Origin of the sequence: Arminella tubonensis (genome assembly GCF_003240585.1) — a bacterium.
Lineage (GTDB): Bacteria > Pseudomonadota > Alphaproteobacteria > Rhizobiales > Rhizobiaceae > Rhizobium > Rhizobium tubonense.
Genome location: NZ_PCDP01000059.1, coordinates 1 through 56,152 on the forward strand (window position 1 = coordinate 1; position 56,152 = coordinate 56,152).

General features: G+C 61.0%; 53 protein-coding genes, 1 tRNA gene and 1 pseudogene (1 of these 55 cut by a window edge). 28 read left to right on the forward strand and 27 right to left on the reverse strand.

Annotated elements, in window-relative coordinates:
• The first annotated feature begins 493 nt into the window (after positions 1–493).
• A complete protein-coding gene (locus CPY51_RS24445) occupies positions 494–2,449 on the forward strand; it encodes a M23 family metallopeptidase (RefSeq protein WP_111162819.1) in 1,956 nt (651 codons plus the stop codon).
• A gap of 166 nt (positions 2,450–2,615) precedes the next feature.
• Here the strand turns inward: CPY51_RS24445 and clpB are convergent, their stop codons facing one another.
• The 6 genes from clpB to CPY51_RS24480 form a co-directional block, all read right to left on the reverse strand.
• Entirely contained in the window at positions 2,616–5,216 is a 2,601-nt protein-coding gene (gene clpB / locus CPY51_RS24450; RefSeq protein ID WP_111162820.1) for an ATP-dependent chaperone ClpB, read from the reverse strand.
• Between the two features lie 487 nt (positions 5,217–5,703).
• A complete protein-coding gene (locus CPY51_RS24460; RefSeq protein ID WP_111162822.1) occupies positions 5,704–6,516 on the reverse strand; it encodes a DUF4167 domain-containing protein in 813 nt (270 codons plus the stop codon).
• A 339-nt stretch (positions 6,517–6,855) separates the two neighbouring features.
• Entirely contained in the window at positions 6,856–7,728 is an 873-nt protein-coding gene (prmC, locus tag CPY51_RS24465; RefSeq protein WP_111162823.1) for a peptide chain release factor N(5)-glutamine methyltransferase, read from the reverse strand.
• The gene (gene prfA, locus CPY51_RS24470; RefSeq protein ID WP_111162824.1) at positions 7,725–8,804 is read right to left on the reverse strand and encodes a peptide chain release factor 1; all 1,080 of its coding nucleotides are present in this window, start codon (positions 8,802–8,804) and stop codon (positions 7,725–7,727) included. Before prfA ends, prmC begins: the two co-directional genes overlap by 4 nt.
• A 47-nt stretch (positions 8,805–8,851) precedes the next feature.
• Positions 8,852–11,119 carry a phosphoenolpyruvate--protein phosphotransferase gene (ptsP, locus tag CPY51_RS24475; RefSeq protein WP_111162825.1) on the reverse strand — a complete coding sequence of 756 codons (2,268 nt, stop codon included), beginning with the start codon at positions 11,117–11,119 and terminating at the stop codon, positions 8,852–8,854.
• An 89-nt stretch (positions 11,120–11,208) separates the two neighbouring features.
• Complete coding sequence (locus CPY51_RS24480; protein WP_111162826.1) at positions 11,209–12,462, reverse strand: aspartate kinase; 1,254 nt, start codon at positions 12,460–12,462, stop codon at positions 11,209–11,211.
• A 1,014-nt stretch (positions 12,463–13,476) separates the two neighbouring features.
• On the opposite strand from CPY51_RS24480, the gene CPY51_RS24485 reads away from it, so the two are divergent.
• Positions 13,477–13,881 carry a hypothetical protein gene (locus tag CPY51_RS24485; protein WP_111162827.1) on the forward strand — a complete coding sequence of 135 codons (405 nt, stop codon included), beginning with the start codon at positions 13,477–13,479 and terminating at the stop codon, positions 13,879–13,881.
• 52 nt (positions 13,882–13,933) lie between these two features.
• Complete coding sequence (gene ubiG, locus CPY51_RS24490) at positions 13,934–14,713, forward strand: bifunctional 2-polyprenyl-6-hydroxyphenol methylase/3-demethylubiquinol 3-O-methyltransferase UbiG (protein ID WP_111162828.1); 780 nt, start codon at positions 13,934–13,936, stop codon at positions 14,711–14,713.
• Between the two features lie 186 nt (positions 14,714–14,899).
• Here ubiG and CPY51_RS24495 read toward each other — a convergent pair whose 3' ends face one another.
• From CPY51_RS24495 to CPY51_RS24510, 4 genes are read right to left on the reverse strand one after another with little or no spacing between them, the layout of a single operon-like run.
• A complete protein-coding gene (locus tag CPY51_RS24495; RefSeq protein WP_111162829.1) occupies positions 14,900–15,328 on the reverse strand; it encodes a DUF1178 family protein in 429 nt (142 codons plus the stop codon).
• The gene (locus CPY51_RS24500; RefSeq protein WP_111162830.1) at positions 15,325–16,182 is read right to left on the reverse strand and encodes a carbon-nitrogen hydrolase family protein; all 858 of its coding nucleotides are present in this window, start codon (positions 16,180–16,182) and stop codon (positions 15,325–15,327) included. The genes CPY51_RS24495 and CPY51_RS24500 overlap by 4 nt, the downstream gene beginning before the upstream one ends.
• A 9-nt stretch (positions 16,183–16,191) precedes the next feature.
• Entirely contained in the window at positions 16,192–16,449 is a 258-nt protein-coding gene (gene grxC / locus CPY51_RS24505; protein WP_111162831.1) for a glutaredoxin 3, read from the reverse strand.
• A 33-nt stretch (positions 16,450–16,482) separates the two neighbouring features.
• Positions 16,483–17,271 carry a ComF family protein gene (locus CPY51_RS24510; RefSeq protein ID WP_111162832.1) on the reverse strand — a complete coding sequence of 263 codons (789 nt, stop codon included), beginning with the start codon at positions 17,269–17,271 and terminating at the stop codon, positions 16,483–16,485.
• 93 nt (positions 17,272–17,364) lie between these two features.
• On the opposite strand from CPY51_RS24510, the gene CPY51_RS24515 reads away from it, so the two are divergent.
• Positions 17,365–18,249, forward strand: coding sequence for a methyltransferase domain-containing protein (locus CPY51_RS24515; RefSeq protein ID WP_111163213.1), 885 nt, complete (start codon positions 17,365–17,367; stop codon positions 18,247–18,249).
• Positions 18,250–18,271: 22 nt separating this feature from the next.
• Here CPY51_RS24515 and CPY51_RS24520 read toward each other — a convergent pair whose 3' ends face one another.
• From CPY51_RS24520 to CPY51_RS24545, 6 genes and pseudogenes are all read right to left on the reverse strand, one after another.
• On the reverse strand, positions 18,272–18,433 hold the full coding sequence (locus CPY51_RS24520; protein ID WP_420820734.1) for a Flp family type IVb pilin: 162 nt from the start codon (positions 18,431–18,433) through the stop codon (positions 18,272–18,274).
• A gap of 78 nt (positions 18,434–18,511) precedes the next feature.
• Complete coding sequence (locus CPY51_RS24525; RefSeq protein WP_111163214.1) at positions 18,512–18,829, reverse strand: hypothetical protein; 318 nt, start codon at positions 18,827–18,829, stop codon at positions 18,512–18,514.
• 150 nt (positions 18,830–18,979) lie between these two features.
• Positions 18,980–19,393, reverse strand: a complete 414-nt coding sequence (gene mutT / locus CPY51_RS24530) for an 8-oxo-dGTP diphosphatase MutT (protein ID WP_111162834.1) — start codon at positions 19,391–19,393, stop codon at positions 18,980–18,982.
• Positions 19,390–20,198: pseudogene (locus CPY51_RS24535) on the reverse strand (GNAT family N-acetyltransferase). Before CPY51_RS24535 ends, mutT begins: the two are co-directional and overlap by 4 nt.
• Positions 20,179–21,420 (reverse strand): bifunctional glutamate N-acetyltransferase/amino-acid acetyltransferase ArgJ, encoded by a 1,242-nt coding sequence (gene argJ, locus CPY51_RS24540; RefSeq protein WP_111162836.1) that lies wholly within the window; start codon positions 21,418–21,420, stop codon positions 20,179–20,181. The pseudogene CPY51_RS24535 and the gene argJ overlap by 20 nt, the downstream one beginning before the upstream one ends.
• A gap of 53 nt (positions 21,421–21,473) precedes the next feature.
• The gene (locus CPY51_RS24545; RefSeq protein WP_111162837.1) at positions 21,474–22,379 is read right to left on the reverse strand and encodes a peptidylprolyl isomerase; all 906 of its coding nucleotides are present in this window, start codon (positions 22,377–22,379) and stop codon (positions 21,474–21,476) included.
• A gap of 244 nt (positions 22,380–22,623) precedes the next feature.
• On the opposite strand from CPY51_RS24545, the gene secA reads away from it, so the two are divergent.
• From secA to CPY51_RS24560, 3 genes are all read left to right on the forward strand, one after another.
• A complete protein-coding gene (secA, locus tag CPY51_RS24550) occupies positions 22,624–25,341 on the forward strand; it encodes a preprotein translocase subunit SecA (RefSeq protein WP_111162838.1) in 2,718 nt (905 codons plus the stop codon).
• A gap of 243 nt (positions 25,342–25,584) precedes the next feature.
• A complete protein-coding gene (locus CPY51_RS24555; RefSeq protein WP_111162839.1) occupies positions 25,585–26,976 on the forward strand; it encodes a lipopolysaccharide biosynthesis protein in 1,392 nt (463 codons plus the stop codon).
• Positions 26,976–28,247 (forward strand): GNAT family N-acetyltransferase, encoded by a 1,272-nt coding sequence (locus CPY51_RS24560; protein ID WP_111162840.1) that lies wholly within the window; start codon positions 26,976–26,978, stop codon positions 28,245–28,247. The genes CPY51_RS24555 and CPY51_RS24560 overlap by 1 nt, the downstream gene beginning before the upstream one ends.
• Here CPY51_RS24560 and CPY51_RS24565 read toward each other — a convergent pair.
• Positions 28,234–29,883: an AMP-binding protein gene (locus CPY51_RS24565; protein ID WP_111162841.1), complete on the reverse strand. Its 1,650-nt coding sequence runs from the start codon at positions 29,881–29,883 to the stop codon at positions 28,234–28,236. The two genes, CPY51_RS24560 and CPY51_RS24565, sit on opposite strands and share 14 nt — an antisense overlap.
• Positions 29,884–30,125: 242 nt before the next feature.
• On the opposite strand from CPY51_RS24565, the gene CPY51_RS24570 reads away from it, so the two are divergent.
• On the forward strand, positions 30,126–31,106 hold the full coding sequence (locus tag CPY51_RS24570; RefSeq protein WP_111162842.1) for an aldo/keto reductase: 981 nt from the start codon (positions 30,126–30,128) through the stop codon (positions 31,104–31,106).
• A 103-nt stretch (positions 31,107–31,209) separates the two neighbouring features.
• Positions 31,210–32,001, forward strand: a complete 792-nt coding sequence (locus CPY51_RS24575; protein ID WP_111162843.1) for a class I SAM-dependent methyltransferase — start codon at positions 31,210–31,212, stop codon at positions 31,999–32,001.
• Between the two features lie 3 nt (positions 32,002–32,004).
• Here CPY51_RS24575 and CPY51_RS24580 read toward each other — a convergent pair whose 3' ends face one another.
• A complete protein-coding gene (locus CPY51_RS24580) occupies positions 32,005–32,592 on the reverse strand; it encodes a TetR/AcrR family transcriptional regulator (protein WP_111162844.1) in 588 nt (195 codons plus the stop codon).
• A gap of 117 nt (positions 32,593–32,709) precedes the next feature.
• Between CPY51_RS24580 and CPY51_RS24585 the strand changes: the two genes are divergently transcribed.
• From CPY51_RS24585 to CPY51_RS24600, 4 genes are all read left to right on the forward strand, one after another.
• Positions 32,710–32,922: a hypothetical protein gene (locus CPY51_RS24585; protein ID WP_111162845.1), complete on the forward strand. Its 213-nt coding sequence runs from the start codon at positions 32,710–32,712 to the stop codon at positions 32,920–32,922.
• A 27-nt stretch (positions 32,923–32,949) separates the two neighbouring features.
• Positions 32,950–34,248 (forward strand): MFS transporter, encoded by a 1,299-nt coding sequence (locus CPY51_RS24590; RefSeq protein WP_111162846.1) that lies wholly within the window; start codon positions 32,950–32,952, stop codon positions 34,246–34,248.
• A gap of 132 nt (positions 34,249–34,380) precedes the next feature.
• Positions 34,381–34,465: transfer RNA gene (locus CPY51_RS24595), tRNA-Leu, on the forward strand.
• Between the two features lie 160 nt (positions 34,466–34,625).
• Entirely contained in the window at positions 34,626–35,516 is an 891-nt protein-coding gene (locus CPY51_RS24600) for a class I SAM-dependent methyltransferase (RefSeq protein ID WP_244598777.1), read from the forward strand.
• A gap of 461 nt (positions 35,517–35,977) precedes the next feature.
• Here the strand turns inward: CPY51_RS24600 and CPY51_RS24605 are convergent, their stop codons facing one another.
• Both CPY51_RS24605 and CPY51_RS24610 read right to left on the reverse strand, forming a co-directional pair.
• Positions 35,978–36,187 carry a KTSC domain-containing protein gene (locus tag CPY51_RS24605; protein ID WP_111162847.1) on the reverse strand — a complete coding sequence of 70 codons (210 nt, stop codon included), beginning with the start codon at positions 36,185–36,187 and terminating at the stop codon, positions 35,978–35,980.
• Between the two features lie 82 nt (positions 36,188–36,269).
• Positions 36,270–36,557, reverse strand: coding sequence for a hypothetical protein (locus CPY51_RS24610; RefSeq protein WP_111162848.1), 288 nt, complete (start codon positions 36,555–36,557; stop codon positions 36,270–36,272).
• A 253-nt stretch (positions 36,558–36,810) separates the two neighbouring features.
• Here CPY51_RS24610 and CPY51_RS24615 point away from each other — a divergent pair, with 253 nt between their 5' ends.
• Complete coding sequence (locus tag CPY51_RS24615) at positions 36,811–37,401, forward strand: YqaA family protein (RefSeq protein WP_111162849.1); 591 nt, start codon at positions 36,811–36,813, stop codon at positions 37,399–37,401.
• A 22-nt stretch (positions 37,402–37,423) separates the two neighbouring features.
• Positions 37,424–37,939 (forward strand): disulfide bond formation protein B, encoded by a 516-nt coding sequence (locus CPY51_RS24620; RefSeq protein WP_111162850.1) that lies wholly within the window; start codon positions 37,424–37,426, stop codon positions 37,937–37,939.
• Positions 37,940–37,957: 18 nt separating this feature from the next.
• Here CPY51_RS24620 and CPY51_RS24625 read toward each other — a convergent pair whose 3' ends face one another.
• A complete protein-coding gene (locus CPY51_RS24625; RefSeq protein ID WP_111162851.1) occupies positions 37,958–38,515 on the reverse strand; it encodes an HNH endonuclease in 558 nt (185 codons plus the stop codon).
• A gap of 109 nt (positions 38,516–38,624) precedes the next feature.
• Positions 38,625–39,269 (reverse strand): DNA-3-methyladenine glycosylase family protein, encoded by a 645-nt coding sequence (locus tag CPY51_RS24630; protein ID WP_111162852.1) that lies wholly within the window; start codon positions 39,267–39,269, stop codon positions 38,625–38,627.
• Between the two features lie 54 nt (positions 39,270–39,323).
• Between CPY51_RS24630 and gluQRS the strand changes: the two genes are divergently transcribed.
• Positions 39,324–40,205, forward strand: coding sequence for a tRNA glutamyl-Q(34) synthetase GluQRS (gene gluQRS, locus CPY51_RS24635; protein WP_111162853.1), 882 nt, complete (start codon positions 39,324–39,326; stop codon positions 40,203–40,205).
• Here gluQRS and CPY51_RS24640 read toward each other — a convergent pair.
• Positions 40,170–41,084, reverse strand: coding sequence for a YihY/virulence factor BrkB family protein (locus CPY51_RS24640; protein WP_111162854.1), 915 nt, complete (start codon positions 41,082–41,084; stop codon positions 40,170–40,172). The two genes, gluQRS and CPY51_RS24640, sit on opposite strands and share 36 nt — an antisense overlap.
• Positions 41,085–41,190: 106 nt before the next feature.
• Here CPY51_RS24640 and CPY51_RS24645 point away from each other — a divergent pair, with 106 nt between their 5' ends.
• The 6 genes from CPY51_RS24645 to CPY51_RS24670 all read left to right on the forward strand — a co-directional run bounded on the left by CPY51_RS24645 (position 41,191) and on the right by CPY51_RS24670 (position 45,751).
• A complete protein-coding gene (locus CPY51_RS24645) occupies positions 41,191–42,024 on the forward strand; it encodes an SDR family oxidoreductase (protein WP_111162855.1) in 834 nt (277 codons plus the stop codon).
• Positions 42,025–42,044: 20 nt separating this feature from the next.
• On the forward strand, positions 42,045–42,248 hold the full coding sequence (locus CPY51_RS24650; RefSeq protein WP_111162856.1) for a twin transmembrane helix small protein: 204 nt from the start codon (positions 42,045–42,047) through the stop codon (positions 42,246–42,248).
• 12 nt (positions 42,249–42,260) lie between these two features.
• Positions 42,261–42,839, forward strand: a complete 579-nt coding sequence (locus tag CPY51_RS24655; protein ID WP_111162857.1) for a cob(I)yrinic acid a,c-diamide adenosyltransferase — start codon at positions 42,261–42,263, stop codon at positions 42,837–42,839.
• Between the two features lie 184 nt (positions 42,840–43,023).
• The gene (locus CPY51_RS24660; protein WP_111162858.1) at positions 43,024–43,773 is read left to right on the forward strand and encodes an electron transfer flavoprotein subunit beta/FixA family protein; all 750 of its coding nucleotides are present in this window, start codon (positions 43,024–43,026) and stop codon (positions 43,771–43,773) included.
• Between the two features lie 23 nt (positions 43,774–43,796).
• Complete coding sequence (locus tag CPY51_RS24665) at positions 43,797–44,726, forward strand: electron transfer flavoprotein subunit alpha/FixB family protein (protein WP_111162859.1); 930 nt, start codon at positions 43,797–43,799, stop codon at positions 44,724–44,726.
• Between the two features lie 143 nt (positions 44,727–44,869).
• Complete coding sequence (locus tag CPY51_RS24670) at positions 44,870–45,751, forward strand: 3-hydroxybutyryl-CoA dehydrogenase (protein WP_111162860.1); 882 nt, start codon at positions 44,870–44,872, stop codon at positions 45,749–45,751.
• Positions 45,752–46,060: 309 nt separating this feature from the next.
• Here the strand turns inward: CPY51_RS24670 and tlpA are convergent, their stop codons facing one another.
• Positions 46,061–46,741, reverse strand: coding sequence for a thiol:disulfide interchange protein TlpA (gene tlpA / locus CPY51_RS24675; protein ID WP_111162861.1), 681 nt, complete (start codon positions 46,739–46,741; stop codon positions 46,061–46,063).
• A gap of 23 nt (positions 46,742–46,764) precedes the next feature.
• Here tlpA and argH point away from each other — a divergent pair, with 23 nt between their 5' ends.
• From argH to CPY51_RS24695, 4 genes are all read left to right on the forward strand, one after another.
• Entirely contained in the window at positions 46,765–48,168 is a 1,404-nt protein-coding gene (gene argH / locus CPY51_RS24680; protein WP_111162862.1) for an argininosuccinate lyase, read from the forward strand.
• A gap of 103 nt (positions 48,169–48,271) precedes the next feature.
• Positions 48,272–48,466, forward strand: a complete 195-nt coding sequence (gene lptM / locus CPY51_RS24685) for an LPS translocon maturation chaperone LptM (protein WP_111162863.1) — start codon at positions 48,272–48,274, stop codon at positions 48,464–48,466.
• Positions 48,467–48,479: 13 nt separating this feature from the next.
• Positions 48,480–49,748, forward strand: coding sequence for a diaminopimelate decarboxylase (gene lysA / locus CPY51_RS24690; RefSeq protein ID WP_111162864.1), 1,269 nt, complete (start codon positions 48,480–48,482; stop codon positions 49,746–49,748).
• Between the two features lie 260 nt (positions 49,749–50,008).
• Positions 50,009–52,774 carry a TIGR02302 family protein gene (locus CPY51_RS24695; protein ID WP_111162865.1) on the forward strand — a complete coding sequence of 922 codons (2,766 nt, stop codon included), beginning with the start codon at positions 50,009–50,011 and terminating at the stop codon, positions 52,772–52,774.
• Positions 52,775–52,790: 16 nt separating this feature from the next.
• Here the strand turns inward: CPY51_RS24695 and CPY51_RS24700 are convergent, their stop codons facing one another.
• From CPY51_RS24700 to CPY51_RS24710, 3 genes are all read right to left on the reverse strand, one after another.
• The gene (locus tag CPY51_RS24700; RefSeq protein WP_111162866.1) at positions 52,791–53,150 is read right to left on the reverse strand and encodes a response regulator; all 360 of its coding nucleotides are present in this window, start codon (positions 53,148–53,150) and stop codon (positions 52,791–52,793) included.
• 132 nt (positions 53,151–53,282) lie between these two features.
• Positions 53,283–53,825, reverse strand: coding sequence for a hypoxanthine phosphoribosyltransferase (hpt, locus tag CPY51_RS24705; RefSeq protein WP_111162867.1), 543 nt, complete (start codon positions 53,823–53,825; stop codon positions 53,283–53,285).
• Positions 53,826–53,908: 83 nt separating this feature from the next.
• Positions 53,909–54,634, reverse strand: a complete 726-nt coding sequence (locus CPY51_RS24710) for a hypothetical protein (RefSeq protein ID WP_244598778.1) — start codon at positions 54,632–54,634, stop codon at positions 53,909–53,911.
• Positions 54,635–54,784: 150 nt separating this feature from the next.
• On the opposite strand from CPY51_RS24710, the gene ftsE reads away from it, so the two are divergent.
• Positions 54,785–55,444, forward strand: coding sequence for a cell division ATP-binding protein FtsE (ftsE, locus tag CPY51_RS24715; RefSeq protein WP_111162868.1), 660 nt, complete (start codon positions 54,785–54,787; stop codon positions 55,442–55,444).
• On the forward strand, positions 55,437–56,152 hold the 5' portion of the coding sequence (locus tag CPY51_RS24720; protein ID WP_111162869.1) for a cell division protein FtsX. Its footprint extends 304 nt past the window's final position; the window shows 716 of its 1,020 coding nt (coding positions 1–716); its start codon is at positions 55,437–55,439; its stop codon lies off the right edge, out of view. The genes ftsE and CPY51_RS24720 overlap by 8 nt, the downstream gene beginning before the upstream one ends.

Here is a 56,152-nt window from a genome sequence, read left to right on the forward strand (position 1 = left end):
ACGAGACAACCGCCTTCCAGCAAATCACCCCAGTCCCGTCCATCAGTTTCTCAAGAAACCCTAGAACGAAGCAGTTCGTCGCCAGCAGCGCCGCCGCCCTCGTCAGTGATCGGGCTTATAGACCCTAGCCTGCGAACTAGTCAACACGGCATTTTTAAAAAATAGAAAAATTCTACAAGCCATTGATATAAAACGGAATTTTTTCGGCTGTGGAAAACATGCCCTGCTCGGCGACTGAAGGAGGCATCCGTTCGGGCGAAAGCGCCGCGACGAAGCCCCTCCACTGCCGTGATATAGGCACGCGAATGATATTGCCCATTCCGGCAGCGCGCCCGATCGATGGCATTTGCGCGCTCTTGCCTTGGGTGGCCGCGTTTCGCTGAGGTCCACGCCTTCGCTGCGACCGGCCCTAAATTTGACTCGTCGGCGATAAATATGCACATCTCTCGCCCAGCTTTGCGTCACCATATGAAGGAACCGGACCGGAATTGGCATGCTGACGGACAAGATGATGCTCCGATCGCTCGGCGATGAGCCGCCAATCCTGGCTGACGGCAGACGCGCGCCTGATCGGCGTGAAGTATCGCTTCGCTGGCTCTCGGGCACCTTCCTCACCGGCATCACCTCGAGCGTGCTGATGGGCGTGGCTCTCTTTGCCGCCCTCGACGGACGCCAGCAGCTCGCCATACCCGCGGAGGCCTATGCGGCCGCAGACGCTGCCAGCAGCCGTGGCGGCAGCGAGGACACTACCGTCAGCCGCGGTGGACGCCTGGTGCCAAACGCCATTGCCGCCAAACCCTCCGACCGCAGTATCCTGGAAGTCTCGACCGTCGTGCGCGACGGCGAGAAGGAAGTCGTTCGCCGCCAGCCCTTCGCTCATGTGAAGATGGCGCTCGCCGCCAACCACGTCACCTCGGAAGACTATCCGGCCTTCGATCCTCTGGCCATCTTTTCGGCCGACGACAATATCCCGGCCGCCGTCAACCATACCGGCGCCCTCTACGGCTCGGACGTGGAATCCGAAGTCAGCCTCAAGACGATCCCCTTTCCGCTGAAGGACCAGCCTTTCCCCCTCGCCGGCTCGATGTCGCTGGACGAGGTCGAGGAAAACGTCCGCTCCAACGGCTCGATCCTGACGGACGGCAATACCCAGCTCTCGGCCCTCTACTATGTCGACCCGCGCCGCTTCGCCGCCGATGACAACGATGTCGATCTGACGGCCGGCCTTGCGGCCAAGATCGTCGAGGAGAACATGTCGGTCTCGGCGCCGGAGCAGGTGACATCGCAAATGCCCGAATATGCCGACGATATCATCCCCGTGCGCGAGCGGACGCCGATTTCCGATGCACTGGTCAGTGCCGGGTATCCTAAGTCCGACGCGTCAGACATTGCAGACCGGATCGAGCCGCTCTTCGGCTCTTCGACGCTTGATAGCGGCGACGTCCTGCGTATCGGCATCATTCAGAAAGGCGAACACGCGAGCATTATCCGCGCCAGCATCTATCGCGGCAGCAGACATCTGCTGACCATCGCGCAGGACGACGCCGGTAACTTCGTTGCCGGATCGGAGCCGCCGACGCTGGATGCGATCGCCACCGCCTTTGACAGTGATGCGCCACCGAGTTCGGTCGGCCGCGACCTGCCGCGTGTCTATGACGGCGTCTATCGTGCTGGGCTCAGCTACGGCATGACCAAGGAGATGATCGCCCAGATCGTCAAGCTGCTCGCCAGCAACGTCGACTTCCAGGCCCAGCTCAAGCCGACGGACAGTCTAGAGGCCTTTTTCTCCGTCACCGACAAGGATGGCAAGGCGACCGCCGACAGCGAGCTTCTGTACGTCAACGCCCGTTTTGGCGACACGGTCACCCGCTTCTATCGGTTCGAAGATCCGGATGACCATTCGATCGACTACTTCAACGAAGACGGCAAAAGCATCAGGCAGTTCCTGCTGCGAAATCCCGTTCCGAACGGCGTCTTTACTTCGGGCTTCGGCATGCGCCGTCACCCGATCCTCGGCTTTGCCCGCATGCACACCGGCGTCGACTGGGCAGCGCCCCGCGGCACACCGATCATCGCCGCCGGCAATGGCATCGTCGAAAAAGCCGGTTGGGACTCGGGCGGCTTCGGCAACCAGACCCTGATCCGCCACGCCAACGGCTACGTTTCCTCCTACAATCACCAGAGCGCCATCGCCAAGAACGTGGTCCCCGGCGCCAAGGTGGTCCAGGGCCAGGTCATCGGCTTTATCGGCGCGACCGGTCTCGCCAGCGGCGCGCATCTTCACTACGAGCTGATCGTCAACGGCACCAAGGTCGATCCGCTTCGCATACGCTTGCCGGGCGGCAAATCGCTGGACGGCGAGGCGCTGGCAAAATTCGAGCAGGAACGAACGCGCATCGACAGCCTTCTCAGCGACGAGAAGTCGAAGCAGGTTGCGAGCAAGCAGTAAAACCACCCGCGTCATGCTCGGGCCTGTCCCGAGCATCTACCACGCCTGATGTCGTCGCAAAACAGCAGATCCTCGGCACAAGGCCGAGGATGACGCCAATCAGCGAGCCTGGTTTTTCAACAGACGAATGGCGGCATCGAAGCCGCCATCCCCTTGGCCAAAGCCATTAGGCCGCTTCGCCGACCGCGTGACGTGGCCGGAACAGCAGGCGGTCGGAGCCGCTGGTGACTTTCACCACCGAATTTTCCGGCACCTGCCCCGAGAGGATCTGCTCTGCGAGCGGATCCTGCACGTATTTCTGGATCGCGCGCTTCAGCGGCCTCGCGCCGTAGACCGGATCATAGCCCTTGTTGGCAAGCCAGTTGCGGGCATCGTCATCAAGCTCGAGCGTGATCTTGCGTTCCGACAGCAGTGTGACCAGCCGCTTCAGCTGGATATCGACGATCGCGCCCATCTCCTCCCGCTTCAGGCGGTGGAAGAGGATGATCTCGTCTATCCGGTTAAGGAACTCCGGCCGGAAATGTTCGCGGACGTCGTTCATGACCAGTTCGCGAACCGCATCGCTGTCATCGTTTTCGCCAAGATTGGTCAGATATTTCGAGCCAAGGTTCGAGGTCATGATGATCATCGTGTTGCGGAAATCGACCGTGCGCCCCTGCCCGTCCGTCAACCGTCCGTCGTCCAGCACCTGGAGCAGGACGTTGAAGACGTCGGGATGGGCCTTTTCGATCTCGTCGAACAGCACGACCTGATAGGGCCGGCGGCGAACCGCTTCAGTCAGCGCCCCACCTTCCTCATATCCGACATATCCCGGAGGCGCACCGATCAGCCGGGCAACGGAGTGCTTCTCCATGTATTCCGACATATCCATGCGAACCATCGCGGTATCGTCGTCGAACAGGAACCGGGCCAGGGCCTTCGTCAGCTCCGTCTTGCCGACGCCGGTTGGCCCGAGGAAGATGAACGAGCCGATCGGCCTGTTCGGATCCTGCAGCCCGGCGCGGGCGCGGCGAACGGCCCGCGACACAGCCTGGACGGCGTCGCCCTGGCCGATCACGGATTTTGCCAACTCGTCTTCCATGCGCAGAAGCTTCTCCTTCTGGCCTTCGAGCATCTTCTCGACCGGGATGCCGGTCCAGCGCGAGACGATGTGGGCGATGTTGTCGGGGGTCACGACCTCCTGGACCATCGAATCACGTTTTCCGTCCTGCGCCTCGGAGGAGGCAAGTTCCTTCTCGAGCTTCGGGATCACCCCATAGGTGAGCTCGCCGGCGCGCTGGAATTCTCCCTTGCGCTGGGCGATCGCCAGTTCGTTTCGCGCGTCGTCGAGCTGTTTCTTCAGGTCGGCGGCAAGCCCGAGCTTCTGCTTTTCCGCCTGCCAGCGGGCGGTCAACGCGTCGGCTTCCTCTTCGAGACCGGTCAACTCGAGATCGAGCCGCTCCAGCCGATCGGCCGAAGCCTGATCGGTCTCCTTCTTCAGCGCTTCGCGTTCGATCTTCAGCTGGATGACGCGACGGTCGAGTTCGTCGAGCTCCTCCGGTTTGGAATCCACCTGCATGCGCAGGCGTGCCGCGGCTTCGTCCATCAGGTCGATGGCCTTGTCAGGCAGGAAACGGTCGGTGATATAGCGGTTCGACAAGGTCGCAGCCGCAACCAGCGCGGCATCGGCGATGCGCACCTTGTGATGCTGCTCGTATTTTTCCTTCAACCCACGCAGGATCGAGATCGTGTCCTCGACGGTCGGCTCGTTGACCATGACCGGCTGGAAACGCCGGGCGAGCGCCGGGTCCTTTTCCACATGCTTGCGGTATTCGTCGAGCGTCGTCGCGCCAACGCAGTGCAGCTCCCCGCGCGCAAGCGCCGGCTTCAGCAGGTTGGACGCGTCCATCGCGCCATCGCCCTTGCCCGCGCCGACCAGCGTGTGCATCTCGTCGATGAAGAGAATGATCTCGCCGTTTTCGGACTGCACTTCGTTGAGCACGGCCTTCAGCCGCTCCTCGAATTCACCGCGAAACTTTGCACCGGCAATCAGTGCGCCCATGTCGAGCGCCATGAGCTTCTTGTCTTTCAGCGATTCCGGCACGTCGCCGTTGACGATGCGCAGCGCCAGTCCCTCGACGATCGCCGTCTTGCCGACGCCGGGCTCGCCGATCAGAACGGGATTGTTCTTGGTGCGCCGCGAAAGGACCTGGATGGTGCGGCGGATTTCGTCATCGCGGCCGATCACGGGATCGAGCCTGCCTTCGCGGGCCTCGGCCGTCAGATCGCGGGCATATTTCTTCAAGGCTTCGAAGCCCTGTTCCGCGTTGGAACTGTCGGCTGTGCGGCCCTTTCGAATGTCGTTGATCACCTGATTGAGCGCAATCGGCGTGACGCCGGCGTTCTTCAGGGTCGTCGATGTCGACGCGCTCGATTCCATCGCCAGTGCCTGCAACAGGCGCTCGACGGTGACGAAGCTGTCGCCGGATTTCTTTGCCGCCTCTTCCGCCGTCGCGAAAACCTTCGCGAGTGGCTGTGAAAGATAGACCTGCCCGTTGCCGCCGGACACCTTCGGCATCTTGGCAAGAGCCGCGTCATTGGCGAAACGCGCCGCCTTGGCGTCGCCGCCCGCACGGTCGATCAGCGATGCTGCCATGCCCTGATCGTCGTCCAGAAGCACCTTGAGCACATGTTCGGGCGCGAATTGCTGGTGGCCTTGAGCCAGCGCATTGGTCTGTGCGGATTGCAGAAAACCGCGAACCCGCTCCGAGTATTTTTCGATATCCATATCGTACCTCCACGGATCGCTCCGCCCATTATGGCGCGGAACGATGATTGAGATCGAGCCCCCTGAAAAGGCTGGCCCCGCTTGTCCCGCATTAAGATTTGCGGCCAAGCAACTTCATCGCAGGATATGGGTCACGACTTTGAATGTTTAAAGAGCGCAAACAACGAAAAACCCCGGCCAGGCCGGGGTTTTTGATTGTTCATGGAACCAGGGCGCTAAGCCCGGAGGGAACTTATTCCGAGGTGACGTCGGCAAGGGCCGGTGGGCCGGAATCTTCGCCGCCTTTTTCAGCCCCGGCGTCATCGCCTTCGGCAGTCAGACGCAGCTGGCAAGACTTCCAGCCTTCCGTCATGCTCGGGCTTGTCCCGAGCATCTGCGATCGGATGAGCTACGGCAGATCCTCGGGACAAGCCCGAGGATGACGGCGAGCTGAGGAGCCGTGGTTTAAGCCAGTCTGACCCCGGAAGGACCGGGATTCTCACCTGCTCTATTCGGAAGTCACGTCGGCAAGGGCCGGTGGGCCGGAATCTTCGCCGCCTTTTTCAGCCCCGGCGTCATCGCCTTCGGCAGTCAGACGCGGCTGGCGACGCGGACGATTCGTCGGGTTTCTACGACGCGGCTGGCGAGGAGCAGAAGGGGTCTCTTCTCCAATCGCGACCTCTGCCGGAATCCCGTCGATAACAGGCTGCGGCCCGGTTCCATCAATCACTTCAGGAGCAGGTGCCGGAGCTGCGACCTGATGGTGCTGCTGTTGCCTCGGCTGTTGCTGCCTGGGCTCCTGGTGTCGGGGCTCCTGTTGTTGCCTCGGCTCATGCTGCTGCCTGGGCTCCTGCTGCTCACGCTGTTGTTGCGGCTGCGGCGGGTTGCGATAGGCAGGTTCCAGGGACATTGGCTGGTCGTCCATGTCTCCGCCGTCCATGTCATCCATATCGCGCTCGTTGCCGTCGCGATCGTTGAATTCCGGACGGTCGTCACGCTGGAAGCGTTCCTGCATCTGCGCCTGAGCGGCGGCAATGATGCGATAGTAGTGCTCAGCGTGCTGAAGATAGTTTTCCGCCATGACGCGGTCGCCGGAGCTGTGGGAATCCCGGGCAAGCGTCGAATATTTTTCGGCAATATGCTGCGCGGTTCCACGAATTTTAACGTCGGGACCGGAGCTGTCGTAGGTCCTGGTCAGCGGGTTTGAGCCCTTGCGGTTAAAATTGTTGTTATTGTTGCTGCTGTTGTTGCTGCTTCCGCCGCTGCCGCCGCCGTTGTTGCCACGCCCTCGACCGCGCTTGTTCTGCTGTCCTGGCCTCATAGATCCTTCACCTGAATTCTCTTGTTATGATGAATTTGCGCGGCACCTGCCGCCGTGGCCGGAAAACGCCGCGCCAAGGCCTGCGTGCCGCAAGCAAACTGGGACTATGCCCGTCTGCCGCTACACTACGTCAGATTAACTGAATCACGCATTGGGTTGTTTTCAACCTTCGACACTCTTTCAAGAGAGTGGACCCCGAGGCTTCCAAAGAAAGAACGAATCTCCATTCATCTCCGGCTGCCCAACGCGTGAGCGCAACCTATATCGCTTCCTCAGGAAATCCAAGCCTTTTCTTCGCTATGGCAACAAAGCCCGAAACGCGGCCGCCGTTTGCCATCTTTAGTCTTTCTGCTGAAACAACAGCGCCCTATCGTTATGACCATAGTCGCGGGCAGCTTCGATCAGGGTGAAACCCTGCTCTTCAAAGATTGCCGTTACCGCGACACGTTGATCGTAGCCGATCTCCACGCCGATAACACCGTCTTGATGCAAAAAACGACCCGCATCCACAGCGATTGCCCGGTATGCATCAAGGCCGTCTTGGCCGCCATCGAGTGCTGCTGAAGGATCAAACATCTTCACTTCTGGAGCGAGAGTGCTGATGACACTCGACTGTATATAGGGCGGATTTGAGACAATCACATGAAATCGACCGTGAATGGCCTCGAACCAGTTGCTTTCAACGGTTGCGAACCGATCTCCAAGGCCATTGCGCTCGGCGTTCGCCCTTGCGGTCTCAAGCGCCTCCTGCGAAATGTCGCTGCCCGTTCCGGTCGCCTGCGGGCATTCGCTCAGAAGCGCCAGGCAGATCGCACCGGTGCCGGTCCCGAGATCCAATATGTGGATACTCTCATGCATCGATGCAAGACGTCGCGCATGTTCGAGCACGCTGTCAACAAGGATTTCCGTATCGGGCCTCGGCTCCAGCGTTGCCGGGGACAGCCTGAGCGGCAGTCCGTAGAACTCGCGCTCCCCGAGGATGCGATGCACGGGTTCGTGCAAAAGGCGACGCTCGATAGCCGCTCGAACCGCCTGATCCTGCTCGTCCGCGACGGCCTCGTTGCCGCGCGTCACGAGATCGGTCGAAGACAGCCCGAGCAACCCCGAGATCAACACCCGTGCCTCGACGGCCGGATCATCAAGCCCAGCATCTTCAAACCGGTTGCGCGCGTCTTTCAAGAGCTCGGCGATCGTCCGGCTTGCGCCGCTCATTGCTGCGCGCCGAGCTGGGCCAGCTGGCTTGCCTGATAGTCGGCGAGCAGCGCATTGACCACCTCGTCAAGGTCGCCTTCCATCATCCGGTCGAGCTTGTAGAGCGTCAGGTTGATGCGGTGGTCGGTCATCCGTCCCTGCGGGAAATTATAGGTTCGTATCCGCTCTGACCGGTCGCCGGAGCCGACCTGGCTCTTGCGGTCGGCCGAGCGCTCGCTGTCGGCGCGCTGGCGCTCCATGTCGAACAGCCGCGAGCGCAGAACCTGCATCGCCTTGGCACGGTTCTGGTGCTGCGATTTCTCCGAGCTCGTCACAACGATGCCGGACGGCAGATGCGTGATGCGCACCGCCGAGTCCGTCGTGTTGACGTGCTGGCCGCCGGCGCCGGACGAGCGCATGGTATCGATGCGGATGTCTTCCTGGCGGATCTCGATGTCGATTTCCTCGGCTTCGGGCAGGACGGCGACGGTTGCCGCCGACGTATGGATGCGGCCGCTGGCTTCCGTATCGGGAACCCGCTGCACGCGATGAACCCCGGATTCGAACTTCAGCCGCGAGAACACGCCCTTGCCGGTGATCGTCGCGATGACTTCCTTGTAGCCGCCGGCGTCGCCGTCGCTGGCCGAGAGGATTTCCACCTTCCAGCCGTTAACAGACGCAAACCGCTCGTACATGCGGAAGAGATCGCCGGCAAACAGTGCCGCTTCGGAGCCGCCGGTGCCGGCGCGAATTTCAAGGATCGCGCTCTTCTCGTCGGCGGCATCCTTCGGCAACAGCAGGATCTGGATATCGGTCTCGAGCGTCTCGATACTTGCCTTGACCCCAGGCAGCTCCGTCTCGGCCAGATCCCGCATCTCGCGATCGACCGATTTGTCGGCGAGCATGGCTTCGAGGTCCGCCATTTCGGCAAGCGCCTTCTCGTAGTCGCGGATCTTCGCGACGACGGGCTGCAGTTCCGAATATTCCGATGCAAGCTTGACGTAGACATCAGCAGGCGGACCGGCCGACATGCGGGCCTCGATCTCGCCGAAGCGGCGCTCCAGCTCGCGCATCTTTTCAACGGGAAGTGTTGCCACCCTTCACTCCAATTCTTTTTATTGCTTCTGAATTCTTCTTGAGTTTTTCAGAGCGGAATATTGTGGCTCTCGGCAAACTCGACAAGGATTTCGCGCATCGATCTCGTCGAATGCGTATCGTCGAGCGCCTCTTCCATGACCTTGGAGAGCGCACCGACATCGAGCCCGAGCAGCATCGCCTTGACCGGGCCGATCGAGGCCGGCGACATCGACACCGAACGAAACCCGATGCCCATCAGCGCCATCGAGGAGATCGTCTTACCCGCCAGCTCGCCGCAGAGCGTCACCGGCGTCTTGTTTCTGGCGCCCGCCCGGACAATGTCGCGCAGGATGCGAAGGAACGGCCGGCCGAGCACGTCGAAGCGGTCGGAAACGCGGGCATTTCCCCGGTCGACCGCCATCGAGAACTGGAAGAGGTCGTTCGAGCCGACCGAGACGAAGTCGACCGCATCCATCAGCTCGTCGAGCTGCCACAACAGCGCCGGCACTTCCAGCATCGCGCCGAACTGCAGCTTGCGCGGCAGCGCATGGCCGAAGCGCGAGAGATGCTGCACTTCCTTCTGCAGCAGCTCGCGCACCGCCTTGATCTCGGAAACCTCCGTGACCATCGGCACCATCATCTTCAATTCGCCATCCGCCGACGCCTTGAGCATGGCGCGAAGCTGCGTCCGTAGCAGCCCCGGTCGATCGAGCGACAGCCGGATGGCCCGCCATCCGAGCGCCGGGTTCTCTTCCTCATGCCCCCTGAAATACGGCACCACCTTGTCGCCACCGATATCGAGCGTGCGGAAAGTGACGACGCGCCCGCCCGCCTGCTTTATGACATTGCGGTAGAAACTCTCCTGCTCCTCGGACTTCGGCATGGTCGAAGCGATCATGAACTGCAGCTCGGTGCGGAAGAGGCCGATGCCCTCCGCGCCGGATTCGGCAAGTTGCGGCAGGTCGACCAGCAGCCCGGCGTTCATCAGCAGCGAAATGCGCTGCCCGTCCTTGGTGACCGGCTCGACCGAGCGCAGCGCCCGGAATTGCTCCTGCCGACGGGCGCGAAACCGCACCTTCTCTTCATAGGAGCGCTGGTGATCCGCCATCGGCCGCAGGTGCACGTGCCCCTCGTCCCCGTCGATGATGACTGAATCGCCGTTTTCCGCCAGCGCCACGACGCCCGCCGCCTGGCCGACGACAGGAATACCCATCGCCCGCGCCACGATGACCACATGGCTGGTGACTGCACCCTCTTCGAGCACGAGCCCGCGAATATTGGCGCGCGGATAATCGAGCAGTTCGGCGGCGCCCATGGCGCGCGCAAAGATCACCGCGTCGTTCGGAAAGCCCTCGGCCGCGGTTTTCGCGGTATAGCCGGTCAGCTGGCGCAGCAATCGATTGGCCAGATCCTCGAAATCATGCATCCGCTCGCGAAGATAAGGATCGGTCAGGCGCATCATCCGCGCCTTGGTGTCGCTCTGCACCTTTTCGACGGCAGCTTCCGCCGTCAGGCCGTTGCGCACCGCTTCTTCAAGCTTGCGCACCCAGCCCTGGTCGTGGGCAAACATGCGGTAGGTCTCGAGAACGTCGCGATGCTCGCCCTCCATCGACACGTCGCGGCGCGACAGCATGTCGTCGATAGATATCCGCAGGCTCCCGAGCGCATCGGCGAGGCGCCGGATTTCCTTCTCGGTATCCTCGTTCAGAAGATTGGTGACGACGATGCGCGGCTCGTGCAGCACGACATAGCCGAGACCCACGCCGTCATTGTAGCTGTCGCCGTCGATGGTGACGGATCGGGTAAGATCGAGCTCGAGGCCCGGCTTCGTGAGCTTCTTCAGTTCGCCGGTGGCGATCATCTCGGCAAGTACCATTGCCGTCGTCTCGAGCGCCTCGAGCTCCTCGTCGCGATAGGTCCGGCTGGCCTTGTTCTGCACGACCAGAACGCCAAGCGAGCGCCCGGCCCGAAGAATCGGCACGCCGAGGAAGGAATGGAAAATCTCTTCGCCCGTTTCAGGCAGGTAGCGGAAAGCGGGATGCGACTGCGCATCGGACAGATTGAGCGGCTGGGCGGACGCGGCGATGGTGCCGACAAGGCCCTGCCCCATCTTCAATTGCGCAAGGTGGACGGCGTCCTTGTTCAAGCCCTCGGTGGCGTAGAGTTCGAGCACGCCGTCGGCGCGCAGCACGTAGGTCGAGCACACTTCCGCGACCATGTTGCTGGCGATCTGGCGAACGATCCGGTCAAGGCGCTCCTGCGGCTCGAGCGGCTCCGCCATCAGTTCGCGCAGCCGCTTGAGCAGAACGCGTGGACCGCCGGATAGGTCTCTCATTGCGTCACTACTCCCGAAATCAAGAAATCACGCCGGAGTGGGCAGGCCGAAACGATTGCCCGTTACGGTCTACATCGCCCGATGCTTATTCAACTCTTATCCAGACCGTAGCAGGAATGCAAAGTCCTGACTGCGAGTTCAGCATAAGCACCGTCGATAAGAATGGAAATCTTGATTTCCGAGGTGGTGATAGCTTTGATGTTGATGCCTTTTTCAGCAAGTGCACGGAAAGCGCTCGCAGCAACGCCGGCATGCGAACGCATCCCGATGCCGATGACGGAGACTTTGACCAGGCCCGATTCGTGCTGGATGACATCGTAGCCGATACCGCCCTTGTGCTCCGACAGCACCCGGATCGCCTTTTCGACGTCACCCGACGGCACGGTGAAGGTCATGTCGGTCTTCGACCCGTCCTCGGAGATGTTCTGGACGATCATGTCGACATTGATGTGGTTCTCGGCGAGCGGTCCGAAGATCGCAGCCGATACACCCGGCCGGTCCGCCAGGCGCCGGAGCGATATCTGGGCTTCATCCTTGGCATAGGCGATGCCGGTGACTACTTCCTGTTCCACGATTTCTTCCTCGTCACAAATCAGCGTTCCGGGCGGGTTCAAGAGGTCGCCCATGCCCGGCGCATCGGGGTCCTCGAATGATGAGCGCACGAAGGTGCGGACCTTGAAGACCATGGCAAGCTCGACCGAGCGCACCTGCAATACCTTGGCTCCGAGCGATGCCATTTCAAGCATTTCCTCGAAAGCGATTTTCTTCAGGCGCCGCGCCTTGGGCTCGATGCGCGGATCGGTCGTGTAGACGCCGTCGACATCGGTATAGATGTCGCAGCGATCGGCCTTGACGGCAGCAGCAATAGCCACCGCCGAAGTATCGGAACCACCACGCCCAAGCGTCGAAATCCGGTTATCAGGCCCGAGACCTTGAAAGCCGGCAACGACGGCAACCTGCCCCTCGCCCATCCGGCGGACGATCTCGTCGCCGTTGATCTCGAGGATGCGTGCCGCCCCATGGGCATTGTCGGTCTTGATCGGAATCTGCCAGCCCTGCCACGACCGCGCATTGATGCCGAGATGCTGCAGCGCAATCGCGAGCAGCCCCGAAGTCACCTGCTCGCCCGACGCAACGACGCTGTCATATTCACGCGCATCGTGCATCGGCGAGGCGTCGCGGGTCCAGCTGACGAGCTCGTTGGTCTTGCCGGACATTGCGGAAACGACGACCGCGACTTCATGGCCGGCATCGACCTCGCGTTTTACATGGCGGGCGACGTTGCGAATGCGGTCCATGTCTGCGACGGACGTGCCGCCGAATTTCATCACAATGCGTGCCATTAGCCTCTACCGGTACCCATGCTGGATGCTTCTTGCCCGAAGCGCCCGAAAACCTTATCGCTCGGTCTGCGTCGAGGCCGTGAAAACCATGGCTTTCACCATGCCCAAACATCCCGAAAACCAAAACGCCAATTTGCGGCGTCTCATAGCGAGTTTGTGAAGGCGAGGCAATGGGGATGCTGGCTGCCGTGCCCCTCCCAACGGGCTGTTCCGGTTCAGCCATTCGACCCTCGCCTGGAGACGCCCCTCTGTCGGCCCGGCCGACATCTCCCCCACAAGGGGGGAGATCAATCTGACGAGGGCGCGGCATCTGCCCCTTCTCCCCTCGGGGAGAAGTGCCGAGCACAGCGAGGCGATGAGGGGGCGGCACGGCGAGAGGCGCTTTGTTGAGATTCTGCGTTGATTAAGATAGCTCACGCCTGGAGACCCCCCTCTGTCGGCCGGGCCGACATCTCCCCCACAAGGGGGGAGATCAATATGCCGAGGGCGCGGCATCCTCCAATCTCCCCACCCGTGGGGGAGATGTCAGCGCAGCTGACAGAGGAGGGCGTTGTGGCTCCGTCCGTCAATCTTTTCAAGGGAATCACATCGCCGTTTTCCCCGCTCCCTCCGCCCGTGCCTATACTCTCCGCGTTCCACCCTCGGATACACCGGTCTGCGTTGCCGGCGAGGTGGGGCCGGTGCTTTCTGGGGTGGCCTTGACGCGGGGCGCTTCAGGATGGGTCCGCAGAAAACGATCCCCTCCCGCCTGAAACAGGGCGGGGCGTGCCCTGCATTGGCACATACGGGATGGCGACAACCGCGCCATCTCCCAGAGGATCTGCAGTTGCGGATAAAAACCACCGAACGGGGCACATCGAGTGTCACTTAAACTATTCAACACCCAGGGCATTCGATGTGTCCCGGCCGATCTCATTCTCTTCAAACACGGATGGATTCCATCGCGTGGCCGAAAGTCGGTGCGCAAACGGGGGACGAGTCTCTCACCCAGGACAAACCACAGGGAACAAGGCGATGAGCAAGACGACCCCCAATATTGATTTTAGCGCCTACGAGAAAGAGCGAGCCGCCCATCATGAGGCGCGCTGCCGTGTCGCGGCCACCATGCTTCTCACACCCTACTTCGCATGCCGGATCCGCAAATGCAGGCGTGATGGCAAATGTACCGGGCCGGCCATCCCCTCCGAGCGGCAGATGGGCCATGTGCGTGCCCAACAGGCTCTCGGTCTTTCCGGCCGTGCCTGTGTCAATCTTCCCCTCTGCATCATTCTCGGCGACGATCGACTGTTTGCGGCCTTCCAGGCGGAGATCAAGAGGATCTCCGAAATGCGCGAAGGGCGGCCCTTGAAAGGGGTGCATTTCGACCGCGCCGTCAAGGCGAGGACCTGGACATTAGCCGCGGTTGTTCCCGCCCCTTGACTTCCTCGCCCGATCGTCCGACTTCAATCGTCACTAGACAAGGAGCCAGACCATGAGCGAACCGGCGGGGATACCAAAGGCCAAAGCCCCAGATCAGGCAAAGACTACCGTCGACCAGGGCGAAGTGGATCGCTTTTCCGCGATGGCAGCCGAATGGTGGAGCCCGACGGGAAAATTCAAGCCGCTGCACAAGTTCAACCCGGTCCGCCTTGCCTATATCCGCGATCGCGTCGCCGAAAACTTTGGCCGCGACGCCAGGTCGCCCCGGCCGCTCGAAGGCTTGCGCGTGCTCGATATCGGCTGCGGCGGCGGCCTCCTGTCGGAGCCGATTGCCCGAATGGGAGCCGAGGTCGTCGGCGCCGACCCGTCGGAGAAAAACATCGGCATCGCCTCGACGCACGCCAAAGCGTCAGGCATCACGGTCGACTATCGCGCCGTCACCGCCGAGCAGCTGGCAGAAGCCGGTGAAACCTTCGATATCGTCCTCAACATGGAAGTCGTCGAGCATGTCGCCGATGTCGAATTCTTCCTTGCGACCTGCGCAAAGATGGTGCGCCCCGGCGGGCTGATGTTCGTCGCCACCATCAACCGCACGATGAAGGCGGCGGCACTTGCGATCTTCGCTGCGGAAAACGTCCTGCGCTGGCTGCCGCGCGGCACCCATCAATATGAAAAGCTGGTGCGCCCGGAAGAGATCGAAAAGCCGCTCGTATCAGGCGGCATGGAAATCATCGCCCGCACCGGCGTCTTCTTCAATCCGCTGCACAACCAGTGGCATTTGTCGAAAGACATGGACGTGAACTACATGATGGTGGCCAAGCGGGACGTGTGAAGCAGTCGATAAATCCCCCGCCCGTGGGGTCGTGCTACATTTCAGGCGACGGGATATGATTGAGAATATCCCGTCGGCGTAACGCTGCTGCCAGCGGGCTATTTGAAGGTGAAGGCCAAGTGGGGCTTCGTCACGTAAATATTCATGCCGCGCTGACCGGCCAAGCCCCGTCGGGCGCCGCCCATATCAGTTCACGTCATCCGGCAGCGTTGGAATTGCTGCGATTTCAATGCCTTCGTCGATCAGGGCACGAGCCTCGGTCGGCGTGGCCTGTCCGATAATCCCGCGAGCGTCGGCTTCGCCATAGTGGATCTTGCGAGCCTCTTCCGGAAATTTCGTGCCGACATCCTCGGCGTTGGCCTTGATGGCGGCAACAGCCTCCTTGAACTTGGCGATCGTTTCCTTCTGCGCCGCGTCCATCGCAAGCGTCTGCAGCTCCTGCTTCTTGCGGGCCGTGGAAACAGACGGCGTCATCAGCATCTTGGAGATAGCCGACGAACCGCAGACGGGACAGGTCAGAAAGCCGCTCTCGACCTGGCGGCCGAAATCAGCGCTCTCGGAAAACCATCCTTCGAACTCATGGGCATTGTCACAGCTCAATGCGTAACGGATCACGCGGCAACGCCTCCAGACGCCGGGGCCGCGATCTTTTCCAGCGAGAATTCGCGGGCATTTTTCAGATTGGGTATCTTGTCGTGGGCAGCCTTCACCGCCGAGATGTCGATCTCTGCCACGACGACAGCTTCACCGGTGCCGCCGGCCGATGCCAGCACCTTGCCCCAGGGATCGATGATCATCGAATGGCCAAAGGTCTCGCGCCCATCCTCGTGAACGCCGGCCTGCGCCGCCGCGATGACGAAAAGGCCGTTTTCGATGGCGCGCGCCCGCAGGAGAATCTCCCAGTGCGCCTCGCCGGTCTGCTTCGTGAACGCTGCGGGAACGGTCATCACCTCAGCACCGGCAACCGCCTGGGCGCGGAACAACTGTGGAAAACGCACGTCGTAGCAGATCGAGAAACCCAGCTCGGCAAAGGGCAGCGAGGCGATGCGCGCCTCCGAGCCCGGACGATAGACGGCGCTCTCCCGCCAGCTCTCGCCATTGTCGAGATCGACGTCGAACATGTGGATCTTGTCGTAGCGGTTGACGAGCACGCCGTCCGGTCCGAACAGGAAGCCGCGATTGGCGATCTTGCCGTCATCGAGCGCGATCGCCGTCGATCCGATATGCAGGAAGATGCCGAGCTCCCGGGCAAGGTCCGCCGCGGTCTTGACGATGATGTCGTTGGCCTCGTCCCGGAGAACTGCCCGCAGGCCGGGTCGATCCCTCTGGACCGCACCGGTCATCTCTGGCGTCTGCACATAGACCGCACCCTGGGCCGCAGCCTCGCCGACGAGGCGAACCATATCGGCGGCGTTCCTTTCGGGGTCGACGCCGGAGCACATCTGGATTGCGGCTGCCTTGAAGGTCATGATCGCTCCTCAGTTCGCCAGCATCGGGTCGAGCTTGCCGGCCCGATCGAGCGCATGCAGCTCGTCGCAGCCGCCGACATGTTGTTCATTGATGAATATCTGCGGAAAAGTCGCGCGGCCATGGGCTTTGCCGATCATCTCCTGGCGCATGTCTGGAGAGTAGGTCGCATTGTGTTCGACAAACTCGACGCCCTTCGATTGAAGAAGAGCCTTCGCACGGGCGCAATAACCGCAGAATTCACGCGTATAGATAACGACGGATGCCATAATCAACTCCGAAGAGGAAAGACAGGTTTCCTGTCATATAAGCACGCCGAGCGCCCTTGCAAAGGTCAAAACCGTAACATCGGTGGCTCCTGCCTTCTTGAGTGCACGGGTCGCCGCAGCAACGGTCGCGCCTGTCGTGTAGACGTCGTCGACAAGAACGATACGCCGGCCGAAGACATCGTTATCGCGGCCGCTGGCGATCGCAAAGGCACCGCGTACGTTGTTCTCGCGGGCCTTCGCGCCGAGACCGATCTGCTGGCTCGTCCGCTTGATGCGGACAAGCGTCGAGGCAAGCAACGGTTTGCCCGACAGGTGTCCGAGATGGCGGGCAAGTTCCGCCGCCTGATTGAACTTGCGGGAAAACAGCCGTGTCCGATGAAGCGGCACCGGAATGAGGCCATCGCAACCGGCAATGGCACCGTCGCTCGCCCGCAGCATCCAGCTCGCCATCATCGGCGCAAGGTCGATCCTGTCGCGATATTTGAGACCATGCACGAGATCGCGGATGACGCCGTCGTGGACGGCAGCCGAGCGCAGCCGATCGAAGGGCGGCGGCTCGGCGATCGCCTCCGCACTCAATATCCCGGACCCTAGATCATGGGAAAACGGGCTGCCGAGCACCTCGCAATAGGGCCGCTCGATGAAGCGGACGGACGACCAGCATTTCGGGCAGAGGCTGCGATGCAGGCCCGTCGAAACGCCGCATCCGGCGCAAGTGGGCGGATAGAGCAAATCGGCGAGCAGCGTCCAGGGTCGCATCAGGCCGGCCCGCAATATCGTCCGCAACGCCGACGCCGTGATTTCGGTTTTGATCATCCCCATATGGTTGACATTAGCTCCTTCCTGGCGCCTTTGCGAAAGGAAAAACCGGGGCACGGAGCCGGCCCTGGAGCTTGGGAAATGCAGGAAGACGCGATGGATATCGTATTCGATCAAGGGCTGATTGCAGCCAACCGACGCCGCGCGCTGCTTCAGGGCGATCCGAAAGCAGCCTTTCTCCTCGACATAGCCGCCGCAGAATTGGCAGAGCGTCTTTCCGTCGTCGAGCGCAGGTTCGACGAGGCGGTCGAGTTGCATGGCGCCACCGGCGTCGCCGCGCGCCAAGCGATCGCGACCGGCAAGATCGGCCATATGACCCGCATCGAGAGCGATGCCGCATTTGCCGCACCGGGCGAAACCCTGACGCTGGCCTACCCCGAAAAGCTGCCGCTGGAGCCGGCCTCCGTCAATCTTGTCCTGTCGCCGCTTAATTTGCACCTGACCAACGACACACCAGGCGTTTTCATCCAGGTCGCTCGTGCGCTGAAACCGGATGGGCTTTTTCTCGCGGCCATCCCCGGCAGCGGCACATTGCAGGAACTGCGCGACGTGCTGCTGGCAACGGAAATAGAAATGACCGGCGGTGCCAGCCCGCGCGTCATCCCATTTCCCGACGTCCGCGACGTCGGCGGCTTGCTGCAACGCGCCGGTTTCGCGCTGCCGGTCATCGACGCCGAGAGCTACACGGTCCGCTACGCCTCGCTGTTTCCGCTAATGAAGGATCTGCGCGCGATGGGTATGGCCAATCCGCTCTCCGACCGCAGCCGCAGGCCGCTGACGAGGGCATTCTTCCTGAGAGCAGCGGAAATCTACGCGGAGCGCTATTCCGACCCGGATGGGCGGATCCGAGCGACCTTCTCGGTCATCTATGCCTCGGGCTGGACACCGCACGAGAGCCAGCAGAAGCCGCTGAAGCCTGGCTCCGCCAAGGCACGACTTGCCGACGCCCTGAAGGTCGACGAGCATAGACTGAAGCAATAGTTTGGGACCGCGCGCCGCCTGGTTACGGCGAGGTCATCTTGTTCGCGACGCCCACGAGCATGTTGCTGATATTGTTGCCGATGAGGCCCAGCGCGCCCATCATCGCCACCGAAATCAAGGCAGCGATCAAGCCATATTCGACGGCCGTCGCGCCGGCCGTATCCTTAAAAAAACGCGTCAGCATCCCCATGTCGATCAGGCCCCGATTTCCCCACAAAACCAACGAACCCGATGCCACGGCATCCGATCGACGGCCAATTATTCAGCAGCCGCTATCGCTACCATATCCCTGAACGACGCAAACCGAACCCGGCTCCTGCTGGAGCACGCTACGACGAATCGTGTAGCGCTTGCCGTTCTCGGATGTCGTTGGAATTGAACCTGTCGTGATATTGTCGAAATCCGGCGCGCTGGCCAGGACGCTCGACTTGGACTTGTCGGACAGCATGGGCGTCAGGATAAGCGAAAGCGCGACCGCTGCCGTTCCAAACAGCAGGGCAATATTCAGCGCACCCGTCCTACGCGATTTGAAGGAAGACTGCTCCTTTTCACGAACAGCTTTCCAGAAATCGTCATCCATCATGTCAAGCCTCTTTACACACACACCAACCGCTTGATTGAGTACGATCTTTGCCAGAAGGTCTTAAACGATCCATTAACATCCACAGGCAAATCGCCCGGGATGGATCTGGCACAGTATAATTACTGAAGATAACAGGGCGATATCGGTTCAGAGCAAGTCTTGAAGAAAGGGAATGAGCGGCTCATCGGCCGGCGGCATCGGATAGTCGCGGAGGGCTTGCGGCCGGACCCATTTTATCGCCTGCCCCTCCCGTCCCGCCGGGATGCCTTCATACCGCCTGCAGACATAGAGAGGCATCAGCAGATGGAATGTCTCGTAGGTGTGGCTGGCGAAAGTGAGCGGCGCGAGGCAGGCGATCCGCGTGGTGATGCCGAGTTCTTCGTCGAGCTCGCGCACCAGCGTTTCTTCAGGCGTTTCCCCTGGCTCGACCTTGCCGCCGGGAAACTCCCAAAGCCCCGCGAGCGATTTCCCCTCGGGGCGCTGAGCGAGCAAAATGCGGCCATCGACGTCGATCAGCGCGCAAGCGGCAACAAGCAGTATACCGCGTGCAGCGCTGGTCATGCGCCATTCTCCGGCCGCCAGTACCGATAGCGATAGGCCTCGTGGAAGCCAAAGCGGGCATAGAGCGCCAGGGCCGGCGCGTTCGTGGCGGTAACCTGCAGCCACGCAGTCTTGGCGCTGCGCGTCCGTGCCCATCGAAGCGCAGCGGCGAGGATCTCGACGGCGAACCCCTTGCGGCGGAATTCGCGCGCAACCGAAAGCGACATGATGCCGGCTAGGTCGTTGTCCTGAACGCAAAGCGTCGTCGCCACCGGTCCGGCCTCCGCGTCCTCGATGACGAAAAGCCCGGACGGCGGCTTGATGCCGCTGACGACCTCGGCAAGCGCCGGCTTCAGCGCCGGGTCGGCCAGATCGACCAGCAGATTGGCATCGACATAGCGGCCGACGTCATGGCTCGGCAGGTGATCGAGCGTATCGGGCAGATCGAGATGGGCGATGTCGCAGACCATGACGATCGTTTCCTCGAAGCATTGCCAGTTCTCCCGGCGCAGGAGGTCCATCAGGAGAGGCGGCGCCAGCGGAGTTTCACGAACGACCAGTGGTCGGCCATAGGCTTCGAACTTGCGCTGGGCTTTTTCAAGCCTGATCTCGACATCCCGGTGGTCGGCGGGATCGAGCGGAACGATCGAGTTCAGTCGTTTCGAAGGATGGCCTGCAGTCAGCCTTACCTGCCAGCTCCCGTCGTACTGAACGGATGAGGCCGGCCACGCCCGAAAGCCGACGGCTTCGAGCCTGCGCACCAGCGGCAGGTAATTCATTGGGGATTGAGCAGGTATCAAAGGCAATCAGCTCCGGTAGTCGCCATTGATGGCAACATATTCCTTCGTGAGGTCGCAGGTCCAGACCGTCGCCCGGCCGTTGCCGAGACCAAGGTCGACTTTCACGGGAATGTCCTGCCGCTTCATCACGTTGGAAGCGGCTTCCTCGGAATAGGAAGCATCCCGCTCGCCGTTGACGGCAACGCGCACATCGCCGAACCAGATCGCCAGCCGGTCCCGATCGGCCATTTCGCCAGCCTTTCCGACAGCCATGACGATGCGGCCCCAGTTTGCGTCTTCACCGGCGGCAGCGGTCTTGACCAGCGGCGAGTTGGCGATCGACAGTGCGATGGTCTTCGCAGCGGCATCGCTCTCGGCGCCGGTGACGGTGATTTCCAGCATCTTCGTCGCGCCCTCGCCGTCTCGAACCACCTGGATGGCAAGATCCTTCAGAACGTCGTTCAGCGCCGCGCGAAAACCGGAAAGCCTGGCATCGCCGGCATGCTCCACGCGAACCTGTCCATCAGCCGCCGCGGCACCCGTGGCAAACAACATCAGGGTGTCGGACGTGGAGGTGTCGCTGTCGACGGTCATCGAATTGAAAGTTGGGCCAACGCCCTCCGAAAGCAGCGATTGCAGCACTGCAGGCGCGATGTCGGCATCGGTGACGACGAAGGAGAGCATGGTCGCCATGTCCGGCGCTATCATGCCGGCCCCCTTGGCGATGCCGTTGATGGTCACCGTGACGCCGCCGATATCGGTGCTGCGTGTGGCCACCTTCGGATAGGTATCGGTCGTCATGATCGCCTTGGCGGCTTCGAACCAGAAATCGCCGGTCGCTTCGGTATGCATCGAACCAAGCACACCAGAGAATTTCGTTGCATCCAGCGGCTCGCCGATCACGCCTGTCGAAGCCAGATAGACCTCGTTCTCGCTGCAGCCGACTGCCACAGCAGTCGATTTCGCCGTCAGCTCGGTTGCCTGCCGGCCCTTCAGACCGGTGAATGCGTTGGCATTGCCCGAATTGACGACCACGGCGCGTGCCGACCCGTGCGGCAGGTTGGCGCGGCAGAAATCGACGGGCGCCGACGGGCATTTCGAACGGGTAAAGACACCGGCAACCGAGGCCGGCTTGTCGAACACCATCAAGAGCACATCCGTCCGGTTCTTGTATTTGATCCCGGCGGAAGCGGTCGCCATGCGCACGCCGCGCAACGCCGGCATGGTGGCAAAGGTCTTGGGTGCGAGCGGAGATACGGAACCGGACATGGCGCTACCTGATAGTGAAGGGCCCGGAAAAACCGGGCCCTGATGGATTTGTCTTACTGTTGCGGCTGCGGCTGAAGTTGGCCGGCATCCGCAGGCGCGGCACCCGGCTGCTGCTGCTTGTTGGCGTCTTCATAGCCCTTCGCAAGCGCCGGGTCCGAGATCTCGACCTTCGAAGCTGCCTTCGCCTTGGCCAGCAGCTCAAGATACTTGTCGCGCATGACCAGCTGCTTGACCTGGTCCTGGACCTGATCGAGCGGAGGAGGAGGAGCGTCGCGCTTGTCCTCGACCTTGATGACATGATAGCCGAAGTCGGTCTTCACAGGCGTCTTCGAATAGGAGCCGACCGGCATCGCGAACGCGGCATCCTCGAATTCCTTGACCATGCGGCCACGGGCGAAATAGCCGAGATCGCCGCCGTCCGACTTGTTCGGATCGGTGGACTTTTCCTTGGCGAGAGCTGCAAAATCCTTGCCGGCGTCGAGTTCCTTGATGACTTCCTTGGCTTCGTCCTCGGTCTTTACCAGGATATGACGAGCGTGGATTTCTTCCTGCTTAGGAAGAGCGGCAACTTCCTTGTCATAGCGCGCCTTCACCTCTTCCGGCGTGACCACGTCAACGACATGCTTCTTGAAATAAGCATTGTGAAGTTCGCGATCCTGAAGATATGCCATGCGGGTCTTGAAATCAGGCGTTTCGTTGAGCTTCTCGGCAAGAGCGTCCTTGGCAAGGAGCTTGACGTCGATGGCGGCAGACAGGGCTGCGACCTTCTTCTGGTCGTCAGGCAGCTGAGCAAGTTGCGGATCGAGGTTCGAAACAGCCAGGTCGAGTTCCGACTGGTGAATCTCAAGATCGCCTACCTTGGCGACAACTGCATCCTTGCTATCGGCAGCAAAAGCCGGAGCCTGGAATACGACAAAGGTTGCGAAGGCAACCGCGGCAAGTTTGTGGTAGCTCGACATAAATAAACCCTTTGGTGTTCTCACCAGCTTCAGCACACGTGAAACCGGCCGGAAAAAAGCCTTCACCATCAGAATGTGGCCTTTGTGTATCGGCCAATCCCGTTGACATCAATCGACCCCCCTCTTATCTGTCACGCAACCTCGCGTCCAGAACAGTTTCCGGACGTTTCAAAGCAATCAGCTGATTTTTTCGGGACGGCTATTGCGGAAACGTCAGGATGTAAATTCAGAAAGGACCAGTCATATGGTCAGCTTTGGTGGAATAGCCCGAAAGTTGTTTGGCTCGGCCAACGAGCGACGGGTTCGGGCATTTCAGCCCAACGTCGATGCGATCAATCCGTTGGAAGAAGCCATGCGCGCTTTGTCCGACGAGCAGTTGGCTGCAAAGACGGTGGAGTTTCGCCAGCAGCTTGCGGACGGAAAGACGCTCGACGATCTTCTGATTCCAGCCTTCGCAGTTGCGCGCGAGGCCTCGCGGCGCGTTCTTGGCATGCGACCTTTTGACGTACAGCTGGTCGGCGGCATGATCCTGCATTCGAACGCCATCGCCGAGATGAAGACGGGCGAAGGCAAGACCCTCGTCGCGACCCTGCCGGTCTATCTGAACGCGCTCGCCGGCAAGGGCGTCCACGTTGTCACCGTCAACGACTATCTCGCCCAGCGCGACTCGGCGACGATGGCGCGCATCTATGGCTTCCTCGGCTTGACCACAGGCGTTATCGTCCACGGAATGTCCGACGAAGAACGCCAGGCGGCTTACGCCTGCGACATCACCTACGCCACCAACAACGAACTCGGCTTCGACTATCTCCGCGACAACATGAAGTACGAGCGCGCGCAGATGGTGCAGCGCGGACATTACTTTGCGATCGTCGACGAAGTGGACTCCATCCTGGTCGACGAAGCACGGACGCCGCTGATCATTTCCGGCCCGCTCGACGACCGCTCCGAGCTCTACAACACCATCGACGCCTTCATTCCGCTTCTGACGGCCGAAGATTATGAGATCGACGAGAAGCAGCGCTCGGCCAACTTCTCCGAGGCAGGCACCGAGAAGCTCGAAACGATCCTTCGCGAGGCGGGTCTTCTGAAAGGCAATGCGCTCTACGACATCGAGAACGTCGCGATTGTCCACCACATCAACAACGCGTTGAAGGCCCACAAGCTCTTCCAGCGTGACAAGGACTACATCGTCCGCAACGACGAAGTCGTGATCATCGACGAATTCACGGGCCGCATGATGCCGGGCCGCCGTTATTCGGACGGACAGCATCAGGCTCTTGAAGCCAAGGAGAGGGTGAAGATCCAGCCCGAGAACCAGACGCTGGCGCAGATCACCTTCCAGAACTATTTCCGTATGTACGACAAGCTTGCCGGCATGACCGGTACGGCGTCGACGGAAGCGGAAGAGTTCGGCAACATTTACGGCCTCGACGTCATCGAGGTGCCTACCAACCTGCCGATCAAGCGTATCGACGAGGACGACGAGGTCTATCGGAGCTTCGAGGAGAAGTTCAAGGCGATCGTCGCCGACATTCTCGACGCGCATAAGCGCGGTCAGCCGGTTCTCGTCGGCACCACGTCGATCGAGAAGTCCGAACTTCTTGCCGAGCGCATGCGCAAGGAAGGCTTCACCAACTTCCAGATCCTCAACGCGCGATATCACGAACAGGAAGCCTACATCGTTGCCCAGGCCGGCGTACCCGGCGGCGTGACCATCGCCACCAACATGGCTGGCCGCGGTACCGACATCCAGCTCGGCGGCAATCTTGAAATGCGCGTCGAACGGGAGCTTGGCGAGGTCGAGCCCGGTCCGGAACGTGATGCCGCAATCCAGGCAATCGCAGAGGAAATCAAGGTTCTGAAACAGAAGGCGATCGACGCCGGCGGTCTCTACGTTATCGCCACCGAGCGCCACGAAAGCCGTCGCATCGACAATCAGCTCCGCGGTCGTTCCGGCCGCCAGGGTGACCCGGGCCGCTCGAAATTCTACCTGTCGCTCCAGGATGACCTGATGCGCATCTTCGGCTCCGACCGCATGGACGGGATGCTGCAGAAGCTGGGCCTGAAGGAAGGCGAGGCGATCGTCCATCCCTGGATCAACAAGGCGCTCGAGCGCGCTCAGAAGAAGGTCGAGGCCCGCAACTTCGACATCCGCAAGAATCTTCTGAAATACGACGACGTCCTGAACGATCAGCGCAAGGTGATCTTCGAGCAGCGCGTCGAACTCATGGAAGCGACGAATATTTCCGAGACCATCGGGGATATGCGTCACGATGTCATCGACGATCTCGTGAACAAGTATATTCCCGAGCGGGCCTATGCCGAGCAGTGGGATTCCGCCAACCTCAAGGCAGACGTCGCCAACTTCCTCGATCTCGATCTTCCCATTCAAGACTGGGTCAAGGAAGAGGGCATTGGCGAGGACGACATCCGCGCCCGCTTGACCGAAGCCGCCGACAAGGCAGCCGCGGAAAAGGCCGAGCGCTTCGGCCCCGAGATCATGCACTACGTCGAGCGTTCGGTGATCCTCCAGACGCTGGACGGTCTCTGGCGCGAGCATATCGTAAACCTCGACCACCTGCGTTCCGTCATCGGCTTCCGCGGCTATGCCCAGCGCGATCCGCTGCAGGAATACAAGGCTGAGGCTTTCGAGCTTTTCCAGGCGTTGCTCAACAATCTCCGGCAGGCGGTCACGGCTCAGCTGTCGCGCGTCGAACTCGTCCAGCAACCTCAGCAACCCGAGCCGCCACCCATGCATGGGCACCACCTGGATGCTTCGACCGGCGAAGACGATTTTGCGCGGATCACGTCGGTAAGCGATACCGCCGTCGCTCCGGAAAACCGGGATCCGGACAGGCCGGAAACCTGGGGCCGCGTCGGGCGCAACGAGGCGTGCCCCTGCGGCTCAGGCAAGAAATACAAGCACTGCCACGGCGCTTTCGAGCCGGAAATCGTCTAGGCGCCACCACAGGGTGCTTCCAGTCTGAAAATGCCGCCGCAGGGCGGCATTTTTACGTTTCGGCTCTGTTTTCTGGCAAGCGCATGTCAGTTTAAATTATCCATCGATGTTTTAATCCACCCTTATAGAACCCCGTTCGGGCAACCGTTTCTTAACCCTGATCTGCCAAGACTGGGCCTCTGGTCAGGACTGCCTTCAGAGTATTGCGCGTTGATAACAGCGGTCATCGAAACAGCAGGAAGAATGCTGCCCTCTGGGCTGCGCGCATCGCTGTTGCCGTTCATCGCCAAACTGTCGACGTTGCTTTCCGCCAGCAACGAACAAGCGGCCTCGCAGAGGATGGCGCTGATCGCCTTCGTCATCCGCATCGGCAGCGCCGCCCTAGCCTTCGTCTCGCAAGTGGTTCTCGCCCGAATGATGGGCGGATTCGAATACGGCATCTTCGTTTTCGTCTGGGTACTGATGGTCCTGCTGGGCAATTTGTCCTGCCTCGGCTTCCACACGGCGATCATCCGCTTCCTGCCGGAATACCGCGCGGCCGGCGCCAACGACCTCGTTCGCGGCCTGACGAGCACGGCGCGACGTTTCGCGCTTGCCTCGGCCGGAAGCCTCGCGATCGTCGGCATCGCAGCGCTTTATCTCCTTCGCGGCATGATCGAGAACTATTACGTGATACCGGTCTTCCTTGGCCTCTTTCTGATGCCCATGATAGCGCTTGGCGACGTGCTCGATGGAACGGCACGCGCCAACCACTGGCCGGTCATGGCCTTGAGCCCCACTTTCCTCATCCGCCCGACGCTGATCCTCGCATTCATGCTGGCTGCCGTTCTCGGCGGCGCGCCCCATGCCGCGATCACGGCAATCGCGGCGGCGCTTGCTGCCACATTCGTCACGACGCTGGTGCAGTATCTCGCCGTCACCACGCGGCTCCGCGTTCGCTATGCGACCGGCCCGCGAACCATCACCTTTTCACCCTGGATGGCGGTTGCCTTTCCGATCTTCCTGATCGAAGGCGTCGGATACCTCCTGACCAATTCCGACGTTATCGTTGTCGGCATTTTCTTGCCGCCTGAAAAGGTTGCGGTCTATTTCGCCGCCGCCAAGACCATGGCGCTCGTCCACTTCGTCTATTTCTCGGTAAAGGCTGCCGCCGGCCCGCGTTTCTCGGCAATCATTGCCGAAGGCGATCGGGTAAAGCTTGCCGCCTTCGCTGCCGAAACCACCCGCTGGACATTCTGGCCCGCATTGGGCGTCGGCCTTGCCGTGCTTGCAGCTGGTCAATTTCTGCTCTCTCTTTTCGGCGCGGCGTTCGCAGCCGGACACGTGGTGATGGCAATCCTTCTGGCAGGCATTCTCGCCAAGGCCTTGGTCGGCCCCGGCGAAATGCTGCTGATGATGGCTGGCCACCAGAAGCTCTGCGCCTCCCTTTATGCCGTAACGCTTGCGGCAAGCATCGGTCTCAACCTGGCTCTCATCCCACACTTCGGTATCGAGGGCGCGGCGATCGCCACGGCATCCGCCATGGGCGTGGAAGCGCTGCTGTTGCACATCGCCGTCCGACGCGCGCTTGGGATTGTGCTATTCGCCTTTGCCCGACCATCGCTCACCACCACGAATGCCGAGGCTCAGAGATAATGGCGCGCCGCCCCTTCAGCGAAAGCACCAACAGCAAGGCAAACCCGATGATGCACGAGCTTGCCTCGTTGCATTTCGACGCGCCGCACGCCGAGACGCGTGTTGAAGTCGGCCGGCCGGGCCGCGAGTTGTGCCTCTATCCGTCGAAGCTCGGTTACGAGTTGCAGGATGAGCTCGATTTTCTCTCGAACCGCGCCATGGAGCCGAACGTCTTCTTTTCCGGCGGCGTTCTGGCACCGGCGATGCCGCGGCTGGACGACCGCCGGGTGCAGCTTGCCTTGATCCGCGACAACAGGGAAAAGCGCAGCCGTATGCGGCTGCTGATGCCCTTTTCGATCGAGAGGCCGGGCTTTGCCGTCGGCCCCTCGATCATCCGCGTCTGGTCGAACACCTTCGGTCCGCTCGGCACGCCGCTCGTCGACGCCGAAGAGGCAGCCGAGACGCTCGACAACCTGCTGGAGGCCTTGGCGAAGCCAGATGCTCGCTTGCCGACGACGCTGGTGCTGCCGGATGTTAGACTGAACGGCCGCTTCGTGCAGATGATCAAGGTCGTCGCCATCGGTCGGAACCTGCCCGTCACGGTCGCCAATCCATACCAGCGTCCGATGCTGCAGAGCGCCGAGGATGCGCTTGTCTATCTCCAGAACGCGATTGCGCCATCGCATCTGAGAGAAATGCGGCGCCAGCGTCGGCTGCTGGAGCAACAGGGCGAAGTTACCTACAATGTCGCCCGCCAGCCGGCGGATATCCACCGGCGGATGGAGGAGTTCCTGTCGCTGGAATCGCGCGGCTGGAAAGGCAAGAAACGTACGGCTCTATTGCTCGACCGGCACCACGCGGCCTTCGCACGCGAGGCGATCTCCAATCTGGCTGCTATCGACGCGGTCCGCATCCATAGCCTCGACCTCGATGGCAAGGCGATCGCATCGATGATCGTTCTGATGATGGGCGGCGAGGCCTATACCTGGAAGACCGCCTTCAACGAAGACTATGCCCGTTTTTCGCCCGGCAAGCTGCTGTTGGGCGAATTGACCGAGTGGCATCTGGACGACGCCAACATCGTGCGCTCCGATAGCTGCGCGATACCGGACCACCCGATCATGAGCCGCTTCTGGCGCGAACGCGAGGACATGGGGACATTGGTGATCGGACTGACGCAAAATAGCGACCGCGACGTCCGTCAGGCGGCCGCTCAGTTGCACATGTATCGAAGCACGCGAAATGTCGCGAGGCGGCTCCGCGAAAAGATCCTGTCGCTTACGGGAAGATAGTTCCGGCCGCCTCTGCGGCGGCGTGATCCCGGAGCAGGCGGCGGATCACTTTTCCAGAGGTCGTCAGGGGCAGAGCCGCGACGAATTCGATCTCACGCGGATATTCGTGCATGGAGAGCCGCGTCTTGACCCAGTCGCGGATTTCGCCGGCAAGCGCCTCGCTCGGTTGCTGGTCCGGCACGAGGACCACGTAGGCTTTGACGATCTCCGTACGCACCGGATCGGGCTTGCCCACCGCCGCAGCAAGCTGCACCGCCGGATGTCCGGTCAGGCAGTCCTCGATTTCGCTTGGCCCGATGCGATAGCCGGAAGACGTAATGACATCGTCGTCGCGGCCGACAAAGGTGATGTAGCCTTCAGCGTCTTGCCAGCCGAGGTCACCCGTCAGCAGCCAGTCGCCGGCAAACTTCTGATCGGTCGCCGGCGCGTCTCTCCAATAACCGAGGAACATTACGGGGTCCGGGCGGTGAATGGCGATCTGCCCGGTCTCGCCGGCAGGCAGTTCGGTGCCCGTTCCGTCCACGATTGCGACACGATGGCCGGGGACGGCCTTTCCGGTCGCGTCACCGCGACTGACGCCGAAGGCGGCGCTGGAGGAGATGACGAAATTGCACTCCGTCTGGCCGTAGAATTCGTTGACGGTCACGCCGAGCGTCGACCGCGCCCATTCGAACGTCTCCCGCCCAAGCGCCTCACCGGCCGAACCGATTGTGCGAAGCTGCAGGTCATAGGATGCCAGCGGATTGTCGACCGATTTCAGCAGCCGCAACGCCGTCGGCGGAATGAAGGCGTTGCGCACCTTCATCTCGGTCATGATGCGAAACGCCATATGCGCGTCAAACTTCTGCGCCGGCGATGACACGACGGGTACGCCGAGGAAGAGGCTCGGCAGCAGCGCATTGAGCAATCCGCCAGCCCAGGCCCAGTCGGACGGCGTCCAGACCTTGTCCCCGGATTGCGGAAAGCCCTCATGGGCGAACTGCATGCCGGGAATATGGCCAAGCAACACGCGATGACCATGAAGCGCTCCCTTGGGCGGCCCTGTTGTTCCCGAGGTAAAGATCATCAGAGCCGGATCGTCGGGCCCCGTATTGACAATAGGAAACTCGGAAGAGTGGCCGGCGACAAGCGTCGTAAAATCCTCAACGCCAGCCTCGGCCCCATCGATGCTGATGACCTGCACGAGATCGGGCAGCTTCGCGCGGATCGGCTTTATGCGCAGAAGGCCGAACGCGTTGGTGACGACGGCAACGGCGCCCGCCACCTTCAACCGGTATTCCAGGGCCTCGCCCCCGAAAAGCAGCGCCAGCGGCAGGGCGATTGCGCCCATCTTGTAGATCGCCGCATGCGCAATCACGGTCTCGAACGATTGCGGCAGCAGCAGCGCCACCCGATCTCCCGGTTTGATGCCAAGCGCTGTGAGGGCATTGGCAAATGCAGCGGAGCGTGCCGCCAACTCGCCATAGGTCATGCTGGCGTGATTGCCGGCCGGATTGAAGTGCTCGAGACAGACCCGGTCCGGCTCACGGATGGCCCAGGCGTCGCTTACCGCATGCCCGATGTTGAACGTCTGCGGCATCTGCCAAGAGAAATCACGATAGAGGGCGTTATAATTCTCGCCGAAGGGAAGTTTCATACCTAAAGTCCGCCAAATGCTGCACTGCAGCTAATACCCCTACGCGCAATAAGGCAAAGCGTTTTGCAAATCTGTCACATTCGCCATGCAAGTTATTAGCATCCCTTCAAAGCCTATCACGAATTATTGAGCTAATCGCCGAGGCGGAACTCGGCTAACCTGATGTAGATGATGGACGGACTCTGCCTTCTTCAAATTGGCGGCGCTTCTGCATCGGATCGACAACAGGACGGAGAACGTCGATGGAATACGTGAAATTTGGCTCGACCGGCCTTGAGGTGTCGCGCATCTGCCTCGGCTGCATGACCTATGGAGCGGCCGATCGCGGCAACCATGCCTGGACGCTGGACGAGGAAGCGAGCCGCCCGCTGCTCAGGCAGGCAATCGAGCTGGGGATCAACTTCCTCGACACGGCAAACACCTATTCCGACGGATCATCCGAGGAAATCGTCGGCCGCGCCATCAGGGACTTCGCTCGCCGCGACGATATCGTGCTTGCGACAAAGGTCTTCAACCGCATGCGTCCCGGCCCAAACGGCGCCGGCCTGTCGCGCAAGGCGATCTTCGACGAGATCGACAACAGCCTGCGACGGCTCGGCACCGATTATGTCGATCTCTACCAGATCCACCGCTTCGACCACACGACCCCGATCGAGGAAACGCTTGAGGCGCTGCATGACGTCGTCAAGGCGGGCAAGGCCCGCTATATCGGGGCATCCTCGATGTATGCCTGGCAGTTTGCCAAGGCGGTCTATATTTCCCGCCTCAACGGATGGACACAGTTCGTCAGCATGCAGGACCACCTGAACCTGCTCTATCGCGAGGAAGAGCGCGAGATGCTTCCCTTCTGCGAGGACCAGAAGATAGCTGTCATTCCCTGGAGCCCGCTCGCGCGCGGCCGCCTGACCCGCGACTGGAACGAAAGCACCTCCCGGCAAGAGACGGACCAGTTCGGCAAGACGCTCTACACCCAGGCGATCGATTCCGACCGCAAGATCATCGACGCCGTCGGTGCGCTGGCGGCCGCCCGCGGCATTCCTCGGGCCCAGATCGCCACCGCATGGATCGCCCAGAAGAGCGCCGTGACCGCACCGATCATCGGCGCTTCGAAGCCACATCATCTGACCGATGCGGTAGCCGCCCTTTCTGTCAAGCTGACACCTGAAGAAATCGCTACCCTGGAAGCTCCATACGTCCCGCGCGAAGTCGCCGGTTTCAAATGAAATCGATCAGCTAGAGGCCTCAAATCGGCGTCGCGCGGCGGTCTTCAAGGTCGCGCGGGCAACGCCGCCCTGACACGCATGGAAAGCATTCGAGGATTTGCCGATGATGACCGTCCCGTTTGAGGCCCGCCGGTTCCAATCGACCGCGGCGTTCTATCTCCGCTACCGGGTCCCCTATCCGGCGGACCTCGTCGCCCGAGTGGCGGAGCGCAGCGGCATGCGGCCCGGCGATCGTGTGCTCGACCTTGGCTGTGGACCGGGTCAGCTCGGCATAGCCTTCGCCAGGCTCGGCGCCGATGTGACGGCAATGGATCCCGAGCCGGAAATGCTGGCCGCCGCTGAAGACGGCGCTCGGCAAGCCGGCGTCGACCTGAAACTCCGCCAGGGGTCGTCCTATGATATCGGCCCGGAGATCGGCAGGCTGCATCTGGTTGCGATGGGCCGCTCGTTTCACTGGATGGACCGTCCGGCAACCCTGGCCGCCCTTGACAGCATCATCGAACCGGGCGGCGCCGTCGTGCTCTTCGGCGACCGCCACGTGTCGACAAAACCGGACTGGCGAAGCATCGTCGAGAAGCTCGGAGAGGTTTTCTCACCAGAGCGCAGCGCCGATCGCGTCAAGCGCAAGAGTAAGGAATGGGAGCCGCACGAAAGCGTTCTGCTGCGTTCGCCCTTCTGCAAACTCGAGCGGATCGGCATCGTCTTCGAACATGTTCTGGATATCGAGGATATCGTCGGCCGCGCCTTTTCGATGTCCGTTACATCGCAGCAAGCGCTCGGCGACAAGGCAGGCGAGTTCGAAGCGGCGCTACGCGAGGAATTGAAGCGCGCATCAGCCGATGGCCGCTTCACCGAGATCGTCGAGGCGAGCGGCCTCCTTGCTTTTCGCGAATAGCCGCTATTTCCGGCGACTGGCAATTTCGTCCGGCTTCGAGGAAAGCTCCGTCTGAGTGGCAGCCAGCAACTCGTCCGCCAGGGCAGGATTATCCATCGCCCGCGCCAGAATGACCGCTCCCATCATCGCCGAGAGGCTGGCAAGCGCCTTGCGCCGGCGCTCCTCCTGCGTTTCGCCCGATGTCACCTGTTCCAGGATCGCCGCCAGATCCATCAGCCCGCCCGTGAAGGTCGACTGCATGTCCGGGCCGTGGCGACTGACTTCCTGCGTCAGGGATGCAAAGACGCAGTTGCTGCTTTCAAGATTGCGACGCGACAGATAGTGCTCGAGCAATGCATCGAGCGGTTCCGGAGCCTCGTCGATAATCCCCTGCCAGCGTTCCTTGGTCTTGGAAACCAGCGCCTTGCTCGCCTCGCAGGCCAGATCGTCCTTACTGTCGAAATGGCCGTAGAAACCGCCATGGGTTAGGCCAGCCGCCTTCATGATCTCCGCGACGCCGATGCCGTCGAAACCCTTCTCCCGAAAAAGCTGGCCCGCGACCTGCAATATCCTTTCGCGATTCTCGGCGAATTTCTCGCGGCTCACTCTCATCGGCATTTCTCCAAATTGATGCTTGACAATTTATATGACAGCCATCATCAATAAGCAACAAATATGATGGTCATCATCTAAATTCGCTGATTGCACCTGACCGGGCGGGAGAATGCCATGCGCTACAAATTGCTGGGCCAGCAAAGCCGTCTCCGCGTGAGCGAACGGGTGAACGCGGGCGGCGCCGCGCCGATCATCGGCCCGAACAGCAGCGCAAGTGCTGTTCCGCTCAGCTTCCCGCATGATATGCTCGCAGAATCTACTCTCCAAAATCGTCTTGCCGGCGGCAAACTCGATCTTTTCGACCACCCGTCCCAACCCGCCCGCTGAATTGAACCTCCCACTGGAACACGCCCCATGGTTTCCACAGTCCTTGCCTCGTCCCTTGCCCGGCGCAACATCCATTACGGATGGGTCGTCGGCGGCGCCACCTTCCTCACCATGCTGGTCACGGCCGGTGCAATGGGCGCGCCCGGCGTTCTCATCAAGCCGCTCGAGGACGAATTCGGCTGGAGCACCTCCGCGATTTCGTCGGCGCTAGCTATCCGCCTGGTACTGTTTGGGCTGATGGGCCCGTTTGCCGCCGCCTTCATGAACCGCTTCGGCCTGCGCCCGGTCATCGTCTTCGCCTTGATCACCATCGGCGTCGGCTTCATCGGCTCACTATTCATGACGCAGCTTTGGCAATTGCTGGTGCTCTGGGGGGTCGTTGTCGGCTTCGGCACGGGCTTGACCGCGATGGTGCTCGCCGCCACCGTCTCGACGCGCTGGTTCAACAAGCAGCGCGGCCTCGTGGTTGGCATGCTCTCGGCAAGCTCGGCCACCGGCCAGCTCGTCTTCCTGCCGCTGATGGCGGAAATGACCCAGCGCTACGGCTGGCGCGCCACCGTCGTCTTCGTCTGCGGACTGCTCGTCCTGGCAGCACTTTTCGTGCTCACCTTGATGCGTGACCGGCCGGCAGACCTCAATTTGCCGATCTATGGTGAAACGCACATCACCCCGGCGCCGCAGGCGGGCGTCGGATTGATGACGCTTCTGACCTCGCCTCTCATCATTCTCAAGGAAGTATCGAAGACCTCGACCTTCTGGATCCTGTTTGCCACTTTCTTCATCTGCGGGCTCAGCACCAATGGGCTGATCCAGACCCACTTCGTCACCCTATGTGGCGACTACGGCATCGTGCCCGTTGCCGCGGCCAGCGTTCTTGCCGTCATGGGCATCTTCGACTTCTTCGGCACGATCGGCTCCGGCTGGCTCTCCGACCGCTTCGACAATCGCTGGCTGCTGTTCTGGTATTACGGGCTTCGTGGCGTATCGCTGCTGTTCCTGCCGTTCAGCCACTTCACCTTCTACGGCCTGTCGATCTTCGCCGTGTTCTACGGCCTCGACTGGATCGCCACCGTACCGCCGACCGTGAAGATCGCTGCCGACCGTTTCGGTCCTGAAAAGGCTGGCCTCGTCTTCGGCTGGATCTTTGCCGGCCATCAGCTGGGAGCAGCAACCGCTGCATTCGGCGCCGGCCTGTCGCGCACCGAGCTGCAGAGCTACCTGCCGGCCTTCTTCGTCGCCGGCGCCTTCTGCATACTCGCCGCCATTCTGGCAATCACGCTCAGCAAATCCGGCCTGACCAACAAAGGTCCGGCCATCGCCCACTAGCCCCAAAGCGCCCGCGGCCGACAAGGCCCCGGGCGCAACCTCAACTATCCGAAAACACACGTAATAAGTCACAAGCCCGCCTTGCGCGCGCGCCCGATCGCATGCTAGAGACCCCGCTCGTCGGTATCCGTTGCCCCATTGGCGGAATTGGTAGACGCGCTCGACTCAAAATCGAGTTTCGAAAGAAGTGCTGGTTCGACTCCGGCATGGGGCACCACTGATCACCAGAAATCTCCCAATTCATTGATACCATTGAGCGGCGCAGGCGGGGACATGCAGCGAGGGATTGGGCTGCCGCCAAGGCCCTCACCGTGCTACATTGGCACCCGCAGCGGCCAAGGATTTCGTCGATTTGCAGACCAACCGGCGCCAAGGCCATGCCGATGAACGCCGTTGTTCGGACCTGGGACCCGGTAGACCAAATGAACAACACCTCGAATTCCGAAAAAGTGACATCGGCCGGGCACAAACTCAGCGCCGGCGGGCATCTCGATGTTCATTACCTGGCGCTAAAGGACGAGTATGATGCCACGCTTCGTGCCACCGGCATCCGATCCGGCTGGTCGGTGCTTGACGCGGGTGCAGGGAATGGGGTTTTCCTGCCTCTAATGGCAGAATTGCTGGGTGCCGGGGGCCACATTGAGGCTCTGGACCTGGCCCAGGAAAATGTCGAGGCAATTGAAGGCTTGATTGCAAGCCAGCAGTTTGCCGCTCCGGTAAGCGTGCGAACCGGTGATATCCTCGCGCTGCCCTATGAGACGGGCATGTTCGATGCGGTTTGGAGCGCGAACGTCATCCAATATCTGAATGACGAAGAGCTCACCCGGGCAATCAAGGAGTTCCGCCGGGTCGTAAAGCCGGGTGGACTTGTTGCCGTGAAGGAGGTCGATATTTCGGTTTGGCAGTATCAGCCGCTGGATCCCAAACTTACGTGGCGTCTGCTCGATGCGCTATCCGATGACGTACAGATGTCCGGCGCCATGAGGGGAACGCGCGTGTCGGCCTGGTTTCGAGCGGCGGGCCTTGAGAAGGTGTCGGCCATCACGACGCTGGCAGAGCGCCGTCAGCCGCTCAGGCCAGTGGAGCGCGAGTACATCCGCAACAATCTCGAATTCTTATCCGGGCTCGCCCGAAGGTGTGACTTGCCAGAAGCGGATCATCGCCAATGGAAAGCGATCGGCGAAGACCCGGAGCGTCTGATTTCCGACCCCGACTTCTGCTATCGCGAAATGTGGGTACTCAGCCTGGGTATCGTGCCGAAGCGCTAGTCCGATTTTCGCTGCTGACCATTGTTGCGCAAGCGCAAGCAAGCCGCCGCGTAAACGCACTAGATCCGGACAATGGCAAGTGACGTCCCATAGGAGCGGGCAACTTTAGAATTATTTATTATTATTTTTACTTAATAACTATCTAATGAAGTAATTACTGTTACGTAATGCAGTAGAAATCCGCAACGAAAATGAGGGTGCTCGCATCCTCAAGAAAAGCGCTACTCGCCGATTTAACCATTTGTTAAGGTTTTGCTTGCCCGTCGCGTGCAAGAGCTTATTATCTCCTACGAAGGGAGAGAGATCATGTTGAACAAAGATTGGATGATGCCGCTCGGTCTGGCTGCGCTGGCGCTTTCAGGATTGCTTTTCCAAGTGGCCAGCTATGCGTTGCACACGCCGGTAACCCTTTTGCACCCCTGAGTGCAGGAGGATGAAAAGAACCTGGCTTTAGTCGATCGTCAGGTGGCAATTCGCGTGAACTGGGCGCGAACATTGGCGATGTAATACTCGCCGGGCGACGTTGCCCTCGCCATCTTCATCACCACATTGCGCGGCACGCCGGCAAAAAGGCGGCGCTCACCGTTTCTGAACTCAAGGCTCAGATGTTGCTGCGCCTTGTCATATTGCATGGCGACGATGATACGCGATTTGATGGCAATGGTTTCCATGGCTGCCCCCAGCTTCGATACAAGGCCATGCGTAAACGGATTCTCCTGACATCCCGTCAACGGGAGTGGTTAAGCTTCTATCTCAGAAGGAAGGCCAATATGTGTCAGAACGGAAATCCTCGGGAATACGGTCCAGCCGCGAGATCGCTTCGGCGACGAAATCGATCTGCATTCTTAGATATTTAAGGCCTGATGGCATGGGCGCGCCGGTCACGAATTCCCGCACCCGCCAGTCCTCATAACCGCTTGCCCTGATCCGCCGCTCCGCCTCGGCCTTGACATCGTTGACGCCTGGTCCTGCCGAGTGGACCTCGAACACGATATCCGCGGCGGCGTTGCCTTTGCCGCCTTCGATCACAAAAAACTTCATTTCCTTGCCCTGAAGATTCGCCCTGACGTTCAGCTTGTCAAAGGACTGGCATTTTGCAATGCGTCAGAGTGCTCTGACCGGGCCAGCCGCCGCGCGAAGGCGGGTGACGTGACAAGTTTGCGACAAAACCGAGTGTCTGGGCAGCACAGCATCACGAAAAATTTTGGATTTGAAGGACAATCGCAGGACAGCGACCATTTACAGCCACATTCACCGCCCCTAAAGCTCTTGCACCACCATGGAAAGGGATCGGATGCTCCGCAGACTCTATGACTGGACCATGTCGCTGGCAGGTCGTCCATCGGCAGAAATCTGGCTCGCCGTCATCGCCTTCGTCGAAAGCTCGATCTTTCTCGTTCCCGCCGATGTCCTCTTCCTGCCGATGGCGCTGGCAAAGCCCCATCGCGTCTGGCGCTACGCCTTGGTCGCAACGGTTGCCTCGGTGCTAGGCGGCATCGCCGGCTGGGCGATCGGCTATTATGCGTTCGAGACGGTCGCCAAGCCGATCCTCGAGTTCTATGGAAAACTCGACGCGTTCGACAAGCTGCGGTCGGGCGTCACCTACGAGACCATCGTTCTTCTGCTTGTCACTTCGGGCCTCGCGCATCTGCCGCCGATCAAGGTGGTGACGATCCTGTCGGGCGTCGCCAACGTCAATCTCGGCCTGTTCGTCATCTCGGCAATCATCGCGCGCGGCGCGCGCTTCTTTTTCCTCGCCTGGCTGCTGCGTCGCTACGGTGAACCGATCCGCCATTTTATCGAGAAGCGGCTCGGCCAGATCGCGGCAGTCGTCGCTGCTGTCCTCATCCTGCTGTATATTGCCTTCCACATGCTCGCACGTTGAGCCTGACCGCGGAGCCCCTCGCATGACCCAGACCGCACCCGTTTCCCGCCCCGCCTTCGGCTACTCGGCGCTTCTCGCCATCGGCATGGCGGCGACCATCGGCACCGCGCTCGGCTTCCAGTATATCGGTGGATATGTTCCCTGCGCTCTCTGCCTGGAGCAGCGGCAGCCCTATTACTACGGCATCCCCGTCGCCATCCTGGCCGCCATCTCGGCGCTTGTCGGATTGCCCTCGTGGATCACCCGGACCCTGCTCGCCATCGCCGGCATCATGATGGTGGTAGGCGGCGGCATCGGCGTCTATCACGCCGGCGTCGAATGGCATTTCTGGGAAGGCCCCACCACCTGCGCAAGCGGCGGCAGCAGCGCTGCCGCGCCGAAGGCAGGCGACCTGCTGGGGCAATTGAACACGCTGAAGGGGCCGTCCTGCACCGAGGCTGCGCTCCGGGTTCTTGGCGTCTCGATGGCGGGCTGGAATGTGATTGCGAGCATCATCCTCGCGGCGATCGCTTTCGTGGGCCTTCGCAAGGCGGCCTGAGTAAACGGGCAGGACCGCTTACGGCTGCAGTTCGGTATCCCAGTAGAGATAGTCGAGCCAGCTGTCGTGCAGGTAGTTCGGCGGGAAGAGCCGGCCGTTATTGTGCAGATCCTGCACCGTCGGCTGATAGGGCTTCTGGGCGGGGAACATCTGGGCCTGCTTCGGCAGCTTGCTGCCCTTGCGCAGATTGCACGGCGAACAGGCGGCAACGACATTGACCCAGGTGGTCTCGCCGCCATGGGCACGGGGAACGACGTGGTCGAAGGTCAGGTCGTCATGCGCACCGCAATATTGGCACTCGAAACGATCCCGCAGGAAGACGTTGAATCGGGTGAAAGCCGGATTGCGCGAGGGCTGAACGTAAGTCTTCAGGCACACGACGCTCGGCAGCCGCATGGAAAAGCTGGGCGAAGAAACCGAGTGATCATATTCGGCGATGATGTTCACACGGTCGAGAAAAACCGCCTTGATCGCGTCCTGCCAGGACCAGAGCGACAAGGGGTAATAACTCAGTGGCCGGTAGTCAGCGTTCAAGACGAGCGCCGGCAGGGCCTGGGGGGAGACTGCAATCGTCAAGGAACCCTCCTGGTCGATTCATCTGCACATACATATTAGGCCGGATGTTACAGCATTGTGAAGTCCAATAAATTCAGTGCAAACCGGCAAATTCGGGAGGTGTTGCCAATCAGCCGATAGGCACCGCCTCGCGGCGAGTACGAACCGCGTAGAGGGCCCAGAACAACCTTGCGGCAACCGAGCGCCAGGGTGACCAGTTCGCCGCCTCCAGCGCTAACTCCTTGGCCTGCGGCCGTTTTTCCATCCCGAAGGCGGCAGCGACCGCTGCCTGGAGCGCCACGTCACCCGACGGAAACACATCTGCGTGACCGACGCAGAACATCAGATAAACCTCTGCCGTCCACGGCCCGATCCCCTTGATGCTGGTCAGACGCACCATTGCTGATTCGGGTGTTTCCTGACCGAGTGCCTGCAGATCGAGGCTGCCGTCGTTGACCGCAAGGGCCACTCGCGACAGTGTCTCTGCCTTGCCGCGCGACAGGCCGAATTCGCGCCAGGCCTCCGGATGAAACGCGGCATAGGCCCTGGCGGTCAGCGGCTCGCCTGATGCGCATATCCGCCCCCAGATCGCTTCGGCGCTCGCGCGCGAGACCGACTGCGACACGACCACATGCGCCAATCCAGCAAAGCCCGCCTCTACGAGCCGGAGCGGCAACGGCCCCGCTTCCGAGGCGACCTGCTGCAGGCGCCGATCGAGCTTGAGCAGCGCTTCCAGACCCTCCTGGATATCAGCCTCGCCGCGAATGATATGCATGCCTGAAATCTCCTCCGAGGTGGTCGACGCGGAAAATCCGTGGCAGAAGAGAGCATGGCTGCCAGTCCCCGTCAAAAACCTGTCTTCCGTTTTGCACCGAGCCCGAACGGACCGCTGCACCTCGGCCACGCGCTCTCGGCCATCCTCAATCACGATATGGCACGCGCCGCCGACGGTCGCTTTCTTCTGCGCATCGAAGACATCGATCAGGCGCGTTGTACACCCGAATTCGAAGACGGCATCTATGCCGATCTCGCCTGGCTCGGCCTCGGCTGGGAAAAGCCGGTGCGGCGTCAATCGGAGCACTTTGCCGAATATCAAAGTGCATTGCAGTCGCTGATCGATCGCGACCTCGCCTATCCGTCGTTCTTGACCCGCGGCGAAGTCAGGGCCTTTGTTTCAGCCAGCGAAGCCGGGAGGAAGCCTTGGCCGCGCGATCCAGATGGCGCGCCGCTCTATCCCGCCTGCGACCGCGAACGGACCGTCGCCGATCGTCGACGGATGCTTGAAAGCGGATTGAAGCACGCATGGCGGCTGGATATTGAGCGAGCGCTGACAACGATACCGGGACGGCTGGACTGGACCGAAACCGGGGACGGACAGACCGGACAGATCGCTGCTGATCCCGCAGCCTGGGGAGATGTGGTCCTGTCGCGCTCGGATGCGCCTTCGAGCTATCACCTCTCCGTCGTCGTCGACGATGCGCTGCAAGGCGTCACGCATGTGGTGCGGGGGCTCGACCTCTTTCACGCCACATCGATCCATGTGCTGCTTCAGGCGCTGCTCGGTCTCCCCGCTCCGCTCTATCATCACCACAGGCTGATCACTGACGACGCTGGCCGGAAGCTCGCCAAGAGCGAGGGCGACACTGGTCTGGCCGAGCTTCGCGCAAAAGGGATTTCAGCGGCGGACCTTCGCCGCCGTATCGGGCTTTGACGGCTTCTCCTGCTCGAATTCCGCAATGCCCCGGGTAAACATCCGGCGCACCCGAAACTTCATCAGCGCCGCATTGATCTCCGCACCGAGAATGAAGATGACGCTGATCATGTAGAGGAAGACGAGCACGATCATGACCGAGGCGAGGCCCGCATAGGTCGCGGTGTAATTGGCGAAGGTGGTAAGGTAGTAAGCAAAGATCAGCGCTCCGGCCAACCAGAACAGCAATGTCAAAAGCACGCCGGGAACCACGTCGAGCACCTTGCGGCGGCCGGCCGGCAGCCAGAGGTGAACGATCATCAACCCTGCCGTCAGCACGAACAGGGTACCGTAGATACGCCAGCTCGAAACGATGTCGAGCGTATCCGCAAGCCAGGGCAGCCACTCCCTCGCATAGTTGAGCGCCAGCGGGACGGCGACGAGCAGGATGCTGATCGCCGCAAAAATCAGCACGGCGATCAACACGTAGCCGAGACTGGCGAGGCGCGTGAAATACCATGGCCGGGTCTCGACCATTCGATAGGCGCGATTGAGCGATATCCGCAATGCCTCGACGCCGTTGGAAGCGAAGTAGGCCGCAGCCAGCACCGAGACCGTCAGCAGGCCGCCGCGCGGGATCGTCAGCACCTGGATAACCTGGTCTGCGAGCGGTTTGGCGATTGCCTCGGGCCAGGTATCGAAAATCAGATGGATCGCCGTCCCGGAGAACTGGCTGGCACCGAGAAAGCTTGCCAGCGCCGTGCCGAAAATCAGGAAGGGAAAGACGGCAAGCAGGCTCGACAAGGCGACATGGCTTGCCATCGCAAACCCATCGTCTTCGATGAAATGAAACACGGCATCGTAGATCACCTTGTAAAGAGTACGAAGGATCGTCGGCATTCCATCTCCGCTGCGCGCCGGTCGCCGGTTCGCGCTCGCCGGTTTGTTGATTGTCTCGGTATCCCGAATATGGGAAACCAACCCGGGTTTGTACAGGAATCATTGCATGGCGGACCAACGCAACATCGTCGTGACGGGCTGCTCCTCCGGCATAGGCGCACATTGCGCCCGTGCGCTGAAGGCCGATGGCTGGCGGGTCTTCGCCACTGTACGCAAGGAAAGCGACCTCGGATCGCTGCAGGCCGACGGCATCGAAGCTCTCCTGATGGACTACACCAGGCCGGAGACGATTGCGGCGCTCGTCGAAACCGTGCGCGAGCGGACCGGCGACCGCATCGATGCACTCTTCAACAACGGCGCCTACGGGCAGCCCGGCGCAGTCGAGGACATCTCGACCGATGTGCTGCGCGCGCAGTTCGAGACCAATGTCTTCGGCTGGCATGAGCTGACACGGCAGGTGATACCGCTGATGCGGAAGCGAGGGGAAGGCCGTATCGTGCAATGTTCATCCATTCTAGGCCTTATTCCGTATAGGTTTCGTGGTGCCTACACCGCGTCCAAATTCGCTATCGAAGGGCTGTCGCTGACCATGCGGATGGAGCTTCAGGGAAGCGGCATTCACGTCAGCCTGATCGAGCCTGGAGCAATCGCCTCGCGCTTTACCGCCAATGCGCTCGCCAAGTTCGAGGAAAACGTCGATATCGAAAATTCCGCCCACGCGATCGAGTACCGGCGGCAGCTGGCGCGGCTGAATGGCACAGGTCCCGTCAACCGCCAAAAACTCGGCCCCGAAGCCGTTTATATCGTGCTAAAGCATGCTCTGAACGCGAGGAGACCACACCCCCATTATCTGGTGACCATGCCTGCCAAGCAGGGCATGTGGCTGAAGCGTCTGTTGCCGGCAGACCTTTTCTACCGTTTGATGCGCCGGCTTGATTGAAAGACGAAGGCTCGTAATCCATGTCCACAGTTACTTATATTTTCGCCATCATCTTCATGGGTCTGGTCGCCATCGTGCTGGTGCGTGGCCTTTTCAACATGATGAAGGGCGACAATCCGAGCCTCTCCAACAAGCTCATGCAGATGCGCGTGCTGCTGCAGGCAATCGCCCTCGTGCTCATCATGCTGACGCTATGGCTGACGGGCGGCGGACGTCCCCACTAGAGGCGATATCGAATGGTCAAGCTCAACAAGATCTATACAAGAACCGGCGACGATGGCACCACCGGGCTGGTCTCCGGGCCGCGCCGCCTGAAGCATGATCTACGGGTCGAGGCCTACGGGACCATCGACGAAAGCAACTCCGCGATCGGTATTGCCCGGTTGTACACATCTGAAGAGCCCGTCCTCGACCAAATGCTGATGGCGATACAGAATGACCTGTTCGACCTCGGCGCTGATCTCTCCACACCCGAAACGGACGAACCGCCGGCCTGGGAACCGCTCAGGATCATCCAGTCCCAGGTCGATAGGCTCGAGCGCGATATCGACACCTTGAACGCCGAACTCTCACCGCTGACGTCCTTCGTGCTTCCAGGCGGCAGCCCCGCTGCTGCGCACCTGCACCTCGCGCGTACGATCGCGCGCCGCGCCGAGCGGCTGATGGTTGCCCTGTCGCGAATAGAGGGCGAACGGGTAAGCGCAGCCGCGCCGAAATACATCAACCGTCTATCCGACCTGCTTTTCGTTGCGGCCCGCTATGCGAACGAACGCGGCGGCGCAGACGTGCTTTGGGTCCCCGGCAAGAACCGCTAGCGTCGGCAAGGTCAACCTATTGACGTGTACGTAAACGTTATTTAGCGACTTAAAGCATTTCGGTCTTTTGCGACATGGAAAGCGTTGTATTTGGAGAAAAAACGCGTATCCATGTCGCCATTCGACAAATGGAAAGGCGCTCGACAGCGCATTTTCACGGGCGTCATGTTGAAGGAAGGATTCCATGAAAATTCTCGTACCAGTGAAGCGGGTTGTTGATTACAACGTCAAGATCCGCGTCAAGCCGGACGGCAGTGGCGTCGAGCTTGCCAATGTCAAGATGTCGATGAACCCGTTCGACGAGATCTCGGTCGAGGAAGCGCTGCGACTGCGGGAAGCCGGCAAAGCCGAAGAAGTGATCGTCGTTTCCATCGGTCCCGCCAAGGCGGAAGAGACGCTGCGCACGGCACTCGCCATGGGCGCCGACCGCGCGATCCTGGTCGAGACCGACGACGCCATCGAGCCGCTGACGGTCGCAAAGATCCTGAAGGCCGTCGCGGAGGCCGAACAGCCGGGCCTCATCATCGTCGGCAAGCAGGCGATCGACGACGACAGCAACCAGACAGGCCAGATGCTCGCAGCCCTGATGGGCGTCGCCCAGGCGACCTTCGCCTCGAAGATCGAAATCGGCGATGGCAAGGCAACCGTGACCCGCGAAGTCGATGGCGGTCTGCAGACGATCGAAATCAAGTTGCCCGCAGTGGTGACCACCGACCTGCGCCTCAACGAGCCGCGCTACGCTTCGCTGCCGAATATCATGAAGGCAAAAAAGAAGCCGCTCGACAAGAAAACGCCAGCCGATCTCGGCGTGACCACAACGCCCCGTCTCAAGGTGCTTAAGACGGAAGAGCCCGGTGGCCGCAAGGCAGGCGTCAAGGTCAAGTCGGTCGCCGAGCTCGTCGACAAGCTGAAAAACGAAGCCGGCGTGCTTTAATTTAGGAAAGGAAGAACAGAACCATGGCCATTCTTCTTCTGGCTGACCACGACAATGCAAGCCTTTCCGACCAGACCGCCAAGACACTGAGCGCTGCTGCCAAAATTGGCGGCGATGTGCATGTGCTGGTGGCAGGCAAGGGCGCCAAGCCGGCTGCCGATGCCGCTGCCAAGCTTTCAGGCGTTTCCAAGGTGCTGCTCGCCGAGAGCAATGAGCTCGCCAACAATCTCGCCGAACCGCTGGCAGATCTCATAATCTCACTCGCCGGCAGCTACGACACCATCATTTCGGCCGCGACCTCGGTCGGCAAGAATGTCATGCCCCGCGTCGCAGCCCTCCTCGACGTTGCCCAGGTCTCGGAAATCATCGAAGTCCTCTCGGCGGACACCTTCAAGCGCCCGATCTATGCCGGCAACGCCATCCAGACCGTGCAGTCGACCGACGGCAAGCGCGTCATCACGGTGCGCACGGCCTCTTTCCCTTCGGCCCCGGAAGGCGGCTCGGCACCTGTCGAGACCATCCCGGCAGTTGCCAGCCCCGGCCTCTCGACATTCGTCAGCGACGCGCTGTCCAATTCGGACCGTCCCGAACTGACATCGGCGAAAATCATCATCTCGGGCGGCCGCGCCCTCGGCTCTGCGGAGAAATTCCGCGAATTCATCCTGCCGGTTGCCGACAAGCTCGGTGCCGCAGTCGGCGCTTCGCGCGCTGCCGTGGACGCCGGCTACGCGCCGAACGACTGGCAGGTGGGCCAGACCGGCAAGGTCGTCGCCCCGCAGCTCTACATCGCCTGCGGCATATCGGGTGCCATCCAGCACCTCGCCGGCATGAAGGACTCGAAGGTCATCGTCGCCATCAACAAGGACGAAGAGGCCCCGATCTTCCAGATCGCCGACTATGGCCTCGTCGCCGACCTCTTCGAAGCTCTCCCTGAGCTCGAAAAGGCGCTTTGATCGGACAAGTCTGACGTTTCGCTGACGCGAGCGACTGGAAAATTGTCCTTTATCAGTCTATCAATCTTGCCGGGCTAGTGATGGTCCGGCAAATTTGCGAATGGAGCGGTCGCGTCGCGCAGCGTGCCGCCGGGGAGTTGGCCATGAGTACTGTGTTGAAGACCATCGGTATTGTCGGTGCGGGCCAGATGGGCTGCGGCATCGCACAGGTGTCGGCTCTCGCGGGTTACAAGGTCAACATCTACGATCTGTCGCAGGAGCGCATCGAAAGCGCGCTTGCGACGATCAACGGCAATCTCGCCCGGCAGGTCTCCGCCGCCAAGATGACGGACGATGAGCGCAAGGCTGCCCTGTCGTTGATATCGGGTTCGGCGGACGTCAACGACCTGGCGCCGATGGACTTGGTGATCGAGGCCGCCACCGAGGATGAAAGCGTCAAGCGCAAGATCTACACGCTGGTCTGTCCAGTTCTGAAGCCGGATGCGATCCTTGCCACCAACACCTCTTCGCTTTCGATCACCCGGCTTGCCTCCGCTACGGATCGTCCGGAGCGCTTCATGGGCATCCACTTCATGAACCCTGTTCCCGTCATGAAGCTAGTGGAACTGGTGCGCGGCATAGCCACGGAAGAGGCCACCTTCAAGATGGCCCGCGACTACGTCAGCTCGCTCGACAAGACGGTTACCGTCGCAGAGGATTTTCCGGCCTTCATCGTCAACCGCATCCTTCTCCCGATGATCAACGAAGCGATCTACACGCTCTATGAAGGCGTCGGTACGGTCGATGCGATCGACACCGCCATGAAGCTCGGCGCCAACCATCCGATGGGACCGCTGCAGCTCGCCGATTTCATCGGCCTCGACACCTGCCTGTCGATTATGCAGGTCCTGCACGAAGGCCTGTCGGATTCAAAATACCGCCCCTGCCCGCTGCTAGTCAAATATGTCGAAGCCGGCTGGCTCGGCCGCAAATCCGGCCGCGGATTTTATGACTACCGAGGTGAAGTTCCGGTTCCGACGCGTTAACGCGTGTGGGTTGACAATCGTGGAAAGAGCCATCGCGTTTCGATTGGTATTGGTTTCTGGCCAATCGGATTGTAGCAAGTAGCGCGCACGAGCCGAATTTCATACCAATAACGCCGGCAACTGAAAGACATTCAAGACAGGCTGAACGCTTTGCAGGAAAGTGTCAAAGCAGGCTCCGCGCTCGAACGAGTGTAATAACCATCCGGTAAGGTAAATGCCGGCAAGCAATAGAATAGCCGGCGGATCAACCGCCGGTCTAGTTGCGCAACGTGCTCTACTCCGACTAGACCAGCTTCGACAAGCTCACGCCTAAAGCGACGTCCCGGAGCCAATTGCAGCCTTGATCAGCCCCTTGGCGTCGTCGCTGTCCCAGGCAGCTGGCCCGTTCATCGCCGACACCAGGCATCCCTTGTCGTCGACGAGAAGTGTCACCGGCAGGCCGAACGCCAATCCCTGCTTCTTCAACGAATTGAAGACGCCCATCGTGTTGTCACGATAGTAGCCAAGCCTGTCGATGCCGGTCTCGCTGCGAAAGGCCTTTGGCTTCTCGTCGTCACCAGTGTCGATATTGACGGCAACCACCTCGAACTTGTCGCTCCCCATATCCTTCTGCAAAGCGTTCAGCGCCGGCATCTCTTCGCGGCAGGGGAAGCACCACGTGGCCCACAGATTGAGCAGCACCGTCTTTCCGGCAAAATTTTCCACCGAGAGTGGCTGGCCTTCCGGGCCCTTGAAGGCAACAGTCTTGAGCGACAGCGGCTGCTGTGCCGCGACCATGGCGGCCACCTGGCCCCTGGTGAACTGATTGAGCGCGGCCGAGCGATCCTTCGCAGGCTTGCAATCGCCTGCTAGGCCCGCCGTTTCGCTCATGCCATTGCCAGACCCCACTTCCTTCACGTATACCGCTGCCGCACCCGCCAAAACCCCGGCGAAGGCTGCGATCAGGATCAGTTTCACGGACGGCAGGCCAAGCGGCTTCTTCACTGTCATTTCGTTCTCCAGATAGGCATCTCATGGCTGACGGCACCAAGGACACCAACTCCTCCAACCAGATGTGGGGCGGCCGTTTTGCGTCCGGGCCCGCCGCGATCATGGAGGAGATAAATGCATCGATCGGTTTCGACAAAAAACTCTTTGCGCAGGATATCCGCGGCTCCATCGCCCACGCGACCATGCTGGCCCATCAAGGCATCATTTCGGCGGACGACAAAGACAAGATCGTTCACGGCCTGAACACGATTCTGTTAGAGATCGAAAGCGGCAATTTCGAATTTTCGCGCAAGCTCGAAGACATTCACATGAACATCGAGGCACGGCTGGCGACGCTGATCGGCCCCGCCGCCGGTCGCCTGCACACCGCCCGTTCGCGCAACGACCAGGTCGCGCTCGATTTCCGCCTCTGGGTCAAGGAAGAACTGCAGCGAACCGAACAGGCGTTGAGCGGCCTGATCGCCGCTTTCCTCGATCGTGCCGAAGAACATGCCGATACCGTCATGCCCGGCTTCACGCATCTGCAGACGGCCCAGCCCGTCACATTCGGCCACCATTGCATGGCCTATGTCGAGATGTTCGGCCGCGACCGTTCGCGCGTGCGCCACGCCATCGAGCACATGGACGAATCGCCGATTGGAGCGGCCGCTCTGGCCGGGACAGGCTTCCCGATCGATCGTCATATGACGGCGAAGGCACTCGGTTTCCGCGAGCCGACCCGCAATTCGATCGACACCGTCTCAGACCGGGATTTCGCCATCGAATTCCTGTCGATCGCTGCGATATCAGGCATGCACCTGTCGCGACTGGCCGAAGAGATCGTCATCTGGTCGACGCCGCAGTTCGGCTTCGTGCGCCTTTCCGACGCCTTCTCGACCGGCTCCTCGATCATGCCGCAGAAGAAAAACCCTGACGCAGCCGAGCTGGTGCGCGCCAAGACCGGCCGTATCAACGGCTCACTGGTGGCGCTGCTCACCATCATGAAGGGCCTGCCGCTCGCCTATTCCAAGGACATGCAGGAAGACAAGGAACAGGTCTTCGACGCCGCCGAGAGCCTGGAACTCGCGGTTGCCGCGATGACTGGAATGGTCCGCGACCTCAGTATCAATGTTGCCCGCATGAAGGCCGCCGCCGGATCGGGCTATTCGACGGCGACCGATCTTGCCGACTGGCTGGTGCGCGAGGCCGGCCTTCCCTTCCGCGATGCCCATCATGTAACCGGCCACGCGGTGGCGCTTGCCGAGAGCAAGGGCTGCGACCTCTCGGACCTATCGCTCGAGGAACTGCAGGCTCTGCATCCCTCGGTAACCGCTCAGATTTTCGACGTCCTGACGGTCGAGGCTTCCGTTGCCAGCCGCAAGAGCTTCGGTGGTACGGCACCCTCCGAAGTACGCAAGCAGATCGCCTTCTGGCGCGCCCGCAACTGAGGTTCCAGGCAAAGGCCGGAACCAAACAATCAGGGTGCACAAGGCAGGTAAACTTCGCTATGAAGGACTGCTTGTCGCCTACCGTCGCTTAAAGAGGATATCGATGCAGATCAACGTGCCGCACATCATCCGCCTGACCGTCGTCCTCTCGGTCGTCGGCCTCGCCGTCGTCGGATGTGGCCGCAAAGGCGATCTCGATCCGCCGAGCGTCAAGGCGACCAAGGGCGGCGACGCGTCGAAGCCGACCAAGCAGCCGGGAACGGTCGACAAGCCCTTCTTACTCGATCCGCTACTTTGAACAGGTTTCTTCCGTGAACCACTTTCAGTACCGCGACGGCGTTCTCCACGCCGAAGATATTTCCATTCCCGAGATCGCCAAGGCCGTAGGCACGCCCTTCTATTGCTATTCGACCGCGACGCTCGAACGCCATTACCGGGTGTTCTCCGAAGCCTTCGCCGACGTCGATGCGATGGTCTGCTATGCAATGAAGGCCAACTCCAATCAGGCTGTCCTGAAGACGCTCGGACGCCTTGGCGCCGGCGTCGACGTGGTCTCGGTCGGCGAGCTGCACCGGGCGCTTGCCGCCGGCATTCCAGCCAACCGCATCATGTTCTCGGGCGTCGGCAAGACTGCACCCGAGATGGACGTCGCACTCGAAGCCGGCATTTATTGCTTCAACGTCGAATCGGAACCCGAACTCGAAGTTCTCAACCAGCGGGCGGTTCGCGCCGGGAAAAAGGCGCCCGTCTCCTTTCGTATCAACCCCGATGTCGACGCCCGCACCCACGCGAAGATCTCGACGGGCAAGAAGGAAAACAAGTTCGGCATTTCCTTCGAGCGCGCCCGCGCCGTCTATGCCCGTGCCGCCGAACTGCCAGGTATCGCGGTTAGCGGCATCGACATGCACATCGGCAGCCAGATCACCGAGTTGCAGCCTTTTCAGGATGCCTTCAAGCTGCTGCGGGAACTCGTCGAGGCACTGCGAACCGATGGCCATGACATTCATCACGTCGACGTTGGCGGCGGTCTCGGCATTCCTTATCACGACGACAACAATCCGCCGCCGTCACCCGAAGCCTATGCCCACATCGTCAAGAGCCAGCTTCGCGACCTCAACTGCCGGATCGTCACCGAGCCTGGCCGCCTGATCGTCGGCAATGCCGGAATTCTCGTGACCGAGGTCATCTATGTGAAGGACGGTGGCCAGAAGAGCTTCGTCGTCGTCGACGCCGCAATGAATGACCTGATCCGCCCGACGCTCTACGAAGCACATCACGAGATCAGGCCGGTAACCGTCACGGCAGCGAACGCTCCCCGCATCAAGGCCGATGTTGTCGGTCCAGTCTGTGAAACCGGCGACTATCTGGCGCTCGACCGCGAGATGAGCATGCCGAAGGCGGGCGATCTTCTTGCCGTCGGCTCCGGCGGCGCATACGGCGCGGTCCAGGCCGGCACCTACAACAGCCGGCTGCTGGTGCCCGAAGTGCTCGTCAATGGCTCGGAATTCCATGTGGTTCGCCCGCGCCAGACCTATGACGACCTCATTGCCTTGGACTCGATTCCGTCCTGGTTGGCCTGAACGGCAGTTCACAATTCGGCGAAATCGATCGAAAAAATCGGCTCGCCACACCCTTGCCCTCGCCTTCGCCACAAAGAATGGTATCGTTGTCCAGGTGTCATGGGCGAACTGCGCAAGCTTCATGGCCGATTTCCTGGCTGACGCGGAGGCGATAATTTCGCCGCCGCATCCTGAGAAGGCGCCTGATCCTTTGCGTCGATCGGTCTCGATTTAAGGATCATGCGTTGGCCAAACACACCAGTTCGGAGAACAACGGGCCGATGACCAACGCCAGCAACGACAAGAAGGGCGCTTTCGCCTCTCGGCCGACGCTTGCGCGGCTGGTTGCGGTCAAACGTGTCTTGGCCAGGCTGGTCCTGGTGTCGGAACAGCTGCTGCCGATGCTGTTGCCGGTGCTATCCGTCATCGCCCTTTATCTCTGCGCATCCTGGTTCGGGTTGTTCCGCATCCTGCCGGAACTGCCACGCGTCACATTGCTTGCCGTTTTCGTTGCAGCGTTCGCCGCCTCGATTGCACAGTTCCGTCGCCTGCGGTGGCCCGATGTGTCAGAGGCCGACCGATTGCTGGAAGAGCGCAATGGCCTGTCGCATCAGCCGGTGACCGTGCAGGAGGATGAACCCGCCTTCGATACGTCATTCGCCAGGGCCCTATGGCGCGAACACCAGATCCGTATGGCCGAGCGAATCGCGGTGCTCGACACTGGTCTGCCGCGCCCCGACATCGCCAATCACGATCGCTTCGCCCTGCGCGCGATCCCAGCACTGTTGCTCGTCGCCGCCTTCAGCTTTTCCATGTCGAACAATGGCGGCTCGATCGTCGACGCCTTCCAGAATGTGCCCGGTACCAATACCAACCCGGACCTGCGCGTCGATGCCTGGGTTACGCCGCCTTATTACACCGGCCAGGCCCCGACCTATCTGACCGGCAACACTGCGACCGCTGCAGACGTTATCAACGTACCGCAATTCTCCGATCTCACAGTGCGCATCACCGGCGGCGAAGGCGGCGAGAAGGTAGTGTTCCAGAGCATCGGAAGCGAGCGTGGTACCGAAGTCGCGTTGCAGGAGGACAAGGCTGCAGCGACATCGAACCAGAACGGAACGACAGCCGGAGCAGCGCCGGCGAACACAGATATCCAAACCAAAAATGCAGAATCAAATGCGACGGCAGGCGCGGTCGAGGGAGCTGCTGCGCCTACCCCCGTGGCCCACACATACGCACTGAAGCTCGAGAAGGGTGGCGCGCTTGTAGTCAACGGCCGTCAGTGGACCTTCAACGTCCTTTCCGACAAGCCGCCGGAAATCGCCTTCGACGGCATCCCGCACGCGACAGTCAACGGCGCGCTGGAAATCGGCTTCAAGGCGAAGGACGACTACGGCATAGAGGAAGCCCATGCGGAGATCGTGCCTGTCGAGATAGATCCTCAGGCAAAGCCCCTCTATCCGCTGCCGGACTACAAGTTCGAGATCGGACGCCGCAATCGCCGCGACGTGAAGGGGCTCGGCAGCCACGACCTCAGCCAGGACCCGCTCGCGGGCAAGCGCGTCCGCGTTACGCTGGTCGCGCGCGACGGCGCCGGCCAGACCGGCCGGAGCCCGCCACACGAAATGACGCTGCCTTCCCGAAACTTCAGCGAACCGCTCGCCGGTGCCGTGGCCGAGGAGCGGCAGGTCTTTTCGCTCGACACGCGGAAGATGCCGGAGGCGATCGACCTCAACCAGTCTCTGACCATCCGCGCCGACGAGACGATACCCAACCTCACGCATTACCTGCTGCTGCAATCGGCACTGACGCGCATGCGCTTGGCGAATAACGATGCGGCTCTGAAAGATACCGCCGACTACCTGTGGCAGATCGCAACGGGAATGGAAGACGGGCAGCTCTCGGACGCCGAGAAGAAGCTGCGGGATGCCCAGAAGAAGCTTTCCGATGCGCTTCAACGCAATGCCTCGGACAATGAGATCAAGCAGCTGACCGACGAGCTGCGCAAGGCCATGAACGACTATATGAAGGAACTGGCAGAGCGCATGCAGAATGCGCCGATGCAGCCGAACCAGAAATCCGCCAATGTGCTTCGCCAGCAGGATCTGGAGCGGATGATGGACCAGATCGAGAACCTCGCCCGCTCAGGCAATCGCGATGCGGCCCAGCAGATGCTCTCCGAACTTCAGCGGATGATGAACAATCTCCAGGCCGGCAAGCCGCAGCAGGGTCAGCAGCAGGGCCAGGAAAACAGCGAAGCCCGCAAGCAGATGGACAAGCTCGGTCAGATCCTCCGCGACCAGCAGAAGCTGATGGAGCAGACCTTCCGTCTGGATCAGGCGATGAAGGACCGCATGCAGCGCGGCGATCCAAACGAAGACGGCGATCCGCTCGACCAGCCGATGCCGGGTCCGGACGGCCAGCCGCAACAATCGCCGCAGGGCCAGCAGCAGCAAGGCCAGCAACAGGATGGCCAGCAACAACCAGGCCAGCAGCAAGGTCAATCTTCGGAGGACGGCAAGACGGTAGACGAGTTGCGCGAAGCCCTGAAGCAGCTTCGCAAGCAACAGGATGAACTGGGCAAGCAGCTCGGCGAACTCCAGAAGGGGCTGAACGGCCTTGGCGTCAAACCGGGACCGGGTTTCGGCCAGGCTCAGCGGGAAATGCAGGGTGCTGCCGGCGAGCTTGGCCAGGGGCACGGCGAGCCCGCAGTCCAGGGCCAGAGCCGCGCACTGGAGCAGCTACGTCAAGGCGCTCGCGATATGCTGACCCAGATGATGCAGGCCCAGCAACAGCAGGGTGTCGGCCAGCAGGGCGGCAAGGGTCAGGGACAAGGGCAGGGAAACCAGGGCGGCCGGGATCCCCTCGGTCGTGCGCTGCGAAATGACGGCGGCCTTGGCGACAACGGCGGCCCCAAGATTCCCGACGAGATCGACGTGCAGCGGGCACGGGAAATCCTTGACGCCATTCGCCAGCGGTTGGGCAACAACCCGACGATGGAAGAAGAGCGGCGCTACCTGGAACGCCTCCTCGACATTCAGTAGCACTTGAGATTTGGGATCAGCCGACGAGGGCCCGCGCGACGGCCTTGCGGATATCCGGCAGCGCAAACGGCTTGGATACGACATCGACGATCTTTTCCATCAGGTCGTCGGCACGTTCGCGCTGTTCGGCATAGCCGGTCATCAAGAGAATCTTCAGATCGGGCCAACCCGACGCTGCCTGATGCGCGAGCTCGATACCGTCCATGACAGGCATGCGGATATCAGACAGCAGCAAGTCATAGCGACCCGACTTGAGCTTTTCGAGGCCCTCGGCGCCATCGGCCGCCTCTTCGGTCTCATGGCCATCCAGCCGCAGGGCACGGGCTACGAACATCCGAAGCGAATCCTCGTCTTCGGTGATCAGAATTCTTGCCATGCTCATCGCTCCGTCCAGGCATCATGTCCTGAAAGGAGAAATCACAGATTTTCCCTAGCGACAGGTAAACAGCTGCGTTCATCTGCACTAGTGGTTAAAAAGATGTCTCTGATCTGGACATGAAGGCCGGCGTCAGGCGTCGCCGGTGACGATGCCGACGAAGGGAAGCTCCCGGAAGGCGTAGGCCACGTCCATTCCGTAGCCGACCACAAAATAATCAGGGCATTCGAAGCCGACATAGTCCGCCTCGATATTTTCCTGCCGCTTCACCCGCTTGTCGAGCAGCACCGCCAGCGTCACATTGCGCGCGCCGCGCTCATAGAGCAATTCCTTGGCAAAGCGCAGCGTCCGCCCGGATTCGAGGATGTCGTCGATCAGCAGGACATCGCGGTCCTTCACGTCGCTGTCGATGTCCTTGACGATACGCACGCCCTGCGAGACGGTTCCCGCGCCATAGCTCGACAACGTGATGAACTCCACCTCTGGTGCAAGGCCGGTGTCGTGAAGAGCACGCAACAGGTCGGCGGCGAAGATGAAGGAACCCTTGAGGATCGCAATGACCAGGAGATCCTTGGTCGGCCCCTTGGTAATCTCAATCGCCAGCGCACGATTGCGCTCGGCAATCTGCTCCGCGGTGAAAAGTGGGTCGATGTTCTTTCCGCGCACGACTGGCATCGGGGGCATGCTCCATGGATATGCGGCAGACGTTCCGCCGGACAGAGCAGAAGCCGTTACCACAATCGAGGACGCGGCACACCCTAAGGCTGGAAGGAAAGGCGGACTTCGGGTGTTTTTCCACCAGGGTGCTGCAAACGTGCCGAAAAGCCGCGACTTGAGCCACTATCCAGCCGTCCGGTCGGGGGCGTCACAACGATGCTCGATAGCAGGCGATCGCCCGAGACCAGGTCGGCCCTGATCAGCGGCACCGATACGGCTGCATCCGTTCTGTTCTCGATGATGCCGTTGACGACAAGTAGTCGCATGCCGTTGGCGTCTTTCGGCGTCAGCGTCACGTGGCTGAACTGCAGCGCCGCCGCTACTGGGGTTGGGACCGGAGTTGCCGACAGGCCTGAAAAGCCTCCCGAGAGCCCGAAGACCAGCGTGAAAATTGCTCCAACGAGGGCAGCAAAGGTACGGCCGGAGGCACGCTGCAACCAACATTCACCGGCGCGAATGCAAATCCTGGCAATTTCCGCGACGGGCGATGCGGTCGCGTTCTTCATCGACCGCTGATATCGGCGATTGTCGTTGACGTTTTTCGTCGATGATCCGTTCGCGCGGGTCGGGATGACGGTGACGAATTCGGCGTCGGTGACCTCGAGTTTTCGTTCGAAATGATTGTGCGGGCGCGGACTTGCTTGCACCTCGGGCGGAAGCAGATCATAAACCAGTCCGGTCTGCTGTTGGCGGTAGCGGAATGCGCCCATGACAACGTCCTCTGTGGTGGTCCACATGGTTTCGATGCCAGATCTAAAGCCGGGCATTGAAACGAATCCCGCCCAGAAGTAAATTTTAATGGTTAATGTTTCGCAAAGACCGCCATCGGAGCCACGCGTTTTCAGCAAAATTTACCGTCTGTTAACGCTGTTGGTTAACAACTCGTCTTATCAAAACCCGGAAGACTGGGCTGCCTGTTGATTCACTTTGAAAACGTCGGTTTGCGCTATGGCATGGGCCCGGAGATTCTCCGGGACCTGACCTTCGACATCCCGAAAAAATCGTTCCAGTTTCTGACCGGACCGTCGGGTGCCGGCAAGACCACGTTGCTGCGCCTGCTCTTCATGTCGCTGCAGCCGACCCGCGGCCTGATCCGCATGTTCGGGCGGGACATCACCTCCATTCCACGCGGCGAGCTGCCGCTGCTGCGCCGTCGGGTCGGCATCGTCTTCCAGGATTTCCGCCTTCTCGACCACCTGACGACCTATGAAAACGTGGCGCTTCCGCTGCGTGTCCGCGGCAAGGACGAGAGTTCCTATCGAACCGACGTGCTCGAACTCTTGAAATGGGTTGGCCTTGGCGAGCGGATCAACGTGCTGCCGCCCGTTCTCTCCGGTGGCGAGAAACAACGTGCCGCCATTGCCCGGGCGCTGATCGACCGGCCGGAAATCCTGCTCGCCGACGAGCCCACCGGCAATGTCGATCCACCGATGGCACGGAGGCTCCTGAACCTCTTTCTCGAGCTCAACCGCCTGGGCACCGCAGTTGTCATCGCGACACACGACCTCACCCTCATGGATCAGGTCGAAGCACGCCGCATGATCCTTTCCGGGGGGCATCTCGATATCTATGACTGAGCCCGTTCTCCCCCGGAAGCAACGCCCTCTCCCCGCCGCCCCGACTCCCGGAAAGCGGCCGGAAATGCGTGTACGGCCGACCGGCCCGATCGTGCCGTCATCGAATATCCAAGGCAATGCACTCGTTGTCGTCATCGCGATCATGGCCTTCCTCGCCTGCCTGACGCTCGGCGCCGTGAGCATGGTCCGCTCGACGGCGGCCAGCTGGGAAAGCCAGATTTCCCGCGAGATCACGATCCAGATCAAGCCGGACGACAACCTCGACATGGAAAAGGCGCTGACGCAGGCGCGCGACATCGCACTTACCTTCGTCGGCACCAAGACAGGCCAGATCGTCGATGAGGCAGCGACGGCACGCTTGCTGGAACCCTGGCTCGGCTCCGGTCTCGACCTGAAGGAACTGCCCGTCCCGCGCCTGGTGATCGTGACCATCGACGAGAACCACCCGCCAGATTTCGAAGGCATGCGGTCGCTCCTGAAGGACTCCATACCGCAATCCTCGCTCGACGATCATCGGACCTGGGTCGACCGGCTCGTCTCCATGGCGCACACGACGGTCATGATCGGCACGGGCATCTTGCTGCTTGTCTTCACCGCGATGGTCCTGACGGTGGTCTTCGCCACGCGCGGCGCGCTTTCGGGCAACCGACACATCGTCGAGGTGCTGCATTTCGTCGGCGCCGAAGGCTCCTTCGTCGCCACCGAGTT

Excerpts from the sequence above, each read along its gene's own strand:
- CPY51_RS24445 (WP_111162819.1), top strand. The coding sequence starts at position 494 with ATGCTGACGGACAAGATGATGCTCCGATCGCTCGGCGATGAGCCGCCA.
- clpB (WP_111162820.1), bottom strand. The coding sequence starts at position 5,216 with ATGGATATCGAAAAATACTCGGAGCGGGTTCGCGGTTTTCTGCAATCC.
- CPY51_RS24460 (WP_111162822.1), bottom strand. The coding sequence starts at position 6,516 with ATGAGGCCAGGACAGCAGAACAAGCGCGGTCGAGGGCGTGGCAACAAC.
- prmC (WP_111162823.1), bottom strand. The coding sequence starts at position 7,728 with ATGAGCGGCGCAAGCCGGACGATCGCCGAGCTCTTGAAAGACGCGCGC.
- ptsP (WP_111162825.1), bottom strand. The coding sequence starts at position 11,119 with ATGAGAGACCTATCCGGCGGTCCACGCGTTCTGCTCAAGCGGCTGCGC.
- CPY51_RS24480 (WP_111162826.1), bottom strand. The coding sequence starts at position 12,462 with ATGGCACGCATTGTGATGAAATTCGGCGGCACGTCCGTCGCAGACATG.
- CPY51_RS24485 (WP_111162827.1), top strand. The coding sequence starts at position 13,477 with ATGAGCAAGACGACCCCCAATATTGATTTTAGCGCCTACGAGAAAGAG.
- ubiG (WP_111162828.1), top strand. The coding sequence starts at position 13,934 with ATGAGCGAACCGGCGGGGATACCAAAGGCCAAAGCCCCAGATCAGGCA.
- CPY51_RS24500 (WP_111162830.1), bottom strand. The coding sequence starts at position 16,182 with ATGACCTTCAAGGCAGCCGCAATCCAGATGTGCTCCGGCGTCGACCCC.
- grxC (WP_111162831.1), bottom strand. The coding sequence starts at position 16,449 with ATGGCATCCGTCGTTATCTATACGCGTGAATTCTGCGGTTATTGCGCC.
- CPY51_RS24510 (WP_111162832.1), bottom strand. The coding sequence starts at position 17,271 with ATGGGGATGATCAAAACCGAAATCACGGCGTCGGCGTTGCGGACGATA.
- CPY51_RS24515 (WP_111163213.1), top strand. The coding sequence starts at position 17,365 with ATGGATATCGTATTCGATCAAGGGCTGATTGCAGCCAACCGACGCCGC.
- CPY51_RS24520 (WP_420820734.1), bottom strand. The coding sequence starts at position 18,433 with ATGCTGACGCGTTTTTTTAAGGATACGGCCGGCGCGACGGCCGTCGAA.
- CPY51_RS24525 (WP_111163214.1), bottom strand. The coding sequence starts at position 18,829 with ATGGATGACGATTTCTGGAAAGCTGTTCGTGAAAAGGAGCAGTCTTCC.
- mutT (WP_111162834.1), bottom strand. The coding sequence starts at position 19,393 with ATGACCAGCGCTGCACGCGGTATACTGCTTGTTGCCGCTTGCGCGCTG.
- argJ (WP_111162836.1), bottom strand. The coding sequence starts at position 21,420 with ATGTCCGGTTCCGTATCTCCGCTCGCACCCAAGACCTTTGCCACCATG.
- CPY51_RS24545 (WP_111162837.1), bottom strand. The coding sequence starts at position 22,379 with ATGTCGAGCTACCACAAACTTGCCGCGGTTGCCTTCGCAACCTTTGTC.
- secA (WP_111162838.1), top strand. The coding sequence starts at position 22,624 with ATGGTCAGCTTTGGTGGAATAGCCCGAAAGTTGTTTGGCTCGGCCAAC.
- CPY51_RS24555 (WP_111162839.1), top strand. The coding sequence starts at position 25,585 with ATGCTGCCCTCTGGGCTGCGCGCATCGCTGTTGCCGTTCATCGCCAAA.
- CPY51_RS24560 (WP_111162840.1), top strand. The coding sequence starts at position 26,976 with ATGGCGCGCCGCCCCTTCAGCGAAAGCACCAACAGCAAGGCAAACCCG.
- CPY51_RS24565 (WP_111162841.1), bottom strand. The coding sequence starts at position 29,883 with ATGAAACTTCCCTTCGGCGAGAATTATAACGCCCTCTATCGTGATTTC.
- CPY51_RS24570 (WP_111162842.1), top strand. The coding sequence starts at position 30,126 with ATGGAATACGTGAAATTTGGCTCGACCGGCCTTGAGGTGTCGCGCATC.
- CPY51_RS24575 (WP_111162843.1), top strand. The coding sequence starts at position 31,210 with ATGATGACCGTCCCGTTTGAGGCCCGCCGGTTCCAATCGACCGCGGCG.
- CPY51_RS24580 (WP_111162844.1), bottom strand. The coding sequence starts at position 32,592 with ATGAGAGTGAGCCGCGAGAAATTCGCCGAGAATCGCGAAAGGATATTG.
- CPY51_RS24585 (WP_111162845.1), top strand. The coding sequence starts at position 32,710 with ATGCGCTACAAATTGCTGGGCCAGCAAAGCCGTCTCCGCGTGAGCGAA.
- CPY51_RS24590 (WP_111162846.1), top strand. The coding sequence starts at position 32,950 with ATGGTTTCCACAGTCCTTGCCTCGTCCCTTGCCCGGCGCAACATCCAT.
- CPY51_RS24600 (WP_244598777.1), top strand. The coding sequence starts at position 34,626 with ATGCCGATGAACGCCGTTGTTCGGACCTGGGACCCGGTAGACCAAATG.
- CPY51_RS24605 (WP_111162847.1), bottom strand. The coding sequence starts at position 36,187 with ATGGAAACCATTGCCATCAAATCGCGTATCATCGTCGCCATGCAATAT.
- CPY51_RS24610 (WP_111162848.1), bottom strand. The coding sequence starts at position 36,557 with ATGAAGTTTTTTGTGATCGAAGGCGGCAAAGGCAACGCCGCCGCGGAT.
- CPY51_RS24615 (WP_111162849.1), top strand. The coding sequence starts at position 36,811 with ATGCTCCGCAGACTCTATGACTGGACCATGTCGCTGGCAGGTCGTCCA.
- CPY51_RS24620 (WP_111162850.1), top strand. The coding sequence starts at position 37,424 with ATGACCCAGACCGCACCCGTTTCCCGCCCCGCCTTCGGCTACTCGGCG.
- CPY51_RS24630 (WP_111162852.1), bottom strand. The coding sequence starts at position 39,269 with ATGCATATCATTCGCGGCGAGGCTGATATCCAGGAGGGTCTGGAAGCG.
- gluQRS (WP_111162853.1), top strand. The coding sequence starts at position 39,324 with ATGGCTGCCAGTCCCCGTCAAAAACCTGTCTTCCGTTTTGCACCGAGC.
- CPY51_RS24640 (WP_111162854.1), bottom strand. The coding sequence starts at position 41,084 with ATGCCGACGATCCTTCGTACTCTTTACAAGGTGATCTACGATGCCGTG.
- CPY51_RS24645 (WP_111162855.1), top strand. The coding sequence starts at position 41,191 with ATGGCGGACCAACGCAACATCGTCGTGACGGGCTGCTCCTCCGGCATA.
- CPY51_RS24650 (WP_111162856.1), top strand. The coding sequence starts at position 42,045 with ATGTCCACAGTTACTTATATTTTCGCCATCATCTTCATGGGTCTGGTC.
- CPY51_RS24655 (WP_111162857.1), top strand. The coding sequence starts at position 42,261 with ATGGTCAAGCTCAACAAGATCTATACAAGAACCGGCGACGATGGCACC.
- CPY51_RS24660 (WP_111162858.1), top strand. The coding sequence starts at position 43,024 with ATGAAAATTCTCGTACCAGTGAAGCGGGTTGTTGATTACAACGTCAAG.
- CPY51_RS24665 (WP_111162859.1), top strand. The coding sequence starts at position 43,797 with ATGGCCATTCTTCTTCTGGCTGACCACGACAATGCAAGCCTTTCCGAC.
- CPY51_RS24670 (WP_111162860.1), top strand. The coding sequence starts at position 44,870 with ATGAGTACTGTGTTGAAGACCATCGGTATTGTCGGTGCGGGCCAGATG.
- tlpA (WP_111162861.1), bottom strand. The coding sequence starts at position 46,741 with ATGACAGTGAAGAAGCCGCTTGGCCTGCCGTCCGTGAAACTGATCCTG.
- argH (WP_111162862.1), top strand. The coding sequence starts at position 46,765 with ATGGCTGACGGCACCAAGGACACCAACTCCTCCAACCAGATGTGGGGC.
- lptM (WP_111162863.1), top strand. The coding sequence starts at position 48,272 with ATGCAGATCAACGTGCCGCACATCATCCGCCTGACCGTCGTCCTCTCG.
- CPY51_RS24695 (WP_111162865.1), top strand. The coding sequence starts at position 50,009 with ATGACCAACGCCAGCAACGACAAGAAGGGCGCTTTCGCCTCTCGGCCG.
- CPY51_RS24700 (WP_111162866.1), bottom strand. The coding sequence starts at position 53,150 with ATGGCAAGAATTCTGATCACCGAAGACGAGGATTCGCTTCGGATGTTC.
- hpt (WP_111162867.1), bottom strand. The coding sequence starts at position 53,825 with ATGCCAGTCGTGCGCGGAAAGAACATCGACCCACTTTTCACCGCGGAG.
- CPY51_RS24710 (WP_244598778.1), bottom strand. The coding sequence starts at position 54,634 with ATGCCCGGCTTTAGATCTGGCATCGAAACCATGTGGACCACCACAGAG.